The 57,671-nt window shown below is 37.1% G+C and carries 48 protein-coding genes and 1 pseudogene (2 of these 49 only partly in view); 26 read left to right on the top strand and 23 right to left on the bottom strand.

What is annotated here, in order from left to right:
- The 9 genes from eutH to IGL37_RS06370 form a co-directional block, all read left to right on the top strand.
- Nucleotides 1–539, top strand: partial view of an ethanolamine utilization protein EutH gene (gene eutH, locus IGL37_RS06410; protein WP_002357520.1) — the end only. It extends 562 nt beyond the left edge of the window; the window shows 539 of its 1,101 coding nt (coding positions 563–1,101); the start codon falls outside the window, past its left edge; the stop codon is at nt 537–539.
- Between the two features lie 12 nt (nt 540–551).
- The gene (locus IGL37_RS06405) at nt 552–995 is read left to right on the top strand and encodes an ethanolamine utilization protein EutQ (protein WP_002357522.1); all 444 of its coding nucleotides are present in this window, start codon (nt 552–554) and stop codon (nt 993–995) included.
- Nucleotides 996–1,083: 88 nt separating this feature from the next.
- Nucleotides 1,084–1,512, top strand: a complete 429-nt coding sequence (locus IGL37_RS06400) for a CoA-binding protein (protein WP_002360261.1) — start codon at nt 1,084–1,086, stop codon at nt 1,510–1,512.
- 204 nt (nt 1,513–1,716) lie between these two features.
- Nucleotides 1,717–3,774: a DNA topoisomerase IV subunit B gene (parE, locus tag IGL37_RS06395; protein WP_002381887.1), complete on the top strand. Its 2,058-nt coding sequence runs from the start codon at nt 1,717–1,719 to the stop codon at nt 3,772–3,774.
- 12 nt (nt 3,775–3,786) lie between these two features.
- Complete coding sequence (gene parC, locus IGL37_RS06390; protein WP_002357527.1) at nt 3,787–6,249, top strand: DNA topoisomerase IV subunit A; 2,463 nt, start codon at nt 3,787–3,789, stop codon at nt 6,247–6,249.
- A 289-nt stretch (nt 6,250–6,538) separates the two neighbouring features.
- Complete coding sequence (gene pflB / locus IGL37_RS06385) at nt 6,539–8,785, top strand: formate C-acetyltransferase (RefSeq protein WP_002357529.1); 2,247 nt, start codon at nt 6,539–6,541, stop codon at nt 8,783–8,785.
- A 76-nt stretch (nt 8,786–8,861) separates the two neighbouring features.
- Complete coding sequence (pflA, locus tag IGL37_RS06380) at nt 8,862–9,626, top strand: pyruvate formate-lyase-activating protein (RefSeq protein ID WP_002357530.1); 765 nt, start codon at nt 8,862–8,864, stop codon at nt 9,624–9,626.
- Between the two features lie 95 nt (nt 9,627–9,721).
- Nucleotides 9,722–10,648: a manganese-dependent inorganic pyrophosphatase gene (locus IGL37_RS06375; RefSeq protein WP_002360265.1), complete on the top strand. Its 927-nt coding sequence runs from the start codon at nt 9,722–9,724 to the stop codon at nt 10,646–10,648.
- Nucleotides 10,649–10,719: 71 nt separating this feature from the next.
- On the top strand, nt 10,720–11,607 hold the full coding sequence (locus IGL37_RS06370; protein ID WP_033917945.1) for a DUF1803 domain-containing protein: 888 nt from the start codon (nt 10,720–10,722) through the stop codon (nt 11,605–11,607).
- Nucleotides 11,608–11,665: 58 nt separating this feature from the next.
- Here the strand turns inward: IGL37_RS06370 and IGL37_RS06365 are convergent, their stop codons facing one another.
- Nucleotides 11,666–12,217, bottom strand: a complete 552-nt coding sequence (locus tag IGL37_RS06365; protein WP_002361848.1) for a DUF2179 domain-containing protein — start codon at nt 12,215–12,217, stop codon at nt 11,666–11,668.
- A 180-nt stretch (nt 12,218–12,397) separates the two neighbouring features.
- Between IGL37_RS06365 and cls the strand changes: the two genes are divergently transcribed.
- Nucleotides 12,398–13,858 (top strand): cardiolipin synthase, encoded by a 1,461-nt coding sequence (gene cls, locus IGL37_RS06360; RefSeq protein ID WP_033917946.1) that lies wholly within the window; start codon nt 12,398–12,400, stop codon nt 13,856–13,858.
- A gap of 93 nt (nt 13,859–13,951) precedes the next feature.
- Here cls and IGL37_RS06355 read toward each other — a convergent pair whose 3' ends face one another.
- Nucleotides 13,952–14,617 (bottom strand): cyclic nucleotide-binding domain-containing protein, encoded by a 666-nt coding sequence (locus IGL37_RS06355; RefSeq protein ID WP_010713385.1) that lies wholly within the window; start codon nt 14,615–14,617, stop codon nt 13,952–13,954.
- A 196-nt stretch (nt 14,618–14,813) separates the two neighbouring features.
- Between IGL37_RS06355 and IGL37_RS06350 the strand changes: the two genes are divergently transcribed.
- From IGL37_RS06350 to IGL37_RS06315, 8 genes are all read left to right on the top strand, one after another.
- On the top strand, nt 14,814–15,737 hold the full coding sequence (locus IGL37_RS06350) for a phosphate/phosphite/phosphonate ABC transporter substrate-binding protein (RefSeq protein WP_033917947.1): 924 nt from the start codon (nt 14,814–14,816) through the stop codon (nt 15,735–15,737).
- Nucleotides 15,738–15,770: 33 nt separating this feature from the next.
- Nucleotides 15,771–16,544: a phosphonate ABC transporter ATP-binding protein gene (gene phnC, locus IGL37_RS06345; protein ID WP_033917948.1), complete on the top strand. Its 774-nt coding sequence runs from the start codon at nt 15,771–15,773 to the stop codon at nt 16,542–16,544.
- Nucleotides 16,541–17,320, top strand: a complete 780-nt coding sequence (phnE, locus tag IGL37_RS06340; protein WP_002360273.1) for a phosphonate ABC transporter, permease protein PhnE — start codon at nt 16,541–16,543, stop codon at nt 17,318–17,320. Before phnC ends, phnE begins: the two co-directional genes overlap by 4 nt.
- On the top strand, nt 17,317–18,099 hold the full coding sequence (locus IGL37_RS06335; protein WP_033917949.1) for a PhnE/PtxC family ABC transporter permease: 783 nt from the start codon (nt 17,317–17,319) through the stop codon (nt 18,097–18,099). Before phnE ends, IGL37_RS06335 begins: the two co-directional genes overlap by 4 nt.
- A 1-nt stretch (nt 18,100) precedes the next feature.
- Complete coding sequence (locus IGL37_RS06330; RefSeq protein ID WP_033917950.1) at nt 18,101–18,919, top strand: metallophosphoesterase family protein; 819 nt, start codon at nt 18,101–18,103, stop codon at nt 18,917–18,919.
- A gap of 338 nt (nt 18,920–19,257) precedes the next feature.
- Complete coding sequence (locus IGL37_RS06325) at nt 19,258–21,138, top strand: beta-glucoside-specific PTS transporter subunit IIABC (protein WP_002357535.1); 1,881 nt, start codon at nt 19,258–19,260, stop codon at nt 21,136–21,138.
- Nucleotides 21,138–22,547 (top strand): glycoside hydrolase family 1 protein, encoded by a 1,410-nt coding sequence (locus IGL37_RS06320; protein WP_002357536.1) that lies wholly within the window; start codon nt 21,138–21,140, stop codon nt 22,545–22,547. The genes IGL37_RS06325 and IGL37_RS06320 overlap by 1 nt, the downstream gene beginning before the upstream one ends.
- Before the next feature lie 109 nt (nt 22,548–22,656).
- Entirely contained in the window at nt 22,657–22,818 is a 162-nt protein-coding gene (locus IGL37_RS06315) for a hypothetical protein (RefSeq protein WP_002357537.1), read from the top strand.
- 59 nt (nt 22,819–22,877) lie between these two features.
- Here IGL37_RS06315 and IGL37_RS06310 read toward each other — a convergent pair whose 3' ends face one another.
- Nucleotides 22,878–23,858 carry a LacI family DNA-binding transcriptional regulator gene (locus tag IGL37_RS06310; protein ID WP_002363973.1) on the bottom strand — a complete coding sequence of 327 codons (981 nt, stop codon included), beginning with the start codon at nt 23,856–23,858 and terminating at the stop codon, nt 22,878–22,880.
- A gap of 18 nt (nt 23,859–23,876) precedes the next feature.
- Nucleotides 23,877–25,337: a sucrose-6-phosphate hydrolase gene (locus IGL37_RS06305; RefSeq protein ID WP_002392409.1), complete on the bottom strand. Its 1,461-nt coding sequence runs from the start codon at nt 25,335–25,337 to the stop codon at nt 23,877–23,879.
- A gap of 242 nt (nt 25,338–25,579) precedes the next feature.
- Between IGL37_RS06305 and IGL37_RS06300 the strand changes: the two genes are divergently transcribed.
- From IGL37_RS06300 to IGL37_RS06285, 4 genes are all read left to right on the top strand, one after another.
- Nucleotides 25,580–27,253: a glycoside hydrolase family 13 protein gene (locus IGL37_RS06300; RefSeq protein WP_002385902.1), complete on the top strand. Its 1,674-nt coding sequence runs from the start codon at nt 25,580–25,582 to the stop codon at nt 27,251–27,253.
- Nucleotides 27,254–27,269: 16 nt separating this feature from the next.
- The gene (locus IGL37_RS06295) at nt 27,270–29,198 is read left to right on the top strand and encodes a sucrose-specific PTS transporter subunit IIBC (protein WP_002357541.1); all 1,929 of its coding nucleotides are present in this window, start codon (nt 27,270–27,272) and stop codon (nt 29,196–29,198) included.
- A gap of 272 nt (nt 29,199–29,470) precedes the next feature.
- A complete protein-coding gene (locus IGL37_RS06290) occupies nt 29,471–30,352 on the top strand; it encodes a helix-turn-helix domain-containing protein (RefSeq protein ID WP_195757638.1) in 882 nt (293 codons plus the stop codon).
- 133 nt (nt 30,353–30,485) lie between these two features.
- The gene (locus IGL37_RS06285) at nt 30,486–31,919 is read left to right on the top strand and encodes a cryptochrome/photolyase family protein (RefSeq protein WP_033917952.1); all 1,434 of its coding nucleotides are present in this window, start codon (nt 30,486–30,488) and stop codon (nt 31,917–31,919) included.
- 212 nt (nt 31,920–32,131) lie between these two features.
- On the opposite strand, the gene IGL37_RS06280 is transcribed toward IGL37_RS06285, so the two are convergent.
- From IGL37_RS06280 to IGL37_RS06260, 5 genes are all read right to left on the bottom strand, one after another.
- Nucleotides 32,132–33,568 carry a catalase gene (locus tag IGL37_RS06280; protein ID WP_002398299.1) on the bottom strand — a complete coding sequence of 479 codons (1,437 nt, stop codon included), beginning with the start codon at nt 33,566–33,568 and terminating at the stop codon, nt 32,132–32,134.
- 302 nt (nt 33,569–33,870) lie between these two features.
- Complete coding sequence (locus IGL37_RS06275) at nt 33,871–34,881, bottom strand: hypothetical protein (protein ID WP_033917953.1); 1,011 nt, start codon at nt 34,879–34,881, stop codon at nt 33,871–33,873.
- Nucleotides 34,882–35,020: 139 nt separating this feature from the next.
- Nucleotides 35,021–35,446 (bottom strand): NUDIX domain-containing protein, encoded by a 426-nt coding sequence (locus IGL37_RS06270; RefSeq protein WP_010712466.1) that lies wholly within the window; start codon nt 35,444–35,446, stop codon nt 35,021–35,023.
- An 87-nt stretch (nt 35,447–35,533) separates the two neighbouring features.
- Nucleotides 35,534–37,312, bottom strand: coding sequence for an ABC transporter ATP-binding protein (locus IGL37_RS06265; protein WP_002366703.1), 1,779 nt, complete (start codon nt 37,310–37,312; stop codon nt 35,534–35,536).
- Nucleotides 37,305–39,053: an ABC transporter ATP-binding protein gene (locus tag IGL37_RS06260; RefSeq protein ID WP_002369380.1), complete on the bottom strand. Its 1,749-nt coding sequence runs from the start codon at nt 39,051–39,053 to the stop codon at nt 37,305–37,307. Before IGL37_RS06260 ends, IGL37_RS06265 begins: the two co-directional genes overlap by 8 nt.
- A 136-nt stretch (nt 39,054–39,189) precedes the next feature.
- On the opposite strand from IGL37_RS06260, the gene IGL37_RS06255 reads away from it, so the two are divergent.
- Complete coding sequence (locus tag IGL37_RS06255; protein ID WP_002369381.1) at nt 39,190–40,008, top strand: helix-turn-helix transcriptional regulator; 819 nt, start codon at nt 39,190–39,192, stop codon at nt 40,006–40,008.
- A 54-nt stretch (nt 40,009–40,062) separates the two neighbouring features.
- Here IGL37_RS06255 and IGL37_RS06250 read toward each other — a convergent pair whose 3' ends face one another.
- Together IGL37_RS06250 and IGL37_RS06245 are read right to left on the bottom strand one after the other, a co-directional pair.
- Nucleotides 40,063–40,590: a GNAT family N-acetyltransferase gene (locus IGL37_RS06250; protein ID WP_002357555.1), complete on the bottom strand. Its 528-nt coding sequence runs from the start codon at nt 40,588–40,590 to the stop codon at nt 40,063–40,065.
- 19 nt (nt 40,591–40,609) lie between these two features.
- Nucleotides 40,610–41,110 (bottom strand): GNAT family N-acetyltransferase, encoded by a 501-nt coding sequence (locus tag IGL37_RS06245; protein WP_052133307.1) that lies wholly within the window; start codon nt 41,108–41,110, stop codon nt 40,610–40,612.
- 176 nt (nt 41,111–41,286) lie between these two features.
- Here IGL37_RS06245 and IGL37_RS06240 point away from each other — a divergent pair, with 176 nt between their 5' ends.
- Nucleotides 41,287–41,895, top strand: a complete 609-nt coding sequence (locus IGL37_RS06240; RefSeq protein ID WP_430598830.1) for an NUDIX hydrolase N-terminal domain-containing protein — start codon at nt 41,287–41,289, stop codon at nt 41,893–41,895.
- A 50-nt stretch (nt 41,896–41,945) separates the two neighbouring features.
- Here the strand turns inward: IGL37_RS06240 and IGL37_RS06235 are convergent, their stop codons facing one another.
- The 4 genes from IGL37_RS06235 to IGL37_RS06220 all read right to left on the bottom strand — a co-directional run bounded on the left by IGL37_RS06235 (nt 41,946) and on the right by IGL37_RS06220 (nt 46,187).
- Nucleotides 41,946–43,286 carry an NADH oxidase gene (locus IGL37_RS06235; RefSeq protein ID WP_430598829.1) on the bottom strand — a complete coding sequence of 447 codons (1,341 nt, stop codon included), beginning with the start codon at nt 43,284–43,286 and terminating at the stop codon, nt 41,946–41,948.
- 297 nt (nt 43,287–43,583) lie between these two features.
- Nucleotides 43,584–44,027, bottom strand: coding sequence for a Fur family transcriptional regulator (locus IGL37_RS06230; RefSeq protein WP_002357560.1), 444 nt, complete (start codon nt 44,025–44,027; stop codon nt 43,584–43,586).
- A 138-nt stretch (nt 44,028–44,165) separates the two neighbouring features.
- Nucleotides 44,166–45,098, bottom strand: coding sequence for a cysteine synthase A (gene cysK, locus IGL37_RS06225; RefSeq protein WP_033917956.1), 933 nt, complete (start codon nt 45,096–45,098; stop codon nt 44,166–44,168).
- Nucleotides 45,099–45,326: 228 nt separating this feature from the next.
- Nucleotides 45,327–46,187, bottom strand: coding sequence for a glucosaminidase domain-containing protein (locus tag IGL37_RS06220; RefSeq protein ID WP_002357562.1), 861 nt, complete (start codon nt 46,185–46,187; stop codon nt 45,327–45,329).
- Between the two features lie 355 nt (nt 46,188–46,542).
- Here IGL37_RS06220 and IGL37_RS06215 point away from each other — a divergent pair.
- Nucleotides 46,543–47,732: pseudogene (locus IGL37_RS06215) on the top strand (MFS transporter).
- Nucleotides 47,733–47,783: 51 nt separating this feature from the next.
- On the opposite strand, the gene tkt reads toward IGL37_RS06215, so the two are convergent.
- On the bottom strand, nt 47,784–49,778 hold the full coding sequence (tkt, locus tag IGL37_RS06210) for a transketolase (RefSeq protein ID WP_002363962.1): 1,995 nt from the start codon (nt 49,776–49,778) through the stop codon (nt 47,784–47,786).
- Nucleotides 49,779–49,849: 71 nt separating this feature from the next.
- Complete coding sequence (locus IGL37_RS06205) at nt 49,850–50,092, bottom strand: DUF896 family protein (protein WP_002382327.1); 243 nt, start codon at nt 50,090–50,092, stop codon at nt 49,850–49,852.
- A 150-nt stretch (nt 50,093–50,242) separates the two neighbouring features.
- Between IGL37_RS06205 and lexA the strand changes: the two genes are divergently transcribed.
- On the top strand, nt 50,243–50,863 hold the full coding sequence (gene lexA, locus IGL37_RS06200) for a transcriptional repressor LexA (RefSeq protein WP_002357566.1): 621 nt from the start codon (nt 50,243–50,245) through the stop codon (nt 50,861–50,863).
- A 13-nt stretch (nt 50,864–50,876) separates the two neighbouring features.
- On the opposite strand, the gene queG is transcribed toward lexA, so the two are convergent.
- The 6 genes from queG to IGL37_RS06170 all read right to left on the bottom strand — a co-directional run.
- Complete coding sequence (gene queG, locus IGL37_RS06195) at nt 50,877–52,046, bottom strand: tRNA epoxyqueuosine(34) reductase QueG (RefSeq protein ID WP_002382325.1); 1,170 nt, start codon at nt 52,044–52,046, stop codon at nt 50,877–50,879.
- A gap of 23 nt (nt 52,047–52,069) precedes the next feature.
- On the bottom strand, nt 52,070–52,564 hold the full coding sequence (gene dfr, locus IGL37_RS06190; RefSeq protein ID WP_002360302.1) for a trimethoprim-sensitive dihydrofolate reductase: 495 nt from the start codon (nt 52,562–52,564) through the stop codon (nt 52,070–52,072).
- A gap of 17 nt (nt 52,565–52,581) precedes the next feature.
- Nucleotides 52,582–53,529, bottom strand: a complete 948-nt coding sequence (locus IGL37_RS06185) for a thymidylate synthase (protein WP_002357569.1) — start codon at nt 53,527–53,529, stop codon at nt 52,582–52,584.
- A 17-nt stretch (nt 53,530–53,546) separates the two neighbouring features.
- A complete protein-coding gene (locus IGL37_RS06180) occupies nt 53,547–55,436 on the bottom strand; it encodes an ABC-F family ATP-binding cassette domain-containing protein (protein ID WP_002365663.1) in 1,890 nt (629 codons plus the stop codon).
- A gap of 110 nt (nt 55,437–55,546) precedes the next feature.
- Entirely contained in the window at nt 55,547–57,601 is a 2,055-nt protein-coding gene (locus tag IGL37_RS06175; protein ID WP_033917957.1) for a cation:proton antiporter, read from the bottom strand.
- A 35-nt stretch (nt 57,602–57,636) separates the two neighbouring features.
- Nucleotides 57,637–57,671 carry the end of an ACP phosphodiesterase gene (locus tag IGL37_RS06170; RefSeq protein WP_002357572.1) on the bottom strand. 298 nt of this gene lie beyond the right edge of the window, so only the last 35 of its 333 coding nucleotides appear in the window; its start codon lies beyond the right edge, outside the window; it ends in the stop codon at nt 57,637–57,639.

The following is a 57,671-nucleotide window of genomic DNA, read 5'->3' as shown; positions in this document are numbered from 1 at the left end:
TAGCGCCAAAAGGCATGATTAAAGGCTTCCAAATTTTTGGTCAAGGCGTAGTGATTGTCGCTATCTTTGGTTTAGTTGTGGGGGCGATTCAACTATTATTAGGAATTACAGTGATTCCTGGTATTGCACCAGTTACTGAAGGAATTGAAGTCGTTGGTGGGATTGCTTTAACTTTAGCTGGCGCTTTCTGTTTAGTAGCAGTGATTACGAAAGTCTTTAATAAACCATTGATGAAACTAGGAAAAGTTTTAGGAATGAATGAAGTAGCGGCTGCAGGAATGGTTGCTACATTAGCTAACAATATTCCCATGTTCCAAATGTTAAAAGACATGGATAATCGAGGAAAAATTATTAATATCGCTTTTGCTGTTTCGGCTTCTTTCGTTTTAGGTGACCACCTTGGTTTTACTGCAGGCGTAGCAAAAGAAATGATTTTTCCAATGATTGTTGGCAAATTAGTTGGAGGGATTACCGCCATTTTTGTGGCTATCTTTATGGCAAATCGAATGCTAGGGAAACCCGAAACAGAAGTGAAATAATGAGGTGTAAATATGACAGAATTAAATCGTGAAATGATTGAAACGCTTGTTCGACAAATTGTCACAGAAAAATTAATGCCGACTAAACAAGTGGATCCAAGTGGAATTATGTCCATCAAATTACCCGAAATCGACGTAACAGAAGACGATCGCTTAGATACAGGCAACCCAGCGGACATTGTTTACACAAAAGATCTGTTTTCTTTAGAAGAAAGCCCGCGCCTTGGTTGCGGTTTAATGGTGATGAAAGATACCACCTTCGATTGGACACTAGAATACGATGAAATTGATTATATTATTTCAGGACAACTAGATATACTGATTGACGGACGTAAAATTTCTGCAACAGCCGGCGAAATTATTTTAATCCCGAAAAGTAGCAAAATTCAATTTTCAGTGACGGGTGATGCCCGCTTTGTCTACGTGACTTATCCAGCAGATTGGCAAAGCCAATAATTATTTTACCGGTATTCAGAGAATAATTTTGCCAAAACCCTTTACTCAGCGTTATAATAAATAAGAACGAAAAAAAGGGGTTGAGTGAATGACATTTGAGAATCCAAGTCAAAATCAAATTTTTGATATTTTAAAACAAGCAAAAAATATTGCGGTAGTTGGTTTGAGTAACAAGCCCGACCGCACGAGTTACAAAATTGCGGAAATTTTACAGCAACATGGCTATCGTGTATTGCCTGTCAATCCAGTTTTAAAAGGTGAAACGGTGCTTGGCGAAACGGTTTATGGGGCATTAACAGAGATTCCTGAAAAGATTGATATTGTTGACGTCTTTCGGCGGAGTGAATTTTTGCCAGAAGTGGCCGCAGAAACATTGAAAACAGAAGCGCCTGTCTTTTGGGCCCAACTAGGTTTGGAAAATGAAGAGGCAGCGAACTTGTTATTAAATGAAGGTCGTCAAGTTATTATGAACCGTTGTATTAAAATTGAATTGGCAAAAATGGCAGATGCTGAATAAACACGTGTAATTTTATAAAGAAAGAGCGTCCTGAACGGAAAGCTCTTTTTTTTTTGACCCAGATAGAGTATTATTGTAATGATGGTTTTAGAAGGAGCGAACGGAAAACGCAAGAAACCCGCTCACTCTTCTTCTAATTCTTTAAGAAATAGTTAATGTACGCTTATTAACTAAACGAGAATCTAAGTATAAGGAGTTTTTTCTTTGGCTAAAAAAATTAACAATGAGTACAATGATGCCTCTATCCAAGTCCTAGAAGGATTGGAAGCAGTGAGGAAAAGACCTGGTATGTATATCGGTTCAACCGATAGCCGTGGACTCCATCACTTAGTCTATGAAATTGTCGATAACGCAGTCGATGAAGCGTTATCTGGCTACGGGAATGAAATCAACGTAACTATCCAAAAAGATAATAGTATTTGTGTTGCAGACTCTGGCCGCGGAATGCCAACAGGGATGCATGCTTCTGGTATCCCAACAGTAGAAGTAATTTTTACTGTCTTACATGCGGGTGGTAAGTTTGGCCAAGGTGGCTATAAAACTTCAGGCGGACTCCATGGGGTGGGTGCCAGTGTTGTTAATGCCTTATCTAAGTGGTTAGAAGTTCATATTGTTCGTGATGGCGTAGAATACATGGAACGATTTGAGGACGGCGGTAAACCAGTTGGTACCTTAAAAAAAATCGGCAAAACAAAAAAACGCAACGGTACCTCCGTTACTTTTTTACCTGACGACACCATTTTCTCTACGACAAATTTTTCTTACGAAATTTTAGCAGAACGTTTGAGAGAATCAGCTTTCTTATTAAAAGGCGTCAAAATTACTTTAACAGATGAACGTGGGGAAGAACCCAAAGAAGAAGTCTTCCACTACGAAGAAGGCATTAAAGAATTTGTTGCCTATCTAAATGAAGAAAAAGATACATTAACACCCGTTGTTTATTTTTCAGGAGCCAAAGAAGGTATTGAAGTTGAATTAGCTTACCAATACAACGATGGCTATTCTGAAAATGTTTTATCTTTCGTTAACAATGTCCGCACAAAAGATGGCGGTACCCACGAAGTCGGTATGAAAACGTCAATGACAAAGGCGTACAATGAATATGCACGTAAAGTAGGACTATTAAAAGAAAAAGATAAAAATTTAGAAGGTAGCGACTTCCGTGAAGGCTTAGCAGCCGTCCTTTCTATTCGAGTACCAGAAAACTTACTACAGTTCGAGGGCCAAACCAAAGGGAAATTAGGTACACCTTTAGCAAGAACCGTTGTCGATAACGTCGTAGGCGAACAAATGGGCTTCTATTTACAAGAAAACAGTGAAATGAGTCAATCATTAATTCGGAAAGCGATTAAAGCCCGTGAAGCCCGTGAAGCGGCTCGTAAAGCCCGTGAAGAAAGCCGGAACGGTAAAAAACGGAAAAAAGGCGAATCGTTACTTTCTGGAAAATTAACCCCGGCTCAATCCAGAAATCCTAAGAAAAATGAACTATATCTTGTCGAAGGAGACTCGGCCGGTGGCTCAGCAAAACAAGGACGCGACCGGAAGTTTCAAGCCATTTTACCGCTACGAGGAAAAGTCATTAATACGGAAAAAGCGAAAATGCAAGACATCTTGAAAAATGAAGAAATCAATACTATGATCTATACGATTGGCGCAGGCGTTGGTCCTGAATTTTCAATTGAAGATTGTAATTATGATAAAATCATCATCATGACCGATGCGGATACCGATGGTGCCCATATTCAAGTGTTACTATTAACGTTCTTCTATCGTTATATGAAACCATTAATTGAAGCCGGCAAAGTCTACATTGCCTTACCACCTCTTTATAAAGTTTCTAAAGGAACTGGAAAAAAATCAGTCATTGAGTATGCTTGGACCGATGGTGAATTGGCAGAAGTGATTGATAAAGTTGGTAAAGGCTATATGCTCCAACGCTATAAAGGTTTGGGTGAAATGAATGCAGAACAACTTTGGGAAACAACGATGGATCCTGAAACTAGAACCTTAATTCGTGTTCGGATTGATGATGCAGCTCAAGCAGAACGCCGTGTGACCACATTAATGGGCGACAAAGTCGAACCTCGTCGAAAATGGATTGAACAACATGTTCAATTTACGTTGGAAGAAGATGGCAGTATTTTAGATCGTTCAGAAGAAGACACTTCTGCACCAACAGGAGAAAGTCTTCTAGATGCGGAAAAAACAAAAGAAGCAGAACAAACCGATGACACTGAAATCAGTTTGTTTGACATAGAGTAGGGAGTGACAATTTTGGAAAAACGCCAAGAAGTTCAAGAATTAACCCTTGAAGAAGTAATGGGCGATCGTTTTGGAAGATATTCCAAATACATCATTCAAGAACGGGCCCTACCAGATATTCGAGATGGGCTAAAACCAGTACAACGCCGCATTCTCTTTTCAATGAATAAAGATGGCAATACCTTTGATAAAGGCTTTCGTAAATCAGCAAAATCTGTCGGAAACATTATGGGGAATTATCATCCCCATGGCGACAGCAGTATTTATGAAGCGATGGTCCGTCTAAGTCAAGACTGGAAATTACGGGAAGTACTAATTGAAATGCACGGAAACAACGGAAGTATGGATGGCGACCCGCCAGCGGCGATGCGTTATACAGAAGCTCGTTTATCACAGTTAAGTGGTGAGTTGTTAAAAGATATCGACAAAAATACCGTCGATTTCGTCTGGAATTTTGACGATACAGAAAAAGAACCCACTGTTTTACCAGCCAAATATCCTAATTTATTGGTAAACGGCTCAACGGGGATTTCAGCAGGCTATGCAACAGAAATTCCTACGCATAATTTAGCGGAAATCATTGATGGAACTGTGTATTTAATTGATCATCCTAATGCAAGTTTAGAGAAATTAATGGAATACATTCCAGGACCAGATTTCCCAACAGGTGGGATCCTACAAGGAAAAGCAGAAATTAAAAAAGCCTACGAAACCGGCCGTGGTAAAGTAATTTTACGTGCGAAGACAAAGATTGAGCCCTTAAAAGGCGGCAAACAACAAATTGTCATTTCTGAAATTCCTTATGAAGTCAACAAAGCAACGCTAGTGAAGAAGATGGATGAAATCCGTTTAAATAAAAAAGTAGACGGCATTGCCGAAGTTCGTGACGAAAGTGACAGAACTGGCTTGCAAATTGTTGTTGAACTAAAAAAAGATGTCAATGCAGAAGGTATTTTAAATTATCTATTTAAAAACACTGAATTGCAAATCAATTACAACTTTAACATGGTAGCCATTGACAACATGACCCCGCAACAAGTGGGACTAAAACGGATTTTAGAAAGTTACATTACGCATCGCAAATCAGTTATCATTAACCGTTGTCAATTTGAGTTGGACAAAGCTCGCAAACGTGAGCATATTGTTGCTGGTTTAATTAAAGCATTGTCTATCTTAGATAAAGTGATTGCAACAATCCGTGGCAGTAAAGATAAAAAAGATGCGAAGAAGAACTTAGTATCCGACTATGCGTTTACTGAAGAACAAGCTGAAGCAATCGTTACTTTACAACTATACCGTTTAACTAATACAGATATTACTGATTTACAAGAAGAAGCGAAAACTTTAGAACAACAAATTGCTGAGTTATTGAACATTTTAAACAATGAAAAAGAACTATTCTCAGTCATGAAAAAAGAACTTCGCGAAGTTAAAAAGCAATATGGCAATCCGCGCTTAACTCAAATTGAAGAGGAAATCCAAGAAATCAAGATTGAAACAGCCGTGTTAGTTGCGCAGGAAGACGTGGTCGTAACCGTGACGCACGAAGGCTATATCAAGCGGAGTAGTATTCGTTCTTATACAGCATCAAAACCAGAAGAAATCGGCATGAAAGAAGGCGACTTTTTATTATATGCTGGCGAAGTCAATACATTAGATCATCTTTTACTAGTAACAAATAAAGGGAATATGATCTATCGCCCCGTCCATGAGTTGCCAGATTTACGCTGGAAAGAAATTGGCGAACATATTTCTCAAACCATTTTAAATCTTGCTATCGATGAATCGATTATTGCTGTATATCCTTATAAAGAGTTAAGTCCGACAAAAACCTTTGTTTTCATTACAAAAGCTGGCATGATTAAACAAACCAAAATGGCTGATTTTGAGCCTTGGCGCACTTATAAGAGCCGCCCGACATCTTGTATGAAATTAAAATCAGACCAAGATGAAATTACCAATGTTTATTTAACAAATGATCAAGACTTATTGGATGTTTTCCTCGTTAGCAATCGCGGTTTTGGCTTACGTTATCCATTATATGAAGTACCAGTCGTGGGTAGTAAAGCGGCTGGAGTTAAATCAATGAACCTCAAAGAAGACGATTATGTCGTTAATGGTTTGCTGGTTCATTCTGAAGGGGATACACCGATTGTCATCGTTACCCAACGTGGCGGTGTTAAACGCATGTTAGCCCAAGAATTAACACAATTAGGACGAGCAAAACGTGGATTAATGGTCTTACGGGAATTGAAGAAAAATCCACATCGTGTTGTCTTTATGTCTGAAAGTACCGATTTAGATTTATTAGTTACTACGCAAAAAGGCACACAAGAAGTTATTCAGTCGAAAAACTATCCAATCAGTGAACGAACATCCAACGGTTCCTTTGTCATCGATGAACAAAAAGATGGCCAAGTAATGGAAGTCCACGAGATGCATTCTGCAGTGATTGAAGAAGAACAAACAAACTAAACTGTGTTATAAATATCTCCACAGCAGCCATCTGTATTAATACAGATGGCTGCTGTTTTTAATACAGAAGTACATTTTTCACAAGTGATAACAACTATAAATCGTTCTTATTTTCACAAGTATAAATGTTTATATATCAGCATTTAGAATCTTTGCTCCCCATTTATTTATTAAGAAAGTGCAATAAATAATAAAAAAACGCTTGCATCTAAAAGGTTATGTGTTATACTAATCACATAAAGCTGTTACATACAATCAAGTAGCAGTTAACTAAGGAGGCAAACACTTCATGAAACAATGGGAAGGCTTTAAAGGCGACAAATGGAGAACAAGCGTTGACACTCGTGATTTTATTCAAAACAACTACACAGAGTACAAAGGCGACGACAGTTTCTTAGAACCAATCGCTCCGAGCACTGACAAATTATGGACAAAACTACAAGAATTATTTGAAATCCAACATGAAAAAAATGGCGTTTATGACATGGATAGCGATATCCCAGCAACTATTACGTCACATGAACCTGGTTACTTAATCAAAGAAGAAGAAAAAATTGTCGGTTTACAAACAGATGTACCATTAAAACAAGCATTTATGCCATTCGGTGGTATTAAAATGGCGAACAATGCCTTAGTTTCAAATGGTTATGAAACTGACGAAGAAATGACAAAAATCTTCACAGAATACAGAAAAACACATAACCAAGGTGTTTTTGATGCCTACACAGCTGAAATGCGTTTAGCACGTAAAAACAAAATCATTACTGGTCTTCCAGATGCTTATGGCCGTGGCCGTATTATCGGTGACTATCGTCGTATCGCATTATATGGTATCGACTACTTAATGGAACAAAAGAAAAAAGATCATGATAACACTGGTAACAAAGAAATGACAGACGATGTTATTCGCTTACGTGAAGAAATTTCTGAACAATACCGTGCGTTAAATGACTTAAAACAAATGGCTGCTTCTTATGGTTTCGATATTTCTCGTCCTGCTGCAAATGCGCAAGAAGCAATCCAATGGTTATACTTTGGTTACCTAGGTGCCATTAAATCTCAAAATGGTGCGGCAATGTCAATTGGTCGTATCTCAGCATTCTTAGATATCTATATCCAACGTGACTTAGAAGCTGGTTTAATCACTGAATTCGAAGCACAAGAAATGATTGACCATTTAATCATGAAATTACGTATGGTTAAATTTGCACGGACACCAGAATACAACCAATTATTCTCTGGTTATCCAATTTGGGCAACATTATCTATTGCTGGTATGGGTATTGACGGTCGTTCATTAGTTACCAAAAATGACTTCCGTATCTTACACACATTAACAAACATGGGACCATCTCCAGAACCTAACTTAACTGTATTATATTCTTCTCACTTACCAGAAGGCTTCAGAACATATGCAGCTAAAATCGCGAAAGAAAGCTCATCTATCCAATTTGAAAACGATGACTTATTACGTGAAAACTGGGGTTCTGACGACTGTGCAATCGCATGTTGTGTTTCTGCAACAGTTATGGGTAAAGATATGCAATTCTTCGGCGCTCGTGCGAACTTAGCGAAAGCTGTTCTTTATGCAATTAACGGCGGGGTCGACGAAAAAACTAAAATGCAAGTAGCACCAAAATATCGTCCAATGACTGGTGACAAATTAGATTACCACGAATTCATGGAACGCTATAAAGACATCTTAGACTGGTTAGCTGAATTGTATGTTAACACATTAAACATTATTCATTACATGCATGATAAATATGCATATGAAGCACCACAATTAGCTTTAATGGATACTGATTTACAACGGACATTCGCAACTGGTATTGCCGGAATCTCTCATGCGACTGATAGTATCATGGCAATTAAACACGGTGAAGTAGAAGTAATCCGTGACGAAGATGGTATGGCAATTGATTATGTACCAACAAAAGAATTCCCAACATACGGAAACGATAACGAAGAAGCCGATGCAATGGCTAACTGGATTTTAGATTACTTTATGACACAAATTAAACGTCAACACACATACCGTAACTCTAAACCAACGACTTCATTATTAACAATCACTTCAAACGTTGTTTATGGTAAAGCAACAGGGAACACGCCTGACGGACGTCGTGCTGGCAAACCTCTTGCACCAGGTGCGAACCCAAGTTATCAAGACGGTAAATTCTTAGGTGAGAAAAATGGCTTATTAGCTTCATTAAACTCAACAGCTCGTTTAGAATATACAATCGCTTTAGATGGTATTTCTAATACACAAACCATCAACCCTAATGGTTTAGGTAAAGACGACGACACAAGAATTAACAACTTACGTAACGTATTAGATGGCTACTTCGATAAAGGTGGTTACCACTTAAACGTAAACGTATTTACAAACGAATTATTATTAGATGCACAAGCACATCCAGAAAAATATCCAAACTTAACTATCCGTGTATCTGGATATGCCGTGAAATTCCGTGACTTAACTCCTGAACAACAAGCAGACGTTATTTCAAGAACTTCACACGACAGACTATAAAAAACATTTACATTATTTAACTGAAAGGGTGACATTTAACGTGTCATCCTTTTCGTTTGAAAGAAGAGGGATCATTATGACAACACCAGTTACAGGTAGAATTCATTCAACAGAAAATTTTGGTACCGTTGATGGCCCAGGTGTCCGTTTTATCGTATTTACACAAGGGTGTCGCATGAGATGTCAATTCTGTCATAATCCAGATACTTGGAAAATTGGTTCCGGTGGTCGTGTGGTGACGACTGACGAAGTATTAGAGGAAGCATTACGTTTTCGCTCTTATTGGGGCGAAAAGGGTGGTATCACTGTCAGTGGTGGTGAGCCGCTATTGCAAATGGACTTTTTGATCGATTTATTTAAAAAAGCCAAAGCACAAGGCATTCATACAACCTTAGATACGTGTGGCAAGCCTTTTACTCGGGAAGAACCCTTCATTAGTCAATTTGATGAATTGATGAAGTATACAGATTTACTCTTATTTGACATCAAACATATTGATAACGAGCAACATAAACTGTTAACAACGCAATCAAATGATAATATTTTAGAGATGGCTACCTATTTATCTGAAATTGACAAACCTGTTTGGATTCGCCACGTATTGGTGCCTCAACGTAGTGATTACGACGAATATTTAATCCGTCTGGATGCCTTCATAAAAACATTAAACAATGTAGATAAAGTTGAAGTGCTTCCTTACCATACGATGGGCAAGTACAAATGGGAAGAACTAGGTATTCCTTATCCATTAGAAGGAATTGAGCCTCCTAAAAATGATCGTGTTGAAAATGCGAAAAAACTACTACATGTCGAGGACTATCAAGGTTATCTAGCACGTTAACAAACGAAAAAATAGAAAAGAAGACAATTTTTTTGTTGTTTCTTTTCTATTTTTTGTTATCATTAAGAGTGAATCAAAACCAAGGAGTGTGTATTATGTCAAAAATTTTAGTTTTTGGACACCAAAATCCTGATACAGATGCTATCGGAGCAGCAATTAGTTTTGCTTACTTACAAAAAGAATTAGGAAAAGAGACAGAAGCTGTCGCTTTAGGAACACCAAGTGAAGAAACTCAATATGCCTTAGATTATTTTAATATTGAAGCACCACGTGTTGTCACTGAAGCAGCTAGCGAAACAAACCAAGTCATGTTAGTGGATCATAACGAATTCCAACAAAGCATTTCAGATATCGCTGAAGTAAACATTTTAGCAGTAGTGGATCATCACCGGATTGCCAACTTCGAAACAGCAGATCCATTGTATTATCGTGCAGAACCAGTAGGGTGTACCAGTACAATCATCTATAAAATGTTTAAAGAAAATAACGTGACAATTCCAGCTCAAATTGCTGGTATGATGGTCTCAGCGATTATTTCTGATACATTATTATTTAAATCACCAACTTGCACACAAGAAGACATCGATGCAGCGCACGCCCTAGCTGATATTGCTGAAATCAATTTAGAAGGCTATGGTCTTGACTTATTAAAAGCAGGAACAAATTTAAGCGATAAATCAGCTGAAGTCCTTTTAGATTTAGATGCTAAGAGCTTCCCAATGAACGGCAAAACAGTTCGCGTTGCCCAAGTAAATACCGTCGATTTAGCAGAAGTTTTAGATCGTCAAGCTGAATTAGAAGCAGCTATGGCCGCAGAAAATGCAGCCAATAATTATGACTTGTTTGTCTTAATTATTACGAATATCTTAGACAGTGATTCTGAATTATTAGCGATTGGTGCGGAACAAGCCAAAATTGAAGCAGCGTTCAATGTAACACTAGTTAACAATCGTGCGTTCTTACCCGGCGTTGTTTCTCGTAAAAAACAAGTAGTACCACAATTAACAGAAGTCTTTAACTAAAACCGTAAGCGCCTAAGCAACGCGATAAATTCCTTGTTGCTTAGGCGCTTCAATAGTAAAGGGGCGTTAACATGAATGATTTAGCAATTTACTATCATTCTCCGCAACAAACGAAACAATACAATCATTTGCTCAACCAATCACTTTTTTTCCCTCTTGTTACTTTTATGTATGAACATCGGGAAGAAAGAATCATTTTAAGACAATTAAAAGCGGCCTTTGCAACAGAAGCCAAGTTAGAACAATTTTTATCAGAAATGATTGATTGTCAGTTAATCATTCGGGAAAATCGTCAATATCGTTTGAATTTTCCTATTTATACGGCAGCTGAAGTTGCGAGTTTGACCTTGGCTGAAGACGAACTTCCTAAGCTTAAAGGAACTGTAACAGAGCAATTATTTTGGCTAGCTGAATCTTTTTGGCCACAAGTGTTTCCAGAAGAGGCAGACTATTTTTTTGGCGTGAGCGGTGGCCCCTCATTTTATCAAAAACAAAGATTGGCCTCGGCACAACTATCTATAATTACGCTTGAAAAAGAAAAGACAGAGGTTCCAACAATGCCTCGTTATTTTGATTATTTGGGCAAAGAGGAAGCCTTGCCAGAAGCCTTCAGCGCTTTATATGACTTGCTAGGGGACGTAAATCCTGAATACTATCTTTCGCAAGCGAGAAGAGTCATTAAACAAGCTCTGCGAGGCCGCAAAGTCAGTACTGTGCCTACTAATATTTTTCAAGAAAGTTTGCACTTGACCCAAGTGATTACGATTGACCAGGACCACTTAAAACTCCTTTTACCAGTAGCAACGGAACAAGCTGAGCCTTTAGAAGCACAGTCGGATATTCTAGCATTTTATTATGAAAAAATTGCTAACCGATCGGCCATCGAACGCTTAGTTTTTATGCAACAATTGATTGAGCAACTAGGTACGAACTCTCTAAGTTATCTTAGAATAAATTAAAGTTACGATAATTTTATTATGTAAACTAAAAATCAATAACAAGAAATGACGCCGCTTCTTAGTGAGAAATGGCGTCATTTCTTTTGCGAACTTTTTTCGTCCAAAAACCACCGGAAATGAACTTAGGCTCATAGGAAATGATAAATGCTCTCGGCTCTAATTGATTGATTAATTTGTACAATGTACGTTCGTTTTTTCTTGGGGAAAGGATTTCTAAAACCATTCGTTCTCCTTCGCGTCCGTAGGCGACACTTTGCGTAACACCATAGCCGTGTTCACGAAGTGTTTCTGGTAAATGAAATTGTTCAGTAGTAGAAGGGAGGATAACCGATACCATAATATAACCCAAGGCCAAATAGTCTTCGATTTTAATTCCTACACTAATGCCAACAGCGTAACCAAGCGCATAAACAAGTAAATTTAAAGGATTGTCTAACCGATTCAGAACCATACTTAGCCCTAAGACATAAATTGTTATTTCAGCCATACTAACCAGCGGTGCAATAACCCGATAACCTTTCATCGTTAACATAAAACGAATAGTATTTAAGGTAATATACGCAAAATTAATGATAAAAATCATAGCTAACATTTTCAAATCAACGACCATAAAATAAGTACCTCTTTTCAAAATCTTTACATCCAGCCCTCATTATAGTACAGAAAAACTGAGAATCAAAGGCGAAACACTTATAGAAATGAATTCTTTTTTGAATACTCGCTCATATTATTCGCCTAATTTAACTGTTATTTGATATAATCTTAGTATGAAGTAAGAAGGAGGTAAGCGATGAAAATTTTTGTTTGGATTTTGTTATTTTTATTAGTAATTAACGTTATTGCTGCCTTAATTACTGTTTTTAGAAAACCTCGTAGTATTTCCAGCGTTTTAGCATGGATGATGACGTTGATTTTCTTGCCTGGTATCGGCTTTATTATTTACTTATTCTGTGGGCGAGGTATCGATGGACAAGAAGTTTTTAAATTGTCTGATGATGAAAAACAAATGGTTCAACGAATTAAAGAAAAAGTGGACGTTGATAACAAAAAAGCAGGGCGCGATAAACGTTATGATTTACTTTATGATGCGAAAGTTTTAAATCGTTATTTCCGGAATATGGACGCATCACCGTTGGCCAAAAGAAATAGTTTGCAATTATTCACAGATGGCCAAGAAAAATTCCAAGCATTATTTGAAGATATTCGTGCAGCGAAAGAAACCGTTCATGTGGAATATTATGCGTTTTTTAATGACACGATTGGCAATCAATTTTTAGATGTATTAATCGAAAAGTTGCATGAAGGCGTGGAAGTTTACTTAATTTACGATCCTTGGGGTTCACCCGGCGCAAATAAAAAGTTTTTTGCTCGTTACGTTGACGCTGGAGGAAAAGTAGCTCCCTTTATTACTTCACGCGATATGATCCGTAAAACACGTCTAAATTATCACTTGCATCGAAAAATTGTTGTCATCGATGGCAAAATTGGCTGGACCGGCGGGTTCAATGTTGGGGATCAATATTTGAATGTCACCGAAAAATTTGGTTACTGGCGAGATACCCATATTCGTTTGGTCGGGACGGCCGTATTTTCATTGCAAGAGATATTTATCATGGATTGGAATGCTTCAGTCAAATATCCTGAAGAACGTATGACGTATCATGAAAAATATTTTAAATTACCGGAAGATCATGAAGTGGAGAATTTGTCCTTACAAGTTGTTTCAGATGGTCCTGATTCAGAAGAAGAAATTTTGAAAAGCGGGTTTGTTCGGATGATTTTTTCTGCAGAAAAGAGTGTCTGGATTCAAACACCGTATTTAATCCCTGACGATAGTATGATTAATGCGTTGTTAGTGGCGGTTCGTTCAGGTGTCGACGTGCGAATTATGATTCCTTGTATGCCTGACCATCCCTTTATTTACCGCGCAACACAATATTACGCGAATTACTTACACAAACGCGGCATTAAAATTTATATTTATGATAGTGGGTTTATTCATGCAAAAACAATGGTGATTGATGATGAATTAGCTATGGTTGGGACAACAAACCAAGATATTCGCAGTTATTCATTGAATTTTGAGGTAAGTACGTTTATTTACAATCCTGACATTGCGTGGATGTTAGCGCAAGTCTTTGAAGAAGATATAGAAAAAAGTGTCTTACTAACCGACGAGATAATTAAAAAACAAGGGTACTGGCTACGCTTCAAGCAAAACTTTTCACGCTTGTTGTCCCCAGTCTTGTAAAAAATATCTTTTAAACAGCTGTACGCTAGTCAAAGAATGATTAACTAATAAAAAACTAAGAAATTAGATAAAAATCTAATTTCTTAGTTTTTTTTATCGTTTCATTTTTGCTATATCTGTCAATTTTTCTGGATTAAGGATGAGGTACTCTTGTTGCTCTTTTTGAATGAGGCCCTCTTTTTTAAATTGTGTAATGAGGCGTGTTAAATGACGATAACTAACGTTTAATGTAGTTGCACAAGTGGTTAGTTTACAATTGAAATAACTATTCTTTTGATGCGCTAAAATATATTTTGCTAAGCGAACATCAACAGGCTCTATCAAAGAGGAAGCCAGAAGTGCACCAGAGTTAAGTCGCTCACTTAAGGTAAGGCAAATGGTTTGTAAAAAAAGTAAATCATTCTGTAACACTGTGCGGTGTTCATTTAACGGAATACATAAACAAAGACACGCAGTATTAGCCAAAACATTACTTTTTGGTGATTTTTTCCATAAAGAAGAGGCTTCGCCTAAGAGCGCAATTGGGTGAGTATAGCTGATGCAAACTTTCTGGTCTTCTAATGTAGGCGTATAAATCATAACATTTCCTTCCAAAAGAAAGTATAAATGATTAGAGGATTGATCGAGTTCAATTAAATGTTCGGATTTTTCAAATGTTACTAATTGGCCAATTTCTGCTAATGGTGTATCCATGTAACTCTGCAATTGATATAAATCAATATATTCTTGTAATTTCTGTCTATTTTTCAAATATTTCATAAAAACTGTCAGCACCTTTATTTATTGTTAGCTTCATTATAAAATATTTCCAGATGAAAAACGAATATTTTTTTGTTATTTTTGTTAATTGTATGTAAAGAAAGTGTAAATAAGGACTTGTGTCTCTATTTAATACTTTAAAAGTTTGCTATGATTTTCTTTGTAAACGAAACATTTATTTTTAGGAGGAGAAAAAATGCGTTTAAAAAAAGTGACATCAATTGTTTTGGGAAGTTTACTTATTCTAGGATTAAGCGGTTGTGGCATGAGTCAAGCAAAGAAAAAAGAAGGAACATCAGATAAATTAGTCGTTCAATTTGTGCCTACGAATAATGATGGCAGTATGGAAGCGAAGACAAAACCTTTTGCAGAATATTTGTCAAAAAAATTAGATCGTGAAGTGGAAGTAACCTTAGCAACAGATTACTCGACGATTTCTGAAGCAATGGATTCTGGAAAAGTCGATTTAGGAATCATGCCACCTGCAGCCTACGTACGTGCAAAAGATATGCACGCGGCGGAAGCGATTTTAACTTCACAGTTGAAAGATTATGATCAAAAAACAGGTGAGCCTTTAGACGATGTTTTAGCGACAACCTTTAAAGGTGAAGTTTTAGTCCGTAATGATAGTAATTTAAAAGAATTAAAAGATTTAAAAAATAAAAAAATCGCGACATTGAATCCTAATTCTGCAAGCGGCTATATTTATCCTGTCGCTGAGTTAAAAGATTTAGGAATTGATCCCGTACAAGAAGCTACTTTAACGACGGTAAATGATATTCCTAGCGAAATTACTGCCGTTTTAAACGGCCAAATGGATGCCGCCTTTGTTTTTGAAGGAGCGCGAAATGTTTTTAATGCAGCCTTCCCAGAGAAAGATTTAACCAAAGAATTACGTGTCCTTTATTTAACAAAAGGTGATATCCCTAACGATGCCATTGCAGTCAATCCCAAAATGTCAACTGATCTAAAAGAAAAGATCAAAGAAACCTTTTTAGAGATGAAAAATGATCCTGAAGGAAAAGAAGCTATGAGTTTATGGGGACATTTAGGTTATGAAGAAGCAGCAGATGATGCATATAATACAATCCGTGCATATACAGAAAAAGCAGCAGAATAATCACTAAGACTAATCAATTAAAGGAGTATCAAAATGATTGTTTTTACTAATGTATCTAAAACCTATCCAAACGGGGTAAAAGGATTACAAAATGTTAACTTAACAATTAAGGAAGGCGAAATTGTTGCCATTATTGGTTTGAGCGGTGCTGGGAAAAGCACCTTTTTGAAATCGATTAATCGGCTAGTGGAAATAACGGAAGGTGAAATTCATATAAACAATCAGTCAATTACTCAGGCTAAGAAAAAAAAGCTGCGCTTGATTCGCCGACAAATTGGTCTTATTTCACAAAATTTTAATTTGGTAAAACGCAGCTCTGTACAAAAAAATGTTCTCTCTGGGCGTTTGGGCTATTACTCTACTTGGAGAAGTATCTTTGGCTTATTTACTAAGGATGACTATCAAAAAACAACGGCAGCTTTAAATGCTGTCGGACTTGTGGATAAACTGCATACACGTAGTGATGAATTAAGTGGCGGACAGCAACAACGTGTCTCTATTGCACGTGCGTTGGTTCAACAGGCGCCGATCATCTTGGCAGATGAACCCGTAGCTTCATTGGACCCTATTATGACAAAAAAAGTGATGAACGATTTACAAACGATTAATCAGACACTAGGGAAAACTATCGTTATAAATTTACATTCTGTTTCTTTAGCACGGGAGTATGCCACAAGAATTATTGCTTTAAAAAGTGGTGAAGTTGTTTTTGATGGGATTCCAGAACAATTGACTGATACTCGTTTAGAAGAAATTTACGGAATGGCAATCTTTGAAGAAGTAGAAATGGCGGAGAACAACGTATGAAGATAAAAGATACTATCCATTTTCTATGGTATAAAAAACTATTTATATTGTTTATTATATTTATTTGTATAGAAAGTAGTATTGCTGTTACTGGTGCGGATTTTACTGAAATTCTTACTAATTTCAGCCAAATTGGTCGCTTTTTGCAGCAATTTTTCCCACCAGACTTTTCATTTTTACCCAAAATTATTACACCTTTAATCAAGACATTGGAAATCTCTTTTTTAGGCACGATACTAGGATTCCTTTTAGCAGTTCCTTTTAGCTTTTTAGCCTCAAATGTTGTCACAAAAAACAGAATAGGGTTGTTAATATTAAGATTTTTTCTAAGTTTGATTCGGACAATTCCGACACTTTTACTTGCGGCATTAATGGTGGCGATTTTTGGTATTGGTGAAGCAACAGGTGTCCTGACAATTACCATCTTTACTTTTGGTATGTTATCACAATTAATGTTTCAGGCAATTGAAACAATTGATTTAGGGCCAATTGAAGCTACCGAAGCAACAGGAGCCACTCAATTACAAATTGCTGTATGGTCTATTTTCCCGCAAGTAGCCAGTCAATTTTTTGGGTATGCTTTTTACGCCTTTGAAGTAAATGTTCGTGCATCCACAGTATTGGGTTATGTAGGTGCTGGGGGCATTGGGATTATTTTAAACACCTCCCTTTCTTTAGCTAAATATGATCGCGTGGGTATCATCATTCTAGTCATATTGGTAATGGAAATAGTTGTTGATTGGTTGAGTGCATATGTTAGGAGAACGTTATTATGATCATAACAGAAATAAGTAAAAAGAAAATAGTATCAACAGTAGTACTAATTTTACTATTTTTCATTACACTTACACGAATCGATTATACAGGACTTCAAACATTTTCTTTAAAAATGGCGATAGATGTATTTATTGGATTGGGGCATCCAGATTGGTCCTTTGTCTACGATGGGAGTGGGGAAGATTTAGTAAGTTTACTTGTTTTAACGGTTGCAATTGCTTGTTTGGGTACTTCTTTTGCAACTGTATTAGCAATACCAGTAACTTTACTTAGTGCCGTTAATTTGTGGCCATCTGCACCTTTTTTAACAAAGTTTGGCAAGCTTGGTAGCCATATTTTACGCGCTTTTCCAGAATTAATTTTAGCAATTATTTTTGTAAAAGCCTTGGGGCCCGGCCCATTTGCTGGAGTAATGGCAATTGGTGTTCACCAAATTGGGATGTTGAGTAAGTTGTTCACAGAAGAATTAGAAAGTATGGATGAAAAATTGATCGAAAGTATGGATGCTGTGGGGGCAAATTTTTGGCAAAAGTTATTTTATGTGCGAATCCCTTCTTTACTACCTATTTATAGCTCTCTGATATTAAATCATGTTGAAATTGCTATTCGAAGTGCAGCTACTTTAGGCTTAGTAGGTGCTGGGGGCATTGGAGCACCATTAATTTTTGCGATCCAAACAAGAAATTGGAGTAAAGTGAGTATTCTATTAATAGGTGTTGTATTGACAATTTTTGTTTTAGATCAAGTAACAGAATTAATTAGAAAGAAATTGAGATAGTATGGATATTTTACATTTATCAGATATTCATTTTCGTAGAAATTATGAAAAAGCAAAAGATGGTTATAAAGGAATGTTAACCAAAATGGAAAATCCGTTGATTCGCTTAGAGTCCTCTTTAACCAGTCTATTAAAAATAAAAAAAATTGATTTAGTAATTATCAGTGGTGATCTCACAGAAGACGGTGAGCCAGAAGACTACGCTTTTTTAAAACAAAAGTTACAAACTATCTTACAGGGAATTCCGATGATTGTGACATTAGGAAATCATGATATAAAGAAAAACTTTCGAATTGGTTGGCTTAATCAAATAGGAACTGAACGACCATATAACATTGTACAAACTTATCCAGAATTTCACATTATTAGTCTAGATAATTCAGAACATGACAATCCTGATGGCCATATGAATAAGGAACAAAAAGATTGGTTACAAACAACTTTAAAAAAATTGTCAGATAAGCCTATCCTGTTAGTCATGCATCATCATTTGTTAAGGGAACAAAGTAGTATGCCGACATTGCCAGAAGCAGAGGAAACCATTCAATTATTAAAAGGTTCTGATATTTTAGGTGTATTAACTGGCCATACACATCATCCGTATTTACACCACATAAACGGGATTCCCTATTATACGGTAGCTGGCATGTCTTTTGTTGGCGAAGATGAAGGTCAGGGGATTGTAAGGTTTGAAGAAAATTATGGCTATAACCTATATTCTATTGACAAAGGTCGGCTTACCCATTTTCAAGTAAATTATTATAGAACAGACAAACTATTAGCTAAATTAAACATGCAGATAGATAGCTCTGTTTTATAATTACACAATAACATACCATAGTAACTGGTCATAAAAAATCAGTTTGCTATGGTATTTGCTATGTGGAAAAAGATTAAAATAGAGTGTAGTGCACGACAATTTCATCTTCATCTGCTTATCTTAGGTTCGTACACCTAATTCATTGATAATCCCTCTAAATAATGGTAAATTAAAAATAAATTCAATCAGCTATTCTATCGTGAGAAACATAGTTATTACGTAGATCAGATCAAAGGGACATTCACGACGAGCAAATATTGAGTGTGTTTGCTGAAACGTGCATGTGTGATTTGGTCTTTTTTATTGAGCTGTTATTTTATAGATAAGGAGTGGTCACCATGGACTACCAAGCAATAGCAAAAGAAATTTTGAAAGACGTAGGTGGCAAAGACAATATCGTGGATGTCACACATTGTTATACACGATTGCGTTTCGTATTGAAAGATACGAAACAAGCGAACAAAGAAGCCTTACTACAAACAGAAGGTGTCATTTCTGTTGTTGAAAGTGGCGGACAGTATCAAGTGGTTTTAGGCAATAAAGTCGCGCATGTTTATAATGCTCTAGAACCTTTGTTGGCTCAGCAACTTACGACCAAAACATCTACAAAAGAAAAAAATTCATTAGGTAATCGAATTTTAAATACTGTTGCCGCGATTTTCACGCCTGTCGTACCAGCAATTGCCGCTTCAGGCATGTTAAAAGGAATTCTAGCCATCGCTGTGATGGTCGCAAACAATTTTTACCAGGTCGATTTAAAACCTTTGAATACGTATATTATTTTAAGCGCCGCTTCCGATGCACTTTTTTATTTTATGCCAGTTATTTTAGGTTATTCAGCTGCTAAGGTTTTCAAAACAAACGAATATATCGCCATGGTAATTGGTGCCACCTTATGTTATCCAACCATCGTTTCATTAATGACTGAAGAATCAGCGGTTACCTTGTTTGGATTACATGTGACCAAAGCCAATTATGTTTCCACAGTAATTCCTATTATTCTTGCAATTTTTATGTTAGCTTATGTGCAACGCTTTTTGGAAAAAGTCATTCCAGAAGTTCTAAAAATTATTATGGTTCCTACGCTGTCATTACTTTTAATGATTCCAGCCACTTTATTATTATTTGGACCGATAGGGATTTATTTAGGCGACGGCGTGAATTGGTTGTATTATTATATAATGAATTTTAGTCCCATCTTGTTAGGCGGTTTTATCGGCGGAATTTGGTGTGTCTTAGTCATTTTTGGGGCTCACCGTGGGCTTGTGCCAATTGGGATTAATGATGTCGCTCGAACAGGACGGCAAAATTTGCTAGCGTTTGCTGGTGCAGCAAACTTTTCTCAAGCGGGCGCCGCATTTGGCGTGTTTGTCCGCACAAAAAATAAAGACTTGAAAGCTGTTGCTGCCTCTGCAACAGTGACTGCATTATTTGGTATCACAGAACCAGCTATTTATGGGGCAAACTTGCGGTTAAAAAAACCGATGATTTATGCGGTGGCTAGCGGAGCAGCAGGTGGGGCCTTAATGGGCTGGGGCGGTTCCTACGGGACAGCCTTCGCTAACCAAGGACTCTTGACCATCCCAGTTTATGCAGAAGCAGGAACCAAAGCCTTTATTTGTTATTTATTAGGTTGTGGCATTGCTTTTTTTGGTGCATTTCTATTAACGATTTTTCTAGGCTTTAATGATTTACCGCTTGACGAGTCACGTCAAGAACCCGGCTTAAAGACAGAGACAGGGACAGTCAAAGAAAAGCAACGGATTCAAGCACCTGTTCAAGGACAACTCGTATCTTTAGACCAAATCAACGATGAAGTCTTTGCTTCTCAACAAATGGGAAAAACGCTAGCTATTTATCCGACAGAGGAACAAATTGTTTCACCAGGAAATGGGCAAGTGACGGCTTTATATCCAACTCATCATGCAATTGGCTTAAAGTTAGACAATGGTGCTGAAATCCTCCTTCACATTGGAATCAATACAGTCGAATTAAAAGGACGAGGATTTGAGAGGTTCGTAAAAGCAGGAGAAAGGGTCAGACTAGGACAAAAACTGCTCTCTTTTGATAAACAAATCATCCAAGCTGCTGGTTATGATCCAACCGTCTTAGTCATCGTAACAAATACTGCGGAAATGGCTGTAATTGAGACAACCAAACAAACAGAGATTACACCACAAACAAATTTATTTTTCATGCAAGTAAAGGAGCAAAACTAATGGTTAAACAATTTAAGAACGATTTTTTATGGGGCGCTTCTTCCTCCGCTTTTCAAATTGAGGGCGCTTGGAATGAGGACGGCAAAGGCCTAACAGTCGCTGATTACAATTCTTTTAAAAAGTCAGCTGTACAAGCAGACACGAAAGTCGCCAGCGATTTTTACCATCGTTTCAAAGAGGACATTGCGTTAATGAAAGAATTAGGCTTAAAAACCTATCGTTTTTCTCTTTCATGGGCACGAATCATTCCAACAGGTGATGGCGAAATCAATCAAGCCGGCATCGATTTTTATAATGCTGTCATTGATACACTTTTAGAAAACGATATTTTGCCGTTTGTCACACTTTATCATTTTGATTTACCTTTTGCGTTGGTGGAAAAATACAATGGTTGGGCGGATCGTCGCTGCGTTTCCGCATTTCAACGCTATGCGCAAGTCTGTTATCAAGCGTTTGGTGATCGAGTCAAAAATTGGCAAGTTACAAACGAACAAAACTTAATGATTCGTGTCGATGAACGAATGAATATGTACGACGTTGCACCAGAAAATGCTGAAAAAATTCGTGCACAAATGGATTACCATATGTTTGTTGCCCATGCGTTAGCGACGAATGATTGTCACCAATTGGTTGCTGGGGGAAAAGTCGGTCCCTCTGTTTCCTCAACGATGACTTATCCTAGTTCTAATAAGCCTGAAGATGTTTGGGCGGCTCGTATGAATGATAACTTTAAAACGAATTACGCTCTAGAAATGTATTGTTTTGGCGAATACCCTGGTTACTATCAAGAGTATTTGACCAAATGCGGCATTTATCCCGAAACACAGCCAGAAGATCAAGCAATTTTGAAAGCCGCTAAACCAGATTTTATCGCTCTTAATTATTATCGGACGTTAGTCGCTAGCTATTTACCGACAGATGAGCAACACCCATTGGGTACGAAAGAAAAGGACATTGATTTTGATCTATACGGTTATTTTAAAATCGAAAAAAATCAACATTTAAAAACCTCTAAGTATGGCGCCCAAATTGATCCAACTGGTCTACGTTTAGTTTTAAATGATTATTATCGTCAATACCGTTTGCCGTTAATCATTACAGAAAACGGCTTAGGCACACCAGATCACCTAACAGAGGACGGAAAAATTCATGATGATTATCGAATTGCGTATTTGCATGATCATATTGCTGCTTGTCATGCGGCTATTTCTGACGGTGTTGAGTTGTTTGGCTATTGCCCTTGGTCGGTCATGGATATTTTAAGTTCTCATCAAGGATTCAAAAAACGCTACGGTTTTATTTACGTCAATCGTGAAGACCATGAGTTAAAAGATTTACGACGCATTAAAAAAGATAGTTTTTATTGGTACCAATCAGTTATTAAAAATAATGGGTTATCAGAAGAATAGTGCCCAAAAAAGGATCATCCATTGCATAAGCGGGTGATCCTTTTGTTTTCAAGTTCTCTCATTCCGTGTTAGGCTTAAGTTAATAAACCCATTAAAGGTGGTGAGAGAGATGAATAATTACGATTTATGGAAATGGGCTGCCGGGAAACGAACCGAAAAAAATAAAAATGAAACCTATAGCGCCAAAAATTGGTGGTATGTTTTACTAATGCTCGGTGTATTTGTAGGGATCATGTTGTTGTATTATTTAATCTCTGTGCTTTGGAATTAAGGGAAAATAGGCAAATGAGGAATTAAGAATAAAAAAAGACACCTGAAAAGGTGTCTTTTTTAACAGGATTCAGACAATGATAGCTGAATCGGAATAGGATAATTTTCCTCGAGTGCAACATCAGGATCCTTCATTCTACGAAGCAGTAAGTCAATCATAACGTCACACATCTCGTCGATTGGCTGCACAATGGTTGATAGTTGTGGGGCAATTCTTTTGATTAATTTTGTCCCATCATAACCAATTACTTTTAATTCTTCAGGAATGGATATCTTCAATTTTTGAGCAATATTCATAACTGTAATTGCTGTCAAATCATCGGTACAAAAGATGCCGTCTACAGTTTTATTTTGAAGCAAACGTTCGATTTCTAGATTTTTTAATGTTGTAGAGGTTCCATTATCAATTTGTAGAATCGTTTTTTCTGCGCCATATTTTTCCATCGTTTGTTTATAACCAGCCAATCGATAATCGCTAGGTGCGCCTGTGTTATTAGCACCAGTAATAATTGCAATCTTTTGTGCACCACTTGCAAATAAGGCTTCAGTGGCTTTTTGGCCACCTTGAAAGTTTTGCGAAGAGACAATTGGAATGCCAGGTGCCAAGAAACGGTCAAAGGAAACAATAGGTAGTGAAACATTTTCATATTCGTTAATAGCTAAGTTATGGCTACCAGTGATTACACCGTCCACTTTATTTGCAGCGAGCATTCGTAAATAGGCGCGCTCTTTTTCTGGATCTTTTTCACTATCACATAAAATCACTTTATATCCTTGAACAAAGAGCTTTCTTTCCAGTGTTTCAATTAATTCACCAAAAAATGGATGACTAACAGAAGGGAAGACTAAACCAATCAGCTGCGTACTTTTTCCTTGGAGGCTTCTGGCTAATCCATTAGGTTGATAATTTAATTCTTCCATCGCTTGATGAACTTTATCAATTGTTTTTTGACTAAGATAACCATAATTATTAATCACGCGGCTTACCGTTGTCGGGCTCACCCCAGCAAGCTTAGCTACATCCGTTAATTTAACCACCATCAAAATTCACCATCATTCCTAATTATTCGTATTTTCCAGCTCATAAAAACAAGCTTTTGCCGTCTTGGATAGATGAAGATACTGTTGCGCTTTATCTGGAAAGAAGCGACCAGTCATCGTTTTTTCACCTTTATTTACATAGATTTCTGCAACAGAACAATCAACAAAAATAGTTAACTGAACTGACTTATTTTTCCTAATTTTAGTTTCACGAATTGTGCCATACTTTTCAGCAAAAGGTTGGCCAGCAAATGTTCGATCAAGGGTTATTTTACCATGAATCGTATCAATTGTAATTAAAAGTCCTTTTGAACCCGTTTCGTTCGCTAAAAGCCGAATAAAAGCAATCTCATTTTTGGGAATATCCACTTCTAATTCAAAAGAAGCAGTAGATAAAAAATGGCAGCCATTTGATAAAGTAGTGGCGGATTGACGAAGCATTTCTGTTTCAGAAACTGGATATTGAAATAGTTTCCCGTTGTGAATTGTGAGTTCTTTAACCAGACTTAAGCCATTTGCCCAACCCTCCACATCACTTGGGTAAGTGATTTCTGGCAACCCAATCCAACTGACCGCAAGTGCACGACCATCTGGCGCATTAAAGGCTTGAGTGGCGTAGACATCAAATCCTTCATCTAAATTTTCAAAAGGCCCAGCCTGAACTAAAGAAAGATTCTCCAAATCAAACGTTTCGGCCAATGTGTACATATTCGGATAGATATTCTGATAACTTTTTACAGATGGAGATAGACCTTGTGGGCAAAATAATAAGACAGGCTGGCCATCAATAAATACCAAATTGGGGCATTCAACCATGTAGCCTAATTCTTGGTCGGTGAACGTCAATTCGCCAAGTTGATGAAAATTGTGTACGTTTCGATCTTTAGAAAAATAGACCACAATTTTTCCTTGTCCATTTAAATCACTAGCACCAATTAATAAAACAAGTCCTTCTTGATAAGGAAATACCATCGGATCACGAAAATGGGAAGAATAATTGGGGTCAATAGGTAGGAATGGTGTTGATTCCTTTGTGATCGCACCTAAAGAATTCAGCCATGCAATATTTTGATATGCAAATCGTTGCCAAGTTTGATCACGAACATTTCCTGTATAAAATAAACATAGTTGGTTATCTATTGGTAAAGCTGAGCCTGAATAGACGCCATGAGAATCATATTCAGAGTCGGGATAAAGGGCAATTCCTTCATAATCCCAGTGAATTAAGTCGGAGGAAGTTAAGTGGGCCCAACTTTTTAGTCCGTGAACACTCCCGAAAGGAAACGCTTGATAAAATAAATGCCACTGGTTATTGAAATACGAAAAACCGTTGGGATCATTTAGTAGTCCTGTCTGTGGTTGAATATGATACTTAAAACGCCAACTAGATTGCGCGATAATAGAAGTTAGATTTTCGAGGTGAGCAGATGTCCAAGAAGAATAAGGCGCATAACGTAATTCATCAGTCCATTGGTTCATGATGCTTGACATAAGTAATGTCTCCTTTGTTAGAAAATAGTAGTTAGTCTAATAGTATAAACAAATCAGAAAAAAGTCAAACGTATAACATATATAAATCTATTTAAATCAAAAGAATATTATAATTTACATTTATTTATGATAAACGTTTGACATATTACGCAAAAACGAGTATCATACAAAATGTAAAAACGGTTACAGAAAAAATTAACAGGACTAGTTTAAGAGTGAGGAGAACCAGAATGAACAGAAATTGGTGGCAAAAAGAAGTGGCCTATCAAATTTATCCACGTAGCTTTTCGGATAGTAATAATGACGGAATTGGTGATTTACAAGGCATTATTCAAAAAATGGATTACTTAGAAAATTTAGGAATTACGCTGATTTGGCTGAGTCCAATGTACCCGTCGCCAATGGCTGACAATGGATATGATATTTCAGACTATTATGGTATTTCTAGCGATTTTGGTACAATGGCAGACTTCGATGAACTCATTGAAGAAGCAAAAAAACGAAACATAAAAGTTATTTTAGATTTAGTGGTAAACCATACATCTGATGAACATGCTTGGTTTCAAGATGTTTTAAAAAATCCTCAAAGTCGTTTTCGAGACTTTTATATTATAAAAGAAGGACGAGAAGCACCTACAAATTGGCGGTCTAACTTCGGTGGTAGTGTTTGGGAAAAACTACCTGGGGAAGATGCCTACTACTTTCATGCCTTTCATAAAAAACAGCCGGATTTAAATTGGGAAAATCCTGAACTACGCAAAGAAATCTATCAAATGATTCGTTTTTGGTTAAACAAAGGAATTGCTGGTTTTCGTGTAGATGCGATTAATTTTATTAAGAAAGATTTGACTTGGACAAACTTACCTGCTGATGGGGCAGATCAATTAGCCAAAGTAACAAAAGCTAGTAGAAACATGCCAGGAATGAGTGACTTTCTGAACGAATTAAAAGAAAAAGCTTTTGCTGGCTTTGATATTGTCACAGTTGCCGAAGCGGCCGGCGTCAATTATCCAAATTTATCAGAATTTATTGGAGAAACAGGGTATTTCGACATGATTTTTGACTTCAAATGGGCTGATTTGGATGTGAAATCAGGAAGCGAATGGTTTTATAGAATCGATTGGTCTTGGAATGATTTACGCACATTAATTTTCAAACAGCAAGAAGCCATGCAAGAGGCTGGTTGGAGTGCAAATTTTATTGAAAATCATGATCAACCTCGAGCGACAACGAAATATTTAAAAGAACAGGCTCAACAGCCAAATGCGGTTAAAACATTCGGCGCCATGTATTTCTTTTTAAGGGGTACGCCTTTTATTTACCAAGGACAAGAATTAGGAATGACCAATTTTGAAAGGGGTTCGATTGATGAATTCGATGATATTTCTAGCATTGATCAATACTATCGAGCAATAAAAGAAGGATTTACACCCAAAGAAGCCTTGTCACTTGTCAATTTGCGTAGTCGAGACAATGCCCGCACACCTTTTCCATGGAATGATTCTATGTATGGCGGTTTTTCAAGCGTCAAACCTTGGTTAGGAATGGTGGATAATTATAAAGAAATCAATGCCGAAGCAGAAATAAAAAATAGTCAAAGTATTTTTCATTTCTATAAGCGGATGATTGCATTTCGTCAAAAGAGTCCCTATACAGACATCTTACTTTATGGAACATTTGAGGGACTATCAAATCTTCCAGATAATGTTATTGCTTATAAACGCAAATTAAATGAAAAAACAATTTACGCCTTTTTTAATTTTGGTGAGGCGGTTCCAATCCCTCATTATTTAGTTAATGGCACAGTTATTTTTGATACACAGTCTGAAGAACGAGAGCAGTTAGTTCAGCAGGGAACATTATTAAAAAGCTATCAAGGACTATTGATTACTATAAATGAGTAGCTAGGAGGAGTATAACATGGCAGAAAATTATCAGCAGGCAGCCAAAGACATTATTCAATTAATCGGTATGGATAACATTATATCGGTCACCCATTGTCAAACGCGGTTACGTTTTATTTTGAAGGACCACGAACAAGTAGATGGTAAACAACTAGAAAAAATTGATTTAGTAAAAGGTGTCTTTTATAATGGCGGTCAATACCAAGTGATTTTAGGAACTGGTATTGTGACTAAAGTGTATGATGAAATAGAAAAACTTGGAATCAATGTTGTGTCAAAAGCAGAGCAAACAGCAATTTTAAAAAATAATGAAACGGGCATGCGCAAAACAATGCGCATTTTAAGTGAAATATTCATTCCAATTGTTCCAGTAATTGCAGCAACAGGATTGTTCCTAGGGTTAAAAGGTGTTATTTTTAACGATACTTTTTTACAATTATTCGGAGCAAGTGTAGCCAATATTCCTGAAAGCTTTCAACAAATTGTCTCTGTCATTACAGATACCGTCTTTGCCTTTTTGCCAGCTTTGATTGTTTGGTCTACCTTTAAAGCATTTAATGCGACGCCTGTAATCGGGATTGTTATTGGTTTAATGATGGTATCACCCATTTTACCAAACGCTTATGCAGTTGCAACACCAGATTCTGGCGTGAAAGCTATTATGGCTTTTGGTTTTATCCCAGTTGTCGGTGCACAAGGATCCGTTTTAAGTGCAATTGCTGCTGGTATAATTGGCGCAAAGATTGAACTTTTTTTCCGAAAAAAGATGCCGAATATTCTCGATCAAATTTTTACACCCTTTATGACTATGTTAATTACTTTTTTAATCATGATTCTCGGAATTGGCCCAATTTTGCATACCGTTGAATTAGGCATGGTAGATGTTGTCCAATGGTTGATTGGGTTGCCCTTAGGACTAGGTGGTTTCGTGATTGGTGCCTCATATCCTTTAATGGTTTTGATTGGTATTCATCATACACTAACTATGGTAGAAACATCATTATTAGCAAATACAGGATTTAATGCATTGATTACAATATGTGCCATGTATGGGTTTGCTAACGTTGGCAGTTGTTTAGCCTTTGCGAAAAAAGCGCAAGATAGCAAAGTGAAGTCGACAGCCATTGGTTCTATGTTGTCTCAATTATTTGGAGTTAGTGAGCCTGTGTTATTTGGATTACTTATTCGTTGGAACTTAAAACCACTGCTATGTGTCTTGTTTACATCAGGTTTAGGCGGAGCAATTTTAGCTATTTTTCATATTCAATCAAATTCTTATGGCTTAGCCGTTATTCCTTCTTTCTTAATGTATATCTATAGTGCACATCAATTAGTGATCTATTTATTAGTCGCACTTTTATCTGTCGGTGTATGTTATGCATTAACCAGTCTATTTGCAATTCCGCAAGAGGTTTTGATTTCAGATAAAGTAATCGAAGAGGAAGAACGCGAAGTCTTTGAAATGCAACATAACACCTTAGATGAACAACTTTTTTCTCCGGTAAATGGTTACGCCATGAATCTTACTGCTGTTAATGACCCGGTATTTTCAAGCGAGATGATGGGCAAAGGTTTAGCAATCATGCCAACAGCGAACAAGGTTTACGCGCCTGCAGATGGTTTATTAAACTTGGTTGCAGAAACTGGACACGCTTATGGTATCCAAACGGACGCAGGAGCTGAAGTATTAATTCATATAGGAATTGATACTGTCACATTGGGGCAGGAGGTCTTTCAGACACAAGTAACCCAAGGTCACCGTGTTAAAAAAGGAGATCTTTTAGGAACGTTCGATCGAAAAGCCATTAAAGAAGCTGGGCTTGACTCAACTGTCATGGTTATCATTACAAATACTTCAAGTTATTTAAGCGTAGAGCCAATGATGTCAGATCATAATGAAATTACGCCGGAACAAATCATTTTAAATCTAAATACACCTAACTAAACAAAAGAACAGCAAGAAGTAGTTATCACTTCTTGCTGTTCTTTTTCTTAATAAAAAACCAATGATTTTCGGTTGTATTTGTCTGTCCGTTTGTAGTATCATTGAGTCAGTTTTAAAGGAAACATGCCAAGTATGGAAGACCATACTTGACACGCATTGACTAATTAAACATGGGGAACGTTGCCATAAGTTGATGTTCCAGTCAATAATGCAAGTAAATCAAACATAGCATGTACCTCCTTTAATTGATAATCAAAGTATAACATTTTTTAATGAATTTACATAATAATACAAGTGGAGGTCTGTTCGTGAAGGTAGCAGGAGACAAAATAAAACAAGCGAGAAAACTTAAAAAAATCACACAATCAGAGCTGGCTAACGGCATCTGTACGCAAGCAACAATTAGTAATATTGAAAACCGTAATCTATGTGACAGTTTAGATATTTTCTCATCTATTTGCCTCCGATTAGATTTAGAAGTAGAAGAATGCATGATGATTTCTGAAGAAAAGAAAATTGAAAATCTACTAAACAAAGTCGAGGATTTATCTTTACGGTTATTTCACTTAGAGGCCTACAATTTATTACAAGAAGTGCCTGAAGGTCTTATCTTATCTAATAATGAACTAACGACTAAATTGTTATATTATAAGGGAATTACTTGTTTATTAGGAAAAAAAGATAAAGCAGAGGCCTTGTTTTACCTATACCGGGGCGCGGAAATTGACCGTAAAGTCAATATTTACAACATTTTAAGCCTGAATGCGCTAGGTACGCTATACGAACTGGAAAAAGATATGAGAAAAGCGCAAGTGTATTACGAAAAATCATTACAAGAATTGGAACAATTTAAATTAGAATGTTCCTTGGAGCGTTGTAGAATTTATTATAATTCTGCTAAATTCTACTCGGAAATGAAAGACTACCAAAAAAGTGTCATTTTAAGCGAAAAAGGGATTCAGATTTGTCGTGACAAACACTCCATTTATTTGCTAGATTATCTTTTATATGAAAAAGCCTTTAACAAACAAATGCTCGGGGAAGACACAGCCGATGACTATCGTCAAGCCTATTATTTTACACAATTTTTTAGCAATACAGAAGTCCTACAATATATTGAGAAAGATATGAAAGCTTTTAATATTTCCTATTAATTTAAATCAAAAAGCCGATAAAAGCTGAAAACCCAGTTTTTATCGGCTTTTTGAAAAGTCTAGGCAAGTTGCTTTTAAAAATCAGCAGTCACGGTTACGATAAGCAAGACGAAGTATTTAGGAGGATTTAAAAATGAAAAGAGTAATGTGGTTTAGACGTGATTTACGATTACAGGATAATAAAGCATTAGCGCACGCGTTACAAAATTCTGCAGCTGATGAATTGATTTTATTATTCCAAATGAATCCTCAACAATTTATTCAAGAAAGTGCTAATCATAACGCTTTTTTTGCAAGTTTAGCCTCGTTTAAAGAACGAATCGATCAAGAGGCACATTTACAAATCATGGTCGGCGAACCATTAGATTTATTTTCACGTTTGAAACGCAAATTACCCGATTGGCAGGCCATTTATTTTAATGAAGATACTTGTGGCTTTGGGGCAAAGCGGGACCAGCAAGCTATGCGCTTTTTTGAAGAAAATAATATTCAGTCTTTCTCTTTTCAAGATGCCTATTTGCATGGCTCTGAAGAAATTAAGAAGAACGATGGCAGTAAGTACCAAGTGTTTACGCCCTATTACAATAAATGGAAAGAGGCGCCTAAAGAAACACCGATTCCTGTTTCCTATACAGCTGAAAAAATTTTTAGTGCGTGTCTTTTTCCAGAAGAGGAAGCAGCATATGGGGAACAGATTGCGAGGATTCCTTTAACACACTATAGTGTCGGCGAAAAAACAGCCAGAAGGTGCTTAAATACTTTTATTGATCAAAAACTTCAATCCTATGAAAATAATCGTGATTTTCCTTATCAGGATCAAACGAGTCATCTGTCTACTTTTTTAAGAACGGGAGAGCTTTCGATTCGCACCATTTGGCAAGAGCTTGCATCTGCGCCTTCTAGCTTAAGTAAAGAAACCTTCAAAAAAGAATTAGCTTGGCGTGACTTTTACAATATGATCTATAGTGCGTTTCCACAACAAAAAGAGGAAGCTATTCAAGAAAAATTTCGTTATATTCAATGGACAAATGACCCAGAAATGTTTGTCAAGTGGCAAAAAGGGGAGACGGGGTACCCTATAATTGATGCCGCAATGCGACAACTGAATCAAACTGGTTGGATGCACAACCGCTTAAGAATGATTACTGCCTCTTTTTTAGTTAAAAATTTACACATCGATTGGCGTTGGGGTGAAAAATACTTTCAAAAAATGTTGATTGATTATGATGCCGCCAATAATATCGGTGGCTGGCAATGGGCTGCTTCGACAGGAACGGACGCTGTCCCGTATTTTCGGATTTTTAATCCAATTATCCAGTCAAAAAAATTTGATAATGACGGCCAGTTCATCAAAAAATATGTTCCAGAACTTAAGCAAGTGCCACAAAAGTATATTCATCAACCAAATCTAATGAACGAAGCCTTACAAACGCAATATCATGTACATTTAGGAGAAAATTATCCAAAACCCATTGTCGATTATGCATCAAGTAAAAAACAAACATTGTTTCTATATGAAGCGAGCAAAGAAATTCATCAAGAAATGAACAATCCAACGTTTCAATAAACAGTAAACCCAACTAGCTTAGCAAACAACTTGTAAGGTTAGTTGGGTAAATTAATTAGTCGAAAGAGAAGTGCAATTTATCGGCTAAAGTTTTTTATTTTATTCTAGTTTACATAATATACATTATACAAAGTAGAATAAAAAGCATTGAAAAGCAAACAAACCCAGTCTTTAGTTTATCTAGACTGGGTTTGTCACGTACGTTATATAAATTATGCTTGTTGCTTGATGGCTTGTGCGACGCGTGCTCCATATTCTGGATTTACTCTAGTGAACAAATCAATTTGACGCGCGATGATTTCTTGATTTTTCACTTGACCTAAAGATGCCGCTATATTGTTAATTAAGTTTTCTTTTTCTTCGCTTGGCAGCAAATTATACAAAGCGTTTGCTTGTGTAAAGTGATCTTGATTATAGCTATAATTACCAACATTTCCCTCAACTTCAAAGGAACTAATTTTCGCCGTAGGATCTTCTTTTGGTGTTTCAGTATAACTATTTGGTTCGTAATTAATTTCGCTATTGCCATTGTCAAAACGCATATTGCCGTCTTTTTGGTAGTTATTTACAGGCGCTTTTGCTTGGTTGATCGGCAATTGGTGACTATTAGCGCCCACGCGATGACGATGTGCGTCCCCATAAGCGAACAAACGTCCTTGCAATAATTTATCTGGAGAAGCTTCAATACCAGGAACGAAATTCCCTGGTGAAAAGGTTACTTGTTCAACCTCTGCAAAATAATTCTCTGGATTTCTATTTAAAGTCATCGTGCCAACTTCAATCAGCGGATACTCTTTTTGAGAAACCGTTTTTGTTACATCAAAAAGAGTTTCTTTCATTGTTAACGCATCTGCATACGGGATAATTTGCACAGATAATGTCCAAGAAGGAAATTCTTGATTTTCAATTGCATTATGCAAATCTTCAATATGGAAATCTGGGTTTTTCCCAGCAATTTCTTCTGCTAATTGACTCTCTAGATTTTTGATTCCTTGATTCGTCTTGAAGTGATATTTAACAAAAAATACTTCTCCAGCAGCATTGACCCATTTGAATGTATGGCTACCAAAACCATGCATATGACGGAACGATAGCGGAATGCCACGATCACTCATTAAAATTGTTACTTGATGAAGGCTTTCCGGTGAATGAGACCAAAAATCCCAAACAGCTTCTGGACTTTTCAAATGCGTCCGTGGATTTCTTTTTTGGCTATGAATAAAATCTGGAAACTTAATTGCATCACGAATGAAAAAAATGGGCGTGTTATTGCCAACTAAGTCGTAATTTCCTTCATCTGTATAGAATTTAAGCGCAAAACCGCGAGGATCACGCAATGTATCTGATGAACCTAACTCTCCAGCTACTGTTGAAAAACGAGCGAATAAAGGTGTTTCTTTGCCAACTTCAGATAAAAAATCGGCTTTAGTATATTGTGCCATTGATTGGCTCACCTTGAAAATCCCATGAGCACCAGCACCTTTGGCATGAACAACCCGTTCTGGCACGCGCTCACGATTAAAATGAGCTAATTTTTCTAATAAATGAACGTCTTGGATTAGGACAGGACCAAATTCTCCTGCAGTTAGCGAATTTTGATTATCGCCAACAGGACTTCCTTGTGACGTAGTTAAATGTTGATTTTTCACCTAAAACACTCCTTCATCTAAAATTATACTCATTGTATAAAAAAACCACTCTGCATAACAAAAATAATGCTTAAAAACACTCAAAAACATTTGTTATTTAATAGAATGATTAAAAATAGCAGTAGAATTTAAATCAAAAACAAATGTATTAATTTTAAACTGTTTACACCACCAAAAATAACAACCAATAATTCAAAGAAAACTAAAATGCTGTTTTTTTATTCAAAAAAGACCTAGCATCCCAATCATGCTAGGTCTTTCGTTACTTTTTTTGAGGGACCGTTTTTATTGGTCATTCAGCGTTATTGATTGATCGCAACAGTCGTGTCTTCAGTCGATAGACCTGTCATAGAGGTGCTATCGGAAAATATTTTTTCAACTTCTTGTTCTGATAAAATATTTTCTTTCTTAGGCATTGAAATCGTCGCTTTTTTGGCTTTTTGTGTAATGCTAATTTTACTAGATAATGATTCAAGTCCCATGTCAACGTTCTTGTCTTGTTGCGGTTTTACATTGATCAACATATTTGTTTTATTTTCTTTTGTATTAACAGAAACTTTGGCAGAAACATCTTTAACTTTTTCGAAAGGATCTTGTTCTTTACCTTTCTCAGATGTTTCTGTCGTAATTTTGATTAACTTTTGTAATTCTTTTTTTGTAAACGTATGGGTAATGGTATCCCTTTTTTTCTCAAACGTATCCTTGTCTAATCCTTCTAAAAACTCTTTGTATTCCTTAGCAGACTGTTTTCGTTCTTTTTCCGATTCTTGATACTCTTTGATTGTATCTTGCCATTCTTTCGTACTTTCCTCGTTCATGGCTAAAAGATCAATGTATTTTCCTTTTAGTTTTTCTGTATCTAACTGAGAACTATCGATAGCACCGTCAGTCATTGAGTCTGCGACAGCGACAATATATTCCATCATATCTGTTGCTAAATAGAGTTTTGGCTCTTTGCCCTCGTTATCTAATGATCCAATCAATGAAATCGGTACATCCATGCCCATCGCTTTTAATTTCATCTCTAAGCTGAATGCTTTTTCTTTTTTGGCATCTACTTGAATCTTCCCAGAAAGCGATGCGTCTTTGATTTGCGTGATGAGCATCCCAATCATAGGATTCGTTTGTGCACCATCTTCTTGTGAAAATTTCATGTCACTAATTGACATAGAGAAATCCCAAACCCCAGATTCTTGTGCGTTTTGATTGCCAATCCCTTGAATGAACTCATCTTTCGCACTTTTGCCACAGCCTGTCAGTAACAAAGCTGAACAGAAAACGCCTGCGATAATCCCCACTTTTCTTTTTAACACACTTTTTCCCCCTCATTATATAAAAAATTAATTCCCTTTTATTAAGAATAGCAAACATTGCTTATAAATAGCAATGTTTAATTTTAGATTTTCTCTCTTTTAATAAGTGGGATTGATTTAATCTTTTAGGTTTGAATCATTAAGCTGTATTATTTTTAAAATAAAATTGCTTTTCGCCAAAAAATACTGGGAAAAGTTCTGCTAAACTGCCAGCTAAAGGACCTTCTCGCAATTCTTTTTCAGTGACCCAAAACAAGGGTTGTTCCGTTTCTTCTGGTAGTTCATCCGCTGTTTCTGCAATGAATAATGCGGCTAATTCCCGCGCACCCGAACAATCATTCAGCCATTCTGCAACACCTACTAATTGTGGTTTCAGCACTAATCCTGTTTCTTCAAGGAGTTCGCGAACCATGGCTGTTTCCATGCCCTCGTTTTTTTCAACATGTCCGCCAGGGAACGTCCAACCAGGCCAATCCTTTTTTTGTCGTTCTTGCACAAGGATTTCATTTTTCTGATTTCTAATCATACATAATGTTGTTAATTCCACTTCAAAATTCCGCTTCATTTGCACCTCATCATTTTTTCCTTTGTTAAGGTTACGATACAGAAAAACAGAGAAAGATTCAACTAAGAATTTTCTCTGTTTTATCATCTAGCTCTTTAATAAGTCGTATTGCGATTGATATAAATGATGATATAACGCATGTTTTGCCATTAGTTGATCATGAGATCCTTCTTCCACAATACGACCACCATCAATATAGAAAATTTTATCGCTATTTTTGATGGTAGAAAGCCGATGAGCAATAATAAACGATGTCCGTCCTTTTAGAAGTTGTTGTAGTCCTTCTTGTAACAATTCTTCTGTTTTTGTATCAATACTGGAGGTTGCTTCGTCTAAAATTAAAATTTTGGGATCTGCCAGTAAAGCACGAGCAAATGAAATTAATTGGCGTTGTCCTGCCGAGAGTGTACTACCCCGCTCTTCCACAACTGTTTCATAGCCATCTTTTAAATCCTTGATAAAATCGTGCGCACGAACAATTTTTGCGGCTTGGATGACTTCTTCCTCTGTGGCTGCTAAATTTCCGTACCGAATGTTCTCAATAATCGTTCCTGAAAAAATAAACGTATCTTGAAGCATTACCCCCATTTGTTTTCTTAACGAACGGAGTGTCACATCGCGAACATCATAACCATCAATTTTAACGGCCCCTTCATTCACATCATAAAAACGACTTAATAAATTGATGATTGTTGTTTTACCCGCACCTGTTGGCCCAACCAAGGCGATTGTTTGTCCTGGCTCAATATGAAAACTAACATCGGTCAAAATATTTTTTCCTTCTTCATAACGGAAATAAACATGCTGAAAGTCGACGGTTCCTTTAATTGGCGGCAACTCAATAGCTTGCGGCGCATCTTGAATTTCTGGAACAACATCCATCGTTTCAAAAATCCTTTCCAAATAGGCAGTTGCAGTAATCAGAGAATTGTAGAAGTTACCAATATTGATGACCGGATTCCAAAAGTTATTGATATAACCGATAAAAGCAATTAGCGTCCCAGTGGTAACGGACACACCTAATTGACGGATTCCTACGAAATAGATAAAACAAGTCGTAATAACGGATATATTTTGCACTGCTGGCCATAATAAATACTGGACACGTACAGCTTTCATAAAGGATTGACGATATTCTTCGCTTACCTCGTTAAAAATCTGGAAATTTTCATCTTCTCGTGCAAAAGATTGTGTAATTTTAATTCCTGAAATACTTTCATGAATATAGGCATTTAAGTTTGATTGTTTATTGCTAAGCTCTTGGTAAGCTTTCCGTTGTTTCCCTTGAATAAACAGAACCATCACGAACAACACAGGCAATAGCAGTAAACTGTATAAGGTTAATTTCACATCAATAAATAACATGAAAATTAAGGTGATAATCACATTAAATAAATCAGAAATTAAATTGATCAATCCGTTACTTAATAAATCACTTAACGTATTGATGTAATTGACCACCCGTATTAAGATTTTTCCATGCGGCCGACTGTCAAAATAAGAAAATGGTAATTTTTGTAGATGCTCAAAAATTGAAAAACGCATATCTTTTAAAATATCTTGTCCAATTTCTGTGATGGCATATATTCGATAACGCATACACCAACCAATAATCACCAAGGAAAATAGGAAAATAGCCCCTAGTATCAAGAGTAACGAGAGATTCTTTTGTGGAATTACTTGGTCAATCGCAATTTTAGTAAAGTAAGGGCCTAACATACTTGCCAGATTAGCTAATATGATGACAAACAATGTTTTAAAAACAGCTTTTTTGTAAGGCTTAATATAGGCGCCTAATCGTTTATAGTGAGACCAATTAAATTCTTTTTCTAAAGTCTCATCCACATCAAACGTATTTCTAGCCACGCGACTCACCTTCCTTTGTCAGACCTAATTGTTTTTGATATACGTCAAAATATTTGCCTTTTTGTTCGACTAATTCGCTATGCGTACCGCTTTCCACCACACGGCCTTTTTCCATCATCAAAATTAAATTGGCCTCTCTCACAGAAGAAATTCGGTGGGCAATAATAAATGTCGTTTTCTTTTCCGTCAAACGACCTAGTTCTTTTTGAATTTTTGATTCTGTTTCCATATCAACAGCAGAAGTTGTGTCATCTAAAATTAAAATAGCTGGATCTTTGGTTAAGGCACGGGCCAGTGAAATCCGCTGTTTTTGGCCACCAGATAGGCCAACGCCGCGTTCACCAACAATTGTTGCATAACCTTCGGGCATTCTGGAAATAAAGCTATGGGCATCGGCAATTTCAGCCATCATTTGCACTTGTTCCAAGTTAGCCAATGTATTACCAAAAGCAATGTTATCTTCTATCGTATTGGAAAAAAGAAAGACATCTTGCATAACCATGGAGATATTTTCTCGCAATTTACGAACAGAATAGCTTTTAGCATCTTTTCCATCAATATAAACAGTGCCTTTGGTTGGATCATAGAACCGAGCGATTAAGTTAACTAAAGTGGTTTTGCCTGAACCAGTTTCCCCTAAAATACCAATTGTTTCACCAGGTTTTGCTGAAAATGAAACATCCGATAAAATGGGGGTTTCTGGATCATCTGAAAAATGAAAGGACACGTGATCAAACGTCACATAGCCTTGGATCGGTTCTGCTTCTTTTTCCCGAGCAATGGGAATCTTCGGTTTCGTTGCTAATAACTGACGAATTTTAATGGACGATGCCGTAAAGCGTTGCACATCATTGATCAACCAGCCACTCATTCGCATTGGCATGTTCAACATCCAGAGAAAGCCGTTAAAGGCCACTAAATCACCAATTGTCATTCGACCTTGAATCACAAAGAGGCCACCAAGAACTAAGGCAATAACATTTAAACTACCTGCAAAACCGTCTAACCACGGTAAATATTTTTTAGAGACATCTGCGGAAGCCATATTCCATTTTTTATAGTCTTCATTGTGCTTGTTAAACTTTTCAATTTCATAAGGTTCTTGAGAAAAAGCTTTAACCACCCGATTTCCACCAATATTTTCTTCGACCATCGAATTTAACCGAGAAAAACTTTCCCGAATCTCAAAAAATACCGGATGCGATTCCTTCGACATTTTTTGTGTTAACAGAAAAATCAAAGGTGTAATTAAAATTAATGCTAGCATCAATTGCCAATTGATCGTCCCCATCACAATCACGGCTGCGATGAACCATAAAATACATTCTAAGAGGTTATAAGTGACCCAAGAAACAAAATGGCGGATAGCGTCTGTATCCCCTGTCATTCGCGCCATAATGTCACCAACACGTGTATGATTAAAGAAATCAAAATCTAATTCTTGAAGTTTGATATACATATCTTTTCTTAAGTCAAATAACGCAGATTGTCCGACCGATTCAAACAAGACTTGATAACTATAACGAACAACTGTCCGAATAACGGTCACCCCAATCATAATCCCAAGAATTGGGACAAGCTCTTCAGTTTTCCCCTGATTGATTACTTGGTCTACAATTCTGCCAGATAACAATGGAATAATAACAATTAAAATAGCGTTAATAACGACAAAAATAACAGCTAGCAGTAACTTATTCTTATTTTTTTTAGCATATTGCCAAATCCATTCAAAACTATTCATTTTCTCCCCTACTTTCTCTTGTTTTTATGGACGTGTATAAGATTACTGTTTTTTTATAGGAAAAGAAATGGGCATTCTTGTATATTTTGATGTACAATATAGTATAGAAAGCGGATACAAGTAGGAGTGATTTTTTATGAACTACACAAATAGTCGAACGTTTAATCCTGAAATTTTATATGCCTTTGATCCTTGGAACGAAGAGACCCACCCTTATAATTGTCATCATCATGAATTTCTGGAAATATCTATTCTTTTAGAAGGTGAATCTGAATATATTGTTCAAGGGCAACAGTACCATGCCACTGCTGGTACGGTGTTTCTTTTTAATCCGCGAACGGAACATGGTGAGCAACAAAAAGTAGGAACTTACTCACATCAACTACACATTGGCATTTCAAATCTCTATTTAGAAGGCTTAGCGCGAAACGTATTTCCAAATAAATCAGCTTTATTAGATTTAAGTCATTTACATGGTGCTTTTTTAGAAAAAGCTTGGCAAATTGTTCATGAATTAAACCATCAAGAAGTTGAATCAGCGTTACAAATTAAAGCATTAGTTATTGAACTATTGGTCTATATTTTAAGAAGTTTAGCAGTTGATCAAGAAAATAAAATTGAAACTCGGCTATCGAAAACGGAAAAAAGAAAACGAAATTTAGTCAATCATACGATTTATTATCTGGAAACGCACCATGACGAAGAAATTACTTTGGAACAGTTAGCTGAAATGTTATATGTTACCCCGACTTATTTGTCGAAAACCTTTAAAGCGGCCACAGGCGTTGGGCCAATCAATTATTTAATTCAAATCCGCTTAAACCATGCGAAAGAATTGTTGAAAAATGATTCCTTAAGTGTTAAAGAAGTGGCAAAAACGGTTGGTTACGAAGATGCCTATCATTTCAGTAAATTATTCAAAAAATATTATGGAAAATCTCCTTCACAATTTTAAGATAAAAAAACAAGGAATCGTCGGCTTCACTGCGTCCGTTTCCTTGTTTTTGCTTTACGTTGACTCTTTTAACTGTTTCGTCATTGTATAATCGGTATGGCGTTCATTTCCCATATAAAAATCATGTTCATCTGTTTTGACGAAGCCTAATGATTGATAAAATTTTTGCGCTGGATGATTATGTTCCCAAACACCTAACCAAACCGTCTCTTTTTCTGCTTCTTCCGCTAATTCAATTGCTTTCGTAATCAAATGTTTGCCTAAGCCTAAACGCTTAAAAGATTTACGAATATAAATGCGCTCAACTTGTAACGCTTGTGGATGTTGATAGGTAATCTGAGCATCACCGTGATTTAATTTCACATAACCTGCAAGTTCATTATTATAAAAAGCAAAGAAATATTGCGAATCTTTATGTAAGATTTCGCTTTCTAAAACTGCTGGACTAAATTTCCTCTCATAATGTGCCTGTAAATCCTCTTCGTTTTCGCCATCTCCATAAGTATCTGCAAAAGTCTCTTGGCAAATGGCCTCTAATTCTGGTACGTCTGCGACGGTACACTCTCTAATAAATACTGACATACTAAAACTCCTTTGTAGATTAAATCAACTGTTTAATTAAAATTAAACAAGGATTCCAAGCGTCCCATAATGTCGGAAAAACCTCAAGGCGCTTAAAACCCAATGATTCGTAAAAACGAATAGTATGATCGTACACGGAATAATTTCCTTCGTCAACTGTTTTGACTTGAATAAAAAAATAGTTATTTTTAGAATGCGTTTCCACGATTTCTATCAATAACTTGCCGATACCTTTGCGATGATACCGCTTTTTAACTGCCATACAATGGATTTCTACTGTATCTTTACTTGTTTCTGAAAGTGTTATAAAACCGAGTGTTTTATTCTCTACATCCTTTGCCACCCACATAGGTAAAGTGCTAGCTATATCGATATACTTTCGGGTCTCTTTTTCAAGGCCAAACCATTCTGGAAGATTAAACAATACTTCTTGTGCTGCCTGAGTCTTTTTATCTGCATTTTTTTCCCTTATAATTGTAAATTCTTTCAATTTACAACCTCCTTTTTGTTTACATAACAAAATTATTGTATACACAATCCTTTTTATTAAATAATAGCATAGGTAGTTCAAAAATGTAAGTTAGTCATTTATTCTTTATTATTTCCTTAAAACGACGCCTTTTCTCGCTAAATCTGCCCTTCCTTTGTTTTTTTCTGTTAAACTAAACGTATTAAGTCTATGAGGAGCGTGCGTATATGGATTATCTGAACACCTATAAGCGGTTGCTAGCATTGGCGGATGCAGGTCTTTTTTACGGGAAAGATGCTTTTGATCAAGAACGTTACCAAGAACTACGAGAACTTACGTTACAACTTATTAGCACAACCGGACACGAAGCGACTGTTTTGCCCGACTTAGAAAAAATCTTAACTAAAGAGGAAGGTTATCCAACACCGAAAGTAGATCTTCGCGGTTTGATAAAAAAAGAGAATCGTTTTTTATTAGTTGAAGATTTACGGACCAAAGAATGGTCATTACCTGGTGGCTATGCCGAAATTGGCTGCTCCCCTAAAGAAAATATTGAAAAAGAAGTATTGGAAGAAACTGGCTTAGTTGTTACAGCAAAAGAATTGCTTGCTGTTTATGATACAGATAAACGAAAAGACATTCCTCAACTATTTCAGTACTATAAAATGATCTTTTCTTGTGAGATTTTAGAAAATCATCCCTTTGAAAAAAACATTGAAACCTCGAATTGTGCTTATTTTTCTTTAGATAATCTCCCCCCTCTTTCTATCAAACGAACAACGAAAGAGCAATTAATGGCATTAATGAACCAAACAACTGGAGCGCTTAGTGACTAACAAAAAGGATGAAGAACTTCTGTTCTTCATCCTTTTTCTATCATTATTAATTACATATTTTCTAAAGCGGCTTGGGCTAATAAGTTTAAGTAGTTCCAAGGGCGATCAAAATGTGGTTGGAAGAAGAAATCAGAAATCGCTAAATCTTCGACAGTCATTTTATTTTGGACCGCTAATGATAAAGTATTGGCAGATTGTGTGATATCATATTTAGACATCAATTGACCACCAACAATGCGTTGTGTTCCTTTTTCATAGACTAATTCCATCAGAACTTTTTCAGTTGTTGGCATAAACTCTGGACGATAGTTATCTTCGAAAACAGTTGCTTCGACATCTAGTCCGTTTAATTTGGCACTTTCTTTTGTCACACCTGTTGAACCAATTTTCCAACCGAATAAATATAAGCCAGAAGTTCCCTGTGTGCCACGATAAGCCAATTTTTGTTCAGTCAAATTACGACCTACTAGCATACCTTGACGAACAGCATTCGTTGCTAATGGGATATAATTTTTTGTTTGACTTGGGTTGTAGTGAACAACTGCACTATCACCCGCAGCAAAAATATCAGGATTGCTTGTTTGCATATACTCATTGACTTCAATTGCACCATTTGGTAACATGTCAACTTTATCTTTTAATAATTCTGTATTTGGACGGAAACCAACACACATAATCACCATATCTGCTTCGAATTCTTGACTTGGTGTAATGACTTTTGCTACTTTTCCTTGCTCATCTGCTACGAATTGTTGGACATTTTCACCTAAAGCTAAATTAACGCCACGATCAACTAATTCTTTTTCTAGAACATCTGTGAATGGCTTATCTAAATATTTATTTAAAATGCGGTCTAACCCGTCAACTAAAGTGACTTCTTTACCAGATTCTACAAAAGCTTCTACTAATTCAATACCAATATAACCGCCACCAACGACAACGACACGTTTGGCATCTTTCGCTTTTTCGATGATCATGTTGGCTTGTGAATAGTTTTTACATAATAAAATATTTTCAGCATCAATTCCTGGAATTGGTGGAATAATTGGCCAAGAACCAGTTGTCATCACTAATTTATCATAAGAAACGGTCTCAGTTGCACCCGTTTGTAAGTTTTTCGCTGTAACAGTTTTGTCGTCCACGTTGATTTCTTCAACATTGTGTTCCATCTTCACTGTTGCTCCTAAAGAAGCCAGTTCTTCTGGATTTGAATAAAATAAATCAGCAGCATTTTTAACTACGCCTCCAACGTACAAGGCAATTCCGCAGGATAGGAAGGAAATATTGTCATTTCTTTCATATACAGTGACTTCCGCCTCCGGGTGATTTGCTAAAATACTTTTAACTGCTGAAGTTCCAGCATGGGTACATCCTACGACTACGACTTTCATGTTGTAAATCCCTTCTTTCACAATCTTTGTTTTGCAGAGGTGACGTCTCCCTCTGTCTGTTTAAAATATATCAGAGGAATCAAGCTTATTCGAGTTCTATGCTTGTGAATCGCATATAAAAAAATTCACAAACTGTTGCTAATTCTTAATAATAGCTAGTTAATTTTTTGTTTTTAAGAATTTAAAAGTCAATAACCACACAAAAAAACAAGCATAAGAGTGAAAACTCTTACGCTTGTGAAATTTGCCTAGACAAGTGACTTATCTTTTGATAAATTTTTAACAGTATGTAATTTTTTACACATTCTCCTGTTGTGCTTGTTGGCAATCTGGACATAATCCATATAATTCTAAACGATGTTCATTAATTTCGAAGCCTGTTAATTTACTAGCGGCCATTTCAACGTCCTCTAACCCTGGATAATGAAAATCAACGATTTTACCACATTTTTGACAAATCACGTGATAATGTTTCTTCGAACTAAAATCAAAACGACTAGATGCATCGCCATAACTCATTTCTTGAACGAAACCGATTTCAGTAAATAAACGTAGATTGTTGTAAACCGTTGCTACACTCATATTTGGAAAATGATCTTCTAGTGCGCGATAAATTTCATCAGCTGTTGGGTGTGTATGATTTTCGATTAAATATTCCAAGATAGCATAACGTTGCGGAGTAATTCGGATATTGGCTTCTTTTAATTCAGCGAGTGCATTTTTAACCAATACGTTGTCCATCTTTGTATCCCTCCCCTGTCTATCTTTCTTAAATAATACTATTTCTTATTACGATTGACAAGAATTATTGTAGGATTCTCGTGGAAAAAACGAGCATTTTACTAAACTAAGAGAAATGCTCGTTTTTTTGCGTGTTTTTTATTCTGGAAATTCGTAAAGAGCTGTCGAAAGATAACGTTCACCGTTATCTGGAACCAGCGCTAAGACACGTTTGCCTGCGCCTAATTCGACTGCCAAATCAATGGCCGCTTTAATTGCTGCCCCTGCTGAAATCCCCACAAGGATGCCTTCTTTTGGCCCCATTAAACGAGCAGTTTCTAACGCGTCTTCACTAGAAACAGCGGCAACTTTTTGATAAACGGTGGTGTCTAAAACGTCTGGGACAAAGCCAGCACCTATTCCTTGGATTTTATGTGGACCTGGTTCGCCACCTTCTAAAACAGGCGACTCCGTTGGTTCTACTGCAACAATTTCAATATCTGGAAAAATCCGTTTCAATTCATGGCCAACTCCTGTAACGGTTCCTCCAGTGCCAACACCAGAAACAAACGCATCTAAGCCACGTTTACCAAAGACATCAACAATTTCTTTTCCTGTTTTTTGTTCATGTACCATTGGATTAGCCGGATTATTAAATTGCAAAGGCATGAAGTACCCGTGTTCTTCTGCTAATGCTGTAGCTTTTGCAATTGCCCCTTTCATTCCTTCGGCACCAGGGGTTAATAATAAATCAGCCCCATATGCTTGCATTAATTTGCGGCGTTCAATACTCATAGTATCTGGCATCACAATCTTAACTGGATATCCCAACGCAGCACCTACCATTGCTAACCCAATGCCTGTATTACCACTAGTCGGCTCAATAATCGTTTGTCCAGGTTTTAGGCGACCATCTGCTTCGGCTTGTTGGATCATGCTTAAAGCAATTCGATCTTTCACACTGCCACCAGGATTAAAGAACTCTAGTTTAACAAAAACCTCTGCAGCTCCTTCTGGTACCATCCGTTTTAATTTCACAACTGGGCTTTGACCAATTAACTCTGTTACTGATTTTACATAACCTTTAGTCATAATCCTACATCCTCCAATTTTACAAACAATATAATAATTCTTTCTCTAAGCATAGCTCAAAAAAACGATTTCTACCAGAAAAACGAATTTTAGTTTGTGAAAAATTAAATAAAAAAACGGATTATACTCATCCAATAATTGCTGCTAGCACTACCTATTTTCACGATAAAAGACCTTACAAAAACTGCCGCTTTTGTAAGGTCCTTCTTCAACTAAATAATTGCAAAATTAACCGATTTGGATGGTTTGACCCACCGATAAAACAGAATCCAATGTTAATCCATTTAGTGACATTAAATTATCAACTGTCGTTCCAAAACGTGCAGCAATGTCCCACAATGTGTCGCCGTTTGCGACAGTGTAACTTTGACTAGCTACAGTTTCTGCTGTTGCTGTTGCAGAAGCCGCTGTATCGATTGTTGTATCAACGGTTCCCGTTGTATCTGAATAACTAGTAGTTTGAGCGACTGGTGCTCCCCAATCATATTGAGTTAAATTATATGCTTCAATTAACCAATTCAATTTTTCGGCATAGCCTGGATCAGTTGCATAACTTCCAGCTAAAGCGGCTGTTGCATCGCGATAACTGCTAGTATTACTCTTCCAAACGCCAGAATAATGGTATGTATCCCCAAAAGCAGTGGAACGAATAACATTGGCATGATCTTGGAACGATTCCGCATAAGAATTATAACTTCTAAATGCTGCTGTGACGGTCACCCATTGTCCGTCTAAATATTCTTTTGTTGGCATATAAACAGATTGTCCATTATAACTTCCTTTTACACCAAACAAGTTATAGTTCGGTGCAGATGCTAACCCAGAACTACCATAACTACTTTCTAGCAACGCTTGAGCAATCATGACGGAAGCATACATATCATTGCTATTGGCAACGGCTGCTGCTGAATTTCCGATTTCATTAATAAATGCTTGCTGGCTTGATTCTGCTTGGGCAGGTACCGCAGCACCAACCACAGGTGCTAAAATCATTGAAGTCCCCGCAACGGCGGTAGCACGTTTATAAGCTTTTTGCTTTTTAAGAGCTTTTTGAATATGTTTACTACTTCTTGTTAACTGTTCGCTCATTCATTTTTCCTCCTCACTGTCTCACTTTTCTATTTTACCGTTAATTTCCTATTGAAACAAGAAATAAACGTATTAAATTTTGAGTTTTAAAATTTCTGTAATGTAATTGAAATCTTGTTTGTATTTAATTAACCCTCTTCACACTTGTGAAAACAACCACTTCTTCTTTTCAATTTGATGAGATTTTTGTTATTTATCCTCTTACTTTTCTTTATTTATTGTGATAAAATTTTTAATGGACTTGTCACTTTTTGAACAAACTTTATAAGAGAAGTCTGTTTTTGTAGTCAAAAACAACTATTACCAAGTAGTTGTTGTATTACAAAATGAATTACATAGAAATGTAGGTGGTTAGATGAAGAAACAACAATCGGGTTTAACAAATCAAGTGACGTTTTTATTAGCGTTAACTTGCGGGGTCGTGGTCGCCAATATGTATTATATTCAACCAATTGGCACCCAAATTGCTCAGGCCTTTCAAGTCAGTATTGGTTCTATTGGTTTTGTTACTATGCTGACCCAATTAGGCTATGCGCTAGGATTACTTTTTCTTGTTCCATTAGGCGATGTCGTTGATCGTCGCAAATTAATCATTCGAGTAGCCGCGCTCTCCTCGCTGTCTCTAAGTGCTGCGTTTTTTGCACCAAGTTTTCTCCTTTTTGCACTCTCTTCTTTTTTTATCGGGCTGCTCTCTATTGTCGCCCAAATTATTATTCCTTATGCTGCGGTCATGGCGGGACCGGCGAACCGTGGTAAAGTAACAGGTCGAATGCTGGGCGGACTATTGACAGGAATTTTATTGTCTCGAACGATCTCGGGTTTCATTGCTAGTGCAGCTTCTTGGCGAACAGTCTACTTAATCGCCGTAATATTCGTGTTAGCATTGGTCGTTCTACTTCAATTAAAATTGCCCAAAACAGTGATACATACTCAAACTTCAAATCGATTAACTTATTTAGGTTCTTTGAAAAGTCTTCCTAAGCTAATCAAATCGCAACCTTTGTTAAGAGAAGCAACTGTCAATGGCTTTTTTATGTTTGCAACCTTTTCAATCTTTTGGTCTACATTAATTTTCTTTGTTAGTAGTCCAGCTTATTATTGGGGACCGAAAGAAGTCGGTATTTTAGCAATTTTTGGTTTATCGGGAGCATTCGTAGCACCCATCATTGGTCGTCTATCCGATTATTATCCAGAACGGAAGATTGTTTTGATTGGCCTGTTGATGCAGTTCGGTAGTTTTATCCTACTTTTTCTAGGTGGAACACATGTGGTCTTACTAATCTTAGCAATTATTGTTTTAGATATCGGTACTCAATTTGGGCAAGTAGCCAATCAAACACGCGTCCAAAATTTGGGAGAAGAAGCCAGCAATCGTAACAATACCGTCTTTATGTTTTTCTATTTCATCGGCGGTTCACTGGGTTCATTGATTGGTACATTAATGTGGCAAAATTATGGTTGGTCCGGTGTTACTTTAACTGGTATTGGGTTCCAATTGTTCGCATTATTTTCCACTTTATGCTCTTTGCTCCCAAAAAGAAATGAAGCAAAAAAACCTGAATGCTATCACAAGCATTCAGGTTTTTTAATCTTTATTTATAGTGATTTATAGGTATTAACCACATTTTCAGGAGTAAAGCCGAATTTTTCAAGAACTAGACCGCCAGGTGCAGAAGCGCCGAAGTGATCAATTGTGATTGTTTTGCCTTCTGTTCCTACATAGCGTTCCCAACCAAAGCTTGCTGCAGCTTCAATCGCCACACGTTTTGTCACAGCTTTAGGTAACACACTTTCTTTATATTCAGCAGATTGTTTTTCAAACAAATCAAAACTTGGCATTGACACGACAGATACATCGATGCCTTCTTCCGCTAATTTAGCTTGTGCTTCCACTGCTAGATTTACTTCAGAACCAGTCGCAATTAAAATCCCTGCTGGTTGTTCACCTTTTTGTGGTGACAATACATAAGCACCTTTTTGAACAGAATCAGAAGCGTGTTCTAACGTTCCTTCTAAAACAGGTAAGTTTTGACGACTTAGAACTAAAATAGTTGGTGTTTCCGTAGAAGTCATAGCAATTTTCCAAGCAGCAACAGTTTCATTGCCGTCTGCTGGACGAATCACATGAACATTTGGAATGCAACGAACACTTGCTAATTGCTCAATTGGTTCGTGTGTTGGCCCATCTTCACCCACCGCAACAGAGTCATGCGTTAAGACGTAAGTTACAGGAACTTTTTGTAAAGCGGCTAAACGGATTGCTGGACGTAAGTAGTCAGTAAAGACGAAGAATGTCCCGCCATAAACATGGCTACCACCGTGTAATTGAATCCCGTTCATTGCTGCAGCCATTGCAAATTCGCGAACACCAAACCAAATATTACGGCCTTCGTATTGACCAGGTTCGAAATCTTTTTCTGCAGCAACCATTGTATTATTTGAGGCAGATAAATCAGCTGAACCGCCCCAGAAACTTGGAACAACTTTTGAAATAGCTTGAATCGTTTCTTTACTTGTTACACGACTTGCGGCACTTGTTCCTAGTTCATATTTAGGTAATTCTTGTTCCCAACCTTCAGGTAATTGGTTGGCAAAAGCTTCTTTAAATTGTTTGGCTAATTCTGGATGCGCATGTTCATAGTTCTTAAACATCTCATTCCAAGCCGCTTCTGCTTTTTGGCCTTCGTCAATCATCGTTTCTTTAAAACGAGCAGCGACTTCCTCTGGCACAGTAAAGTCAGGATATTCCCAACCATAAACAGCTTTAGCCGCTGTAATGCCCTCTTCACCAATTGGCGCGCCGTGAACGGAAGAAGTTCCTTCTTTTGGTGCTCCGTAACCAATGACTGTTTTAACTTCAATCAATGTTGGTTTATCTGTTTCAGCTTTAGCCGCTTCAATAGCAGCCTCTATTTCATCTAAATCATTGCCATCTTTAACTAAAATATGTTGCCATCCGTATGCTTCATAACGAGCCCCAACATTTTCAGTAAAGGCTTTAGAAGTTGGTCCATCTAATGAGATGTCATTTGAATCGTACAAGACAATTAATTTACCTAATTTCATATGACCAGCCATTGAACTTGCTTCTTGAGAAACACCTTCCATTAAATCGCCGTCACCACAAATTGCGTACGTATAATGATCCATAATAGGGAAACTATCACGATTATAAGTTGCAGCTAAATGCGCTTCAGCCATTGCCATACCAACAGCCATAGCAATCCCTTGTCCTAGAGGTCCTGTTGTTGCTTCAACACCATCTGTGTGGTGCACTTCTGGATGCCCTGGTGTTTTACTATCCCATTGACGGAAATTTTTCAAATCGTCAATTGTTACGTTGTATCCTGATAGATGTAATAAGCTGTACAACATTGCAGAGCCGTGGCCTGCTGAAAGTACAAAACGATCACGATCAACCCAGTTTCTAGAAGTTGTTGGGTTCACCTTTAAATGTTTTGTCCAAAGTGCATACGCCATTGGGGCAGCACCCATTGGTAAACCAGGATGTCCTGAGTTCGCTTTTTGTACGGCTTCAATACTTAATGTCCGGATTGTATTAACGCCCAATTGATCTGTCTTGTCAAACAAAAAAATCATCTCCTAATTTAGGTTTTTTTTACCTTTATTCATAGTGTAGCTTATTTCGACAATGAAAGCAATTACTTTCTGTTGTGAAGTCCTTTTTCACGCTGAATTTTTTTTAGTTTTTCAGGAGTCACATCGGTCCCTTCTTGATCCACGACCTTCATTCCTTCGATATGGTGACGCATCCCTCCACGAAATGCTTCTAAATACTCTTTACGTAATTCTTGTTGTTCGACTTTTTCTTTCGCACTAAGTTCTTCCACTTTTGCTTTATTCGCTAATTCATTTATACGGGCAATTTTTTCTTTCGATAACATCAAAATCCCTCCTTACTCTCACTGTCTATATTATAAAAACTGCCTTAAAAAAACAACTATATTCTGATATTTATAAAACACGAACGCTTGTTTGATTTCGTTCGCATTTTATGGTACACTAATTTTATCAATTGAAAGAAGGTGCGGGTTTTGGCGAAACGTACAGAAACAAGACAATTAGAAGTACTTAAATATATATACGAACAAGTCGAATTAAAGGGCTATCCGCCAACCGTTCGCGAAATTGGGAAGGCTGTTGATTTATCCTCAACTTCTACCGTTCACGGACATTTAGCTCGTCTTGAAAAAAAGGGTCTAATCTTACGTGACCCAACAAAACCGCGAGCAATCGAATTAACACCAGAAGGCTTGGAAAAGATCGGAATTCAGCCGACAACTATTCCGATGTTAGGTGTCGTAACTGCTGGTGAACCAATTTTAGCGGTGGAAGAAGCATCAGATTTCTTCCCGTTACCTCCTGATTTACGTACAGAAGAAAATGCTTTATTTATGTTGACGATTCGAGGAGAAAGTATGATTAACGCAGGTATTCTAGATGGCGACCAAGTGATTGTTCGTAAGCAATCGAATGCCAATAATGGCGACATCGTAATCGCAATGACCGATGAAGATGAAGCAACCTGTAAACGATTCTTCCGAGAAGTAGATCATATCCGCTTGCAGCCTGAAAATGATGCATTAGCGCCTATTCTTTTAGATAACGTTACAATTTTAGGTAAAGTTGTTGGTTTATATCGCAATCATATTTAATAAAAAAAGGAAGTCACTCCGTTGAGCGGCTTCCTTTTTTGCTTGTTAACAAGTGAATAGCCTTTTGGGCTTCCTCGATAACCTCTTCTTCAGTTTCTACAGAAAGTAGATAATTTAAAGCTTCTAAACTTTGCTCGGGTTCTCTTTTTGCGAGCTGACCTAACGACCAAGCAGCTGTTCCGCGAATGACAGGACGCTGATCATTTAAACAGAGAATAATTTGTGGGATAGCTTCACGGCCGCCCAAATTCGCTAACGCAATTAAAGCATTCCGTTGCAATGGTTTTTTACCACGCCAAGAGCCTGCTAAGTGTCCGAATTGCTGTTTAAACTCTTTATTGGAAATAGTTAATAACGGTGCTAATTTGGGATAAACTTCTTCAATCTTTGGTTCCATCTCTTCATGAAAATGAAAATCTTTTCCTTTATTATAAGGGCAAACCAGCTGACAAATGTCGCAACCATAAATGACGTTACGCATTTTTTTCCGATAGTCTTCAGGCATCATGCCTTTTGTTTGCGTTTGATAAGACAAACATTTTTGAGCATTCATTCGACCGTCCCCTAACAAAGCCCCTGTAGGACACCCTGTGATACAACGAGTACAATCACCGCAACCATTTGGAACAGGTTCATCTGGTTCAAATTGAATATTGGTGGTCACCTCACCTAAATATACAAAGGAACCAAATTCTTCGGTAATCAGTAGACCATTTTTACCAATGAATCCTAAACCCGCCCGCTGAGCAACAGCGGTGTCAACATATTCGCCAGTATCTACTTGTGGCCGAAAGCGCCAGTGTTCTTTTTCTGCTTCAGTGGCAGCTTGCTCTTCAATAAAAGCAATTAATTTTTGCAACCGATCCTGCAAAATGTGATGATAATCAATTCCCCAAGAGGCTCGCGCAAATTGTCCACGCTTTTCATCTCTAGGCATTTTTTCCTGAGCTTTGGTGGGATAAGCTAAAGCAATGGAGATAATACTTTTAGGATGCTCAAACGTTTTTTCTGGGTAAATTCGTTCTTCCACATTTTGATGTTCAAATCCCGAGTTATATCCTCGCTCTCGTTGTTCATGCAGAGAATCTTCTAATTCAATAAATGGTTCAGCATGAGTAAAGCCGATTTTATCGATGCCTAAACGTTGACTCTCTTGAATAATTTTTTCTTTCAATGTCGGCATTGCTCATGACTCCCTTCATTTTATTATTTATCGTTTCGATGATACGTTTCATAGTCATGTGCATAGAGATTTTTCTCGTCCACGACGCCGGGAACAGTGGCAACTTTTTCCCAAACAGACCAGTCGATTTCTGGAAAGAAGGTGTCGCCTTCAAACGTTTCATGAATCATCGTCCGATATAAGACATCGCATGCGGGAATCAATTCTTTAAAAACGACAGAACCTCCACCAATAACGGTCACGCCTTCATACTTGTCAGCATACGCAAGAATTTCCTCTACGGAATGCATAACCAAAACGCCTTCAGCTTGGTAATCCGGATTACTGGTAAGAACAATCGTTGTTCGATTTGGTAACGGACGACATCCCATACCTTCGAAAGTTGCACGTCCTAAAACCAATGTATTATGAATTGTTTTTTCCTTGAAAAATTTCAAGTCGTTGGGTAAATGCCAAGGCAATTTGCCTTCTTTACCAATCACTCCTTGTTCATCTTGGGCCCAAATGGCTGCTAACATAGCTTCTCTCTCCTTTTTTATACGGCAATCGGCGCTTTAATCGTTGGATGTGGGTCATAGCCTTCTACTTTAATATCTTCCATATCAAAATCAAAAACAGAAGCCTTGTCTGGATTCAAAACGAGCGTTGGGAAAGAACGAACTTCTCGTGATAATTGTTCTTGCATTTGTTCCACATGATTTTGATATAAGTGGGCATCTCCTAGCGTGTGTACAAACTCCCCCACTTCTAAACCTGTTTCATGCGCAATCAGATGTGTCAATAAAGCATAGCTTGCAATGTTAAAAGGAACACCTAAAAAAACATCGGCACTGCGCTGATAAAGTTGACAGCTTAATTTTCCTTCATTTACATAAAATTGAAACATAGTGTGACAAGGCGGCAACGCCATTGAAGGCACATCTTCTGGATTCCAAGCGGAAACAATTAAACGGCGAGAATCAGGATTGGTTTTAATCATTTCAATCACATTAGCTAATTGATCGATAAAGCTACCATCTTTGGTTTCCCAGTGACGCCATTGTGCACCATAAATATTCCCTAATTCACCATATTTTTCTGCAAACTCTGCATCATTTAAAATGGCATCACAGAATTTTTGATGTTCTTCTTTGTATTGTTCTGCAAACGCTGGATCTTGTAAGACACGATGCCCAAAATCCGTCATGTCTGGTCCTTGATAATCTGCGCTTTTTACGTAACGTTCGAACGCCCATTCATCCCAAATATGATTATTTCGCTCTAACAAATAGCGAATATTCGTGTCGCCTTTTAAAAACCACAATAACTCACTTTTAATCAAGCCAAACGGTACTCGTTTGGTTGTTAGTAAGGGAAATCCTTTGGCCAAATCAAAACGCATTTGATAGCCAAATAAACTATACGTCCCAGTTCCTGTACGGTCTTCTTTAAAATGACCTTCTTCTAAAATCTTTTTTCCTAGCGCTAAGTATGCTTCTTCCATCTTATTCCCTCCGTCTCTTAATCCGCGTATTCACTCAAGTATTCCCAACGATTCATTTTTTCTTCTAACAATTGTTCCGTTGCTGTTACTGCTTCTTGCAATTCTTGTAAACGAACAAAATCATCACCCTGATGATTCATTTCTTCAGTTAATGTTTCTAATTTCGTTTCTAATTGTGTGATGTCTTCTTCAATTGTTGCCCACTCTTTTTGTTCCATATAAGTCAGCTTTGTTTTTTCTTTCTTTTCTGTCGATGCTTCTTTTACTGGTTTATTGAGCGGTTTTTCTTTGACCTTTTCTTGTTCTTTTTGGTTCGCCAAATATTCACTCATCGTGCCATAAAATGATAGGATCTGACCATTTCCTTGAAAAACTAACAATTTATCCATTGTTTTATCCAAGAAATAACGGTCATGAGAAACCGCAATTACCGCTCCTTTAAACGTTTGGATATAATCTTCTAAAATGGTCAACGTATCAATGTCCAAATCATTGGTTGGCTCATCCAATAATAACACGTTAGGCTGACTAATTAATAATTTTAAGAGATATAACCGGCGTTTTTCTCCACCAGACAGTTTGCCAATCAGTGTGCCATGCATAAAACGAGGAAATAAAAAGCGCTCTAACATTTCAGCGACCCCAACGCTGCTTCCATCACTGCGTTTCACTTCTTCTGCTGCTTCTTGCAAATAAGCAATCATCCGTTGATTAGGATCCATTTCTTCGTTTTGCTGGGTATAATAGCCAATTCGGACGGTTTCACCGATACTATATAGACCACTCTCTAAAGGAATGCGTCCAGCTAAAATATTTAATAATGTGGATTTGCCTGCACCGTTTTTACCAGTAATGCCAATTCGATCGTTTGCTTGAATGAGTAAATTAAAGTCTTTCAAAAGCTGTTTATGATCAATGGCATAATTTCCTTCCTTGATTTCCAGAACTTTTTTCCCTAAACGCTGCGTGGCAAAGTCTGCTTCTAAGGTGCCATTGGTTTGTACCTGATGCAAGTTTTCTTTTAAATCCTGAAACCGATCAATTCTTGCTTGTTGTTTCGTTCCTCGTGCTTGAACGCCTGCTCGCATCCACGCAAGTTCTTGTTTGAAGAGGCGTTTTCTTTTTTCTTCTTGTTCTACAGCGACACGTTCACGTTCGGCTTTTTCCATCACATACGTTTCATAGTTTCCTTTGTATTCATACAGTTTTCCAAAAGAAAGTTCGAAAATCCGATTGGTTACTCGATCTAAAAAGTAGCGGTCATGGGTCACCATTAAAACCGCGCCACGATAGTTATTTAAAAAGTTTTCCAGCCATTCAATCGTTTCATAATCCAGATGGTTCGTTGGTTCATCCAATAACAGTAAATCAGGCGCTTCAATTAAGACTTGCGCCAAGCTTACTCGTTTTAACTGCCCACCAGAAAGCTCACCTATTTTCTTTTCCAATGTGGGAATGCCTAATTTTTGTAAAATAATTTTTGCATTGGTATCTGCTGTCCAAGCATCTTGTTTATTCATGGCTTCTTCTGCTTGCGTGTAACGTCTTTGAACCCCTTCGTCTAAACCATTCTCACTTAAAGCAGCTAACGCTAATTCATAATTTTTGACCGCTTTTATGATCGGGCTGTCTCCCTGAAACACGGCTTCTGCAATCGTAATATTCTCGTCAAATGTTTGATTCTGGGAAAGGTACCCAATTTGATAATCACTTGGCTGCTGAATCGCAGCAAGATCACCATCACCGCTATCTACGCCAGCAATAATATTTAATAAACTGGTTTTCCCTGTGCCGTTAATCCCAATTAAACCAATGCGATCTTTTTCATGAATCAAAAAAGAAAGATGATCAAATAGTGTTTTTTCCCCATATGTTTTGGTTAAATCTGTTACTTTTAATTCTTTCACCGACACTACCAACTCCTTCTATTTTGGTCTTGCTTATTGTATCAAAAATTGGATTATAAAAAAAGTGCATGAGATAAAAATCGTCTTGGTTTCATCTCATACACTATTACTTATTCTTTATTAAAATTTTTAACAAATCGTTTCAGCGGAACATTATTCACTTCGCCGCTAATCGAATAACTCTCTAATAAATTGACATTTTTTCGTAACTCGTTCGCTTCGATAATTGAAATGCGTTCAGATTGTTCGTAATGATCAATCATCCGTCGTTCTTCTTGGAAGCCTAATAATAGGTCTTTGACATAGTCTGTCTCCGTATGAACAATATACGAATCAATAAATTCGCCTTTTTCAAACTTATGGGCTAAATCCAAGCGTCCGTCAATGAAGAAATCAATTAAATCATCATCATAGACACCGCGCAAATTATCTAAACTCTTCAGAATAACTTGAGAATTTCTTAGAAAAACTTGGCGAATATTTTCTAGTTCTTCATTTCGTAATTCTTTTTCTTCTTCAGAAGCTTCACCACGATTGAAAAATAGCTTAGGATGTAAAAGAATCGAAATGATTTGTCGAGCAAATAATAACCAAAAGCCTACAATCGATAATAATTGTTTGGCAATCGACCGTTGCATCCGTGTAATCAAGCGTTGATACATACGATAACTTCTGACACTAATTTCTCCTTGTTTCAGACTTTCTTCTAAGCCGTCTCGTTCAATGGACACAATTAACGTCCGCAACTCTTGCACTTCTTGTTTTCGTTCTGCACTTAGCTGCTCGGTATACAATTCTTTTAAACGATCTTGATAATTTTCAATGACCGCATTCATTTCACCACGAGGATTCTCTTCATTTTGCTGTTTTAAGACATCAATGACATCACGTAATAAATCAATTTCGACTGACTCTTCATTTTCCACTTCCGTCTCTGAATCAGTTAAAAATGGTAAAACTAGAATCCCGCCAATCAGAGTCACCAAAATAACACAAGCCGTAATGAATAGCAATAACGGTCGTTCTTTAAAATGCTCGCCGTTAATCGCTGTTGGCAAAATAAAGATGGTGGCTAAACTTACCGTCCCCTTAACACCGCCAAATGTTAAAATCAACATTTCATTCATTGCAGTTTTAACTTTTTTAAAACCATGTTGTAGCGTGTAAACACTGAAAATGGCTAAGAAACGAATTAAAAAGACGACACCACTAATAATTAAAACAACCATTAGTAGGAACCAGTTTGAATATTGTTGGTCAATCCAAATTGGCGAAAACACTTGAGAAAGTTCAATTCCTAAGAATAAGAAAACTAAGGCATTTAAAGTGAACTCAATCATACTCCAAATACTTTCGCCAACATTTGACAGCTCTGCTTCAAAAAGCGAAACTTTTTTCAAACTAGACGCTTGCATAATTCCAGCAATCACAGCGGCAATAATTCCAGAAACGCCAATCAACTCTGAAATTAAATAAGCAATAAATGGCAAGAGTAATTCAATCAACAAGTAGCCTGTAACATCTTTTGCCACCGCAGTTTCAAGTAAATGAACAATTTGCTGTTTTAATAGAACTAACACGATTCCGACTACCGCTCCACCAATACTGGAAATAACCAAGGTCCCTGCCGCTTCCACCGGCGAAAATGCCCCCGTTAATAAAGCCGCTAATGCAAATTGAAAGGCTGTAACGCCTGATGCATCATTAATGAGTCCTTCACCAGATAAAATGTTCATCGAACGTTCAGGAATGTCAATTCGACCTGATAACGAACCTACCGCCACCGCATCCGTTGGCCCTAGAGCCGCTCCAAAAGCGAAGCAAGCGGCTAATGGTAAAGTAGGCAAAATCATATGCAGGGTCCAGCCGACTCCGACTAAGGTAATTAACACACCAAAAAAGGCCAAGAAAAGAATCATCCCGAAATTTTTCATCATTGCTTTCAGATTGATTAGCTCCCCTTCTCTAAATAAAAGCGGTGCAATAATCATTACTAAAAACACTTCAGGCTCAAATTCAATTTCCTGCCCCATTTTAGTTAAACCAATTAGAACGCCTACAATAATTTGCACAATTGGCAGCGGAATGACGGGAACAATCCGGTTGAATATGTTTGAGAAGGTAATAGACAGTGCAAAAACAATGATTAGAAAGGTAAATTCCATCCTATCATTCCCTTCTATATTAAATTTTTATTGACTTACCGATCAAAACATTTAAGTAATTTTTTCTTTT

Origin of the sequence: Enterococcus sp. AZ119 (assembly GCF_050546175.1) — a bacterium.
Classification (GTDB): domain Bacteria; phylum Bacillota; class Bacilli; order Lactobacillales; family Enterococcaceae; genus Enterococcus; species Enterococcus faecalis.
The sequence above is the reverse complement of the archived record's forward strand: the minus strand, read 5'-3'. Positions and strand labels throughout refer to the sequence as shown.

What these genes read in the sequence shown, in the direction of transcription:
- IGL37_RS06405 (WP_002357522.1), top strand. Translation starts at nt 552, where the DNA reads ATGACAGAATTAAATCGTGAAATGATTGAAACGCTTGTTCGACAAATT.
- IGL37_RS06400 (WP_002360261.1), top strand. Translation starts at nt 1,084, where the DNA reads ATGACATTTGAGAATCCAAGTCAAAATCAAATTTTTGATATTTTAAAA.
- pflB (WP_002357529.1), top strand. Translation starts at nt 6,539, where the DNA reads ATGAAACAATGGGAAGGCTTTAAAGGCGACAAATGGAGAACAAGCGTT.
- pflA (WP_002357530.1), top strand. Translation starts at nt 8,862, where the DNA reads ATGACAACACCAGTTACAGGTAGAATTCATTCAACAGAAAATTTTGGT.
- IGL37_RS06375 (WP_002360265.1), top strand. Translation starts at nt 9,722, where the DNA reads ATGTCAAAAATTTTAGTTTTTGGACACCAAAATCCTGATACAGATGCT.
- IGL37_RS06370 (WP_033917945.1), top strand. Translation starts at nt 10,720, where the DNA reads ATGAATGATTTAGCAATTTACTATCATTCTCCGCAACAAACGAAACAA.
- IGL37_RS06365 (WP_002361848.1), bottom strand. Translation starts at nt 12,217, where the DNA reads ATGGTCGTTGATTTGAAAATGTTAGCTATGATTTTTATCATTAATTTT.
- cls (WP_033917946.1), top strand. Translation starts at nt 12,398, where the DNA reads ATGAAAATTTTTGTTTGGATTTTGTTATTTTTATTAGTAATTAACGTT.
- IGL37_RS06355 (WP_010713385.1), bottom strand. Translation starts at nt 14,617, where the DNA reads ATGAAATATTTGAAAAATAGACAGAAATTACAAGAATATATTGATTTA.
- IGL37_RS06350 (WP_033917947.1), top strand. Translation starts at nt 14,814, where the DNA reads ATGCGTTTAAAAAAAGTGACATCAATTGTTTTGGGAAGTTTACTTATT.
- phnC (WP_033917948.1), top strand. Translation starts at nt 15,771, where the DNA reads ATGATTGTTTTTACTAATGTATCTAAAACCTATCCAAACGGGGTAAAA.
- phnE (WP_002360273.1), top strand. Translation starts at nt 16,541, where the DNA reads ATGAAGATAAAAGATACTATCCATTTTCTATGGTATAAAAAACTATTT.
- IGL37_RS06335 (WP_033917949.1), top strand. Translation starts at nt 17,317, where the DNA reads ATGATCATAACAGAAATAAGTAAAAAGAAAATAGTATCAACAGTAGTA.
- IGL37_RS06330 (WP_033917950.1), top strand. Translation starts at nt 18,101, where the DNA reads ATGGATATTTTACATTTATCAGATATTCATTTTCGTAGAAATTATGAA.
- IGL37_RS06325 (WP_002357535.1), top strand. Translation starts at nt 19,258, where the DNA reads ATGGACTACCAAGCAATAGCAAAAGAAATTTTGAAAGACGTAGGTGGC.
- IGL37_RS06320 (WP_002357536.1), top strand. Translation starts at nt 21,138, where the DNA reads ATGGTTAAACAATTTAAGAACGATTTTTTATGGGGCGCTTCTTCCTCC.
- IGL37_RS06315 (WP_002357537.1), top strand. Translation starts at nt 22,657, where the DNA reads ATGAATAATTACGATTTATGGAAATGGGCTGCCGGGAAACGAACCGAA.
- IGL37_RS06310 (WP_002363973.1), bottom strand. Translation starts at nt 23,858, where the DNA reads ATGGTGGTTAAATTAACGGATGTAGCTAAGCTTGCTGGGGTGAGCCCG.
- IGL37_RS06305 (WP_002392409.1), bottom strand. Translation starts at nt 25,337, where the DNA reads ATGAACCAATGGACTGATGAATTACGTTATGCGCCTTATTCTTCTTGG.
- IGL37_RS06300 (WP_002385902.1), top strand. Translation starts at nt 25,580, where the DNA reads ATGAACAGAAATTGGTGGCAAAAAGAAGTGGCCTATCAAATTTATCCA.
- IGL37_RS06295 (WP_002357541.1), top strand. Translation starts at nt 27,270, where the DNA reads ATGGCAGAAAATTATCAGCAGGCAGCCAAAGACATTATTCAATTAATC.
- IGL37_RS06290 (WP_195757638.1), top strand. Translation starts at nt 29,471, where the DNA reads ATGAATTTACATAATAATACAAGTGGAGGTCTGTTCGTGAAGGTAGCA.
- IGL37_RS06285 (WP_033917952.1), top strand. Translation starts at nt 30,486, where the DNA reads ATGAAAAGAGTAATGTGGTTTAGACGTGATTTACGATTACAGGATAAT.
- IGL37_RS06270 (WP_010712466.1), bottom strand. Translation starts at nt 35,446, where the DNA reads ATGAAGCGGAATTTTGAAGTGGAATTAACAACATTATGTATGATTAGA.
- IGL37_RS06260 (WP_002369380.1), bottom strand. Translation starts at nt 39,053, where the DNA reads ATGAATAGTTTTGAATGGATTTGGCAATATGCTAAAAAAAATAAGAAT.
- IGL37_RS06255 (WP_002369381.1), top strand. Translation starts at nt 39,190, where the DNA reads ATGAACTACACAAATAGTCGAACGTTTAATCCTGAAATTTTATATGCC.
- IGL37_RS06250 (WP_002357555.1), bottom strand. Translation starts at nt 40,590, where the DNA reads ATGTCAGTATTTATTAGAGAGTGTACCGTCGCAGACGTACCAGAATTA.
- IGL37_RS06240 (WP_430598830.1), top strand. Translation starts at nt 41,287, where the DNA reads ATGGATTATCTGAACACCTATAAGCGGTTGCTAGCATTGGCGGATGCA.
- IGL37_RS06235 (WP_430598829.1), bottom strand. Translation starts at nt 43,286, where the DNA reads ATGAAAGTCGTAGTCGTAGGATGTACCCATGCTGGAACTTCAGCAGTT.
- IGL37_RS06230 (WP_002357560.1), bottom strand. Translation starts at nt 44,027, where the DNA reads ATGGACAACGTATTGGTTAAAAATGCACTCGCTGAATTAAAAGAAGCC.
- cysK (WP_033917956.1), bottom strand. Translation starts at nt 45,098, where the DNA reads ATGACTAAAGGTTATGTAAAATCAGTAACAGAGTTAATTGGTCAAAGC.
- IGL37_RS06220 (WP_002357562.1), bottom strand. Translation starts at nt 46,187, where the DNA reads ATGAGCGAACAGTTAACAAGAAGTAGTAAACATATTCAAAAAGCTCTT.
- IGL37_RS06205 (WP_002382327.1), bottom strand. Translation starts at nt 50,092, where the DNA reads ATGTTATCGAAAGAAAAAATTGCCCGTATAAATGAATTAGCGAATAAA.
- queG (WP_002382325.1), bottom strand. Translation starts at nt 52,046, where the DNA reads ATGCCGACATTGAAAGAAAAAATTATTCAAGAGAGTCAACGTTTAGGC.
- dfr (WP_002360302.1), bottom strand. Translation starts at nt 52,564, where the DNA reads ATGTTAGCAGCCATTTGGGCCCAAGATGAACAAGGAGTGATTGGTAAA.
- IGL37_RS06185 (WP_002357569.1), bottom strand. Translation starts at nt 53,529, where the DNA reads ATGGAAGAAGCATACTTAGCGCTAGGAAAAAAGATTTTAGAAGAAGGT.
- IGL37_RS06175 (WP_033917957.1), bottom strand. Translation starts at nt 57,601, where the DNA reads ATGGAATTTACCTTTCTAATCATTGTTTTTGCACTGTCTATTACCTTC.